The 57,671-nt window shown below is 42.9% G+C and carries 41 protein-coding genes (1 of these 41 only partly in view); 15 read left to right on the top strand and 26 right to left on the bottom strand.

The window, feature by feature from the left end:
• Positions 1 to 233: 233 nt before the first annotated feature.
• Complete coding sequence (locus tag ABD894_RS03695; RefSeq protein WP_345209641.1) at positions 234 to 692, top strand: GNAT family N-acetyltransferase; 459 nt, start codon at positions 234 to 236, stop codon at positions 690 to 692.
• Positions 693 to 775: 83 nt separating this feature from the next.
• Here the strand turns inward: ABD894_RS03695 and ABD894_RS03700 are convergent, their stop codons facing one another.
• Complete coding sequence (locus ABD894_RS03700; RefSeq protein WP_345209642.1) at positions 776 to 1,708, bottom strand: alpha/beta fold hydrolase; 933 nt, start codon at positions 1,706 to 1,708, stop codon at positions 776 to 778.
• A 58-nt stretch (positions 1,709 to 1,766) separates the two neighbouring features.
• Complete coding sequence (locus tag ABD894_RS03705) at positions 1,767 to 2,570, bottom strand: alpha/beta hydrolase (protein WP_345209643.1); 804 nt, start codon at positions 2,568 to 2,570, stop codon at positions 1,767 to 1,769.
• 313 nt (positions 2,571 to 2,883) lie between these two features.
• Here ABD894_RS03705 and ABD894_RS03710 point away from each other — a divergent pair, with 313 nt between their 5' ends.
• The gene (locus tag ABD894_RS03710) at positions 2,884 to 5,007 is read left to right on the top strand and encodes a histidine kinase dimerization/phosphoacceptor domain -containing protein (RefSeq protein ID WP_345209644.1); all 2,124 of its coding nucleotides are present in this window, start codon (positions 2,884 to 2,886) and stop codon (positions 5,005 to 5,007) included.
• 20 nt (positions 5,008 to 5,027) lie between these two features.
• The gene (locus ABD894_RS03715) at positions 5,028 to 6,971 is read left to right on the top strand and encodes a sigma 54-interacting transcriptional regulator (RefSeq protein WP_345209645.1); all 1,944 of its coding nucleotides are present in this window, start codon (positions 5,028 to 5,030) and stop codon (positions 6,969 to 6,971) included.
• Between the two features lie 80 nt (positions 6,972 to 7,051).
• On the opposite strand, the gene ABD894_RS03720 is transcribed toward ABD894_RS03715, so the two are convergent.
• On the bottom strand, positions 7,052 to 7,744 hold the full coding sequence (locus ABD894_RS03720) for an OmpW/AlkL family protein (RefSeq protein ID WP_345209646.1): 693 nt from the start codon (positions 7,742 to 7,744) through the stop codon (positions 7,052 to 7,054).
• 285 nt (positions 7,745 to 8,029) lie between these two features.
• Between ABD894_RS03720 and queD the strand changes: the two genes are divergently transcribed.
• The gene (gene queD, locus ABD894_RS03725) at positions 8,030 to 8,389 is read left to right on the top strand and encodes a 6-carboxytetrahydropterin synthase QueD (protein WP_425562920.1); all 360 of its coding nucleotides are present in this window, start codon (positions 8,030 to 8,032) and stop codon (positions 8,387 to 8,389) included.
• 75 nt (positions 8,390 to 8,464) lie between these two features.
• On the opposite strand, the gene ABD894_RS03730 is transcribed toward queD, so the two are convergent.
• The 4 genes from ABD894_RS03730 to ABD894_RS03745 form a co-directional block, all read right to left on the bottom strand.
• A complete protein-coding gene (locus tag ABD894_RS03730; protein ID WP_345209647.1) occupies positions 8,465 to 9,478 on the bottom strand; it encodes an LLM class flavin-dependent oxidoreductase in 1,014 nt (337 codons plus the stop codon).
• A gap of 15 nt (positions 9,479 to 9,493) precedes the next feature.
• Positions 9,494 to 10,600, bottom strand: coding sequence for an NADH:flavin oxidoreductase (locus tag ABD894_RS03735; protein WP_345209648.1), 1,107 nt, complete (start codon positions 10,598 to 10,600; stop codon positions 9,494 to 9,496).
• 14 nt (positions 10,601 to 10,614) lie between these two features.
• Positions 10,615 to 10,914, bottom strand: coding sequence for an ArsR/SmtB family transcription factor (locus ABD894_RS03740; RefSeq protein ID WP_345209649.1), 300 nt, complete (start codon positions 10,912 to 10,914; stop codon positions 10,615 to 10,617).
• A 238-nt stretch (positions 10,915 to 11,152) separates the two neighbouring features.
• A complete protein-coding gene (locus ABD894_RS03745) occupies positions 11,153 to 11,476 on the bottom strand; it encodes a transcriptional repressor (protein WP_345209650.1) in 324 nt (107 codons plus the stop codon).
• Positions 11,477 to 11,695: 219 nt separating this feature from the next.
• Between ABD894_RS03745 and ABD894_RS03750 the strand changes: the two genes are divergently transcribed.
• Positions 11,696 to 12,502 carry a phosphatase PAP2 family protein gene (locus tag ABD894_RS03750; RefSeq protein ID WP_345209651.1) on the top strand — a complete coding sequence of 269 codons (807 nt, stop codon included), beginning with the start codon at positions 11,696 to 11,698 and terminating at the stop codon, positions 12,500 to 12,502.
• 279 nt (positions 12,503 to 12,781) lie between these two features.
• Here the strand turns inward: ABD894_RS03750 and ABD894_RS03755 are convergent, their stop codons facing one another.
• From ABD894_RS03755 to ABD894_RS03770, 4 genes are all read right to left on the bottom strand, one after another.
• A complete protein-coding gene (locus tag ABD894_RS03755) occupies positions 12,782 to 15,205 on the bottom strand; it encodes a TonB-dependent receptor domain-containing protein (RefSeq protein WP_345209652.1) in 2,424 nt (807 codons plus the stop codon).
• Positions 15,195 to 16,553: an HTTM domain-containing protein gene (locus tag ABD894_RS03760; RefSeq protein ID WP_345209653.1), complete on the bottom strand. Its 1,359-nt coding sequence runs from the start codon at positions 16,551 to 16,553 to the stop codon at positions 15,195 to 15,197. The genes ABD894_RS03755 and ABD894_RS03760 overlap by 11 nt, the downstream gene beginning before the upstream one ends.
• A 13-nt stretch (positions 16,554 to 16,566) precedes the next feature.
• Entirely contained in the window at positions 16,567 to 17,655 is a 1,089-nt protein-coding gene (locus ABD894_RS03765) for an imelysin family protein (protein WP_345209654.1), read from the bottom strand.
• A gap of 80 nt (positions 17,656 to 17,735) precedes the next feature.
• Entirely contained in the window at positions 17,736 to 18,836 is a 1,101-nt protein-coding gene (locus ABD894_RS03770; protein WP_345209655.1) for a DUF4856 domain-containing protein, read from the bottom strand.
• A 135-nt stretch (positions 18,837 to 18,971) separates the two neighbouring features.
• On the opposite strand from ABD894_RS03770, the gene ABD894_RS03775 reads away from it, so the two are divergent.
• Both ABD894_RS03775 and ABD894_RS03780 read left to right on the top strand, forming a co-directional pair.
• Positions 18,972 to 19,649 (top strand): response regulator transcription factor, encoded by a 678-nt coding sequence (locus tag ABD894_RS03775; RefSeq protein ID WP_345209656.1) that lies wholly within the window; start codon positions 18,972 to 18,974, stop codon positions 19,647 to 19,649.
• A gap of 429 nt (positions 19,650 to 20,078) precedes the next feature.
• On the top strand, positions 20,079 to 22,013 hold the full coding sequence (locus ABD894_RS03780) for a sensor histidine kinase (protein ID WP_345209657.1): 1,935 nt from the start codon (positions 20,079 to 20,081) through the stop codon (positions 22,011 to 22,013).
• 140 nt (positions 22,014 to 22,153) lie between these two features.
• Here ABD894_RS03780 and ABD894_RS03785 read toward each other — a convergent pair whose 3' ends face one another.
• From ABD894_RS03785 to ABD894_RS03810, 6 genes are read right to left on the bottom strand one after another with little or no spacing between them, the layout of a single operon-like run.
• Positions 22,154 to 22,885, bottom strand: coding sequence for a glycoside hydrolase family 16 protein (locus ABD894_RS03785; protein WP_345209658.1), 732 nt, complete (start codon positions 22,883 to 22,885; stop codon positions 22,154 to 22,156).
• A 24-nt stretch (positions 22,886 to 22,909) separates the two neighbouring features.
• A complete protein-coding gene (locus tag ABD894_RS03790; protein WP_345209659.1) occupies positions 22,910 to 24,253 on the bottom strand; it encodes a glycosyl hydrolase family 18 protein in 1,344 nt (447 codons plus the stop codon).
• A 34-nt stretch (positions 24,254 to 24,287) separates the two neighbouring features.
• Positions 24,288 to 25,292, bottom strand: a complete 1,005-nt coding sequence (locus ABD894_RS03795) for a glycosyl hydrolase family 18 protein (RefSeq protein ID WP_345209660.1) — start codon at positions 25,290 to 25,292, stop codon at positions 24,288 to 24,290.
• Positions 25,293 to 25,310: 18 nt separating this feature from the next.
• Positions 25,311 to 26,915: a SusD/RagB family nutrient-binding outer membrane lipoprotein gene (locus ABD894_RS03800; protein WP_345209661.1), complete on the bottom strand. Its 1,605-nt coding sequence runs from the start codon at positions 26,913 to 26,915 to the stop codon at positions 25,311 to 25,313.
• 27 nt (positions 26,916 to 26,942) lie between these two features.
• Positions 26,943 to 30,446, bottom strand: a complete 3,504-nt coding sequence (locus ABD894_RS03805; RefSeq protein ID WP_345209662.1) for a SusC/RagA family TonB-linked outer membrane protein — start codon at positions 30,444 to 30,446, stop codon at positions 26,943 to 26,945.
• Between the two features lie 41 nt (positions 30,447 to 30,487).
• Positions 30,488 to 31,540 (bottom strand): FecR family protein, encoded by a 1,053-nt coding sequence (locus tag ABD894_RS03810; protein WP_345209663.1) that lies wholly within the window; start codon positions 31,538 to 31,540, stop codon positions 30,488 to 30,490.
• 132 nt (positions 31,541 to 31,672) lie between these two features.
• Between ABD894_RS03810 and ABD894_RS03815 the strand changes: the two genes are divergently transcribed.
• Complete coding sequence (locus ABD894_RS03815) at positions 31,673 to 32,260, top strand: RNA polymerase sigma factor (protein WP_345209664.1); 588 nt, start codon at positions 31,673 to 31,675, stop codon at positions 32,258 to 32,260.
• 45 nt (positions 32,261 to 32,305) lie between these two features.
• Here ABD894_RS03815 and ABD894_RS03820 read toward each other — a convergent pair whose 3' ends face one another.
• Positions 32,306 to 33,226 carry a M28 family peptidase gene (locus ABD894_RS03820; RefSeq protein WP_345209665.1) on the bottom strand — a complete coding sequence of 307 codons (921 nt, stop codon included), beginning with the start codon at positions 33,224 to 33,226 and terminating at the stop codon, positions 32,306 to 32,308.
• Between the two features lie 380 nt (positions 33,227 to 33,606).
• Between ABD894_RS03820 and ABD894_RS03825 the strand changes: the two genes are divergently transcribed.
• The 6 genes from ABD894_RS03825 to ABD894_RS03850 all read left to right on the top strand — a co-directional run bounded on the left by ABD894_RS03825 (position 33,607) and on the right by ABD894_RS03850 (position 44,977).
• Entirely contained in the window at positions 33,607 to 35,154 is a 1,548-nt protein-coding gene (locus ABD894_RS03825) for a DUF6377 domain-containing protein (protein ID WP_345209666.1), read from the top strand.
• Positions 35,155 to 35,367: 213 nt separating this feature from the next.
• Entirely contained in the window at positions 35,368 to 38,343 is a 2,976-nt protein-coding gene (locus tag ABD894_RS03830) for a SusC/RagA family TonB-linked outer membrane protein (protein ID WP_345209667.1), read from the top strand.
• Positions 38,344 to 38,364: 21 nt separating this feature from the next.
• Complete coding sequence (locus ABD894_RS03835; protein ID WP_345209668.1) at positions 38,365 to 39,960, top strand: RagB/SusD family nutrient uptake outer membrane protein; 1,596 nt, start codon at positions 38,365 to 38,367, stop codon at positions 39,958 to 39,960.
• Positions 39,961 to 39,974: 14 nt separating this feature from the next.
• The gene (locus ABD894_RS03840; protein ID WP_345209669.1) at positions 39,975 to 41,027 is read left to right on the top strand and encodes a SusE domain-containing protein; all 1,053 of its coding nucleotides are present in this window, start codon (positions 39,975 to 39,977) and stop codon (positions 41,025 to 41,027) included.
• 53 nt (positions 41,028 to 41,080) lie between these two features.
• Positions 41,081 to 43,537, top strand: a complete 2,457-nt coding sequence (locus ABD894_RS03845) for a glycoside hydrolase family 31 protein (protein ID WP_345209670.1) — start codon at positions 41,081 to 41,083, stop codon at positions 43,535 to 43,537.
• A 39-nt stretch (positions 43,538 to 43,576) separates the two neighbouring features.
• On the top strand, positions 43,577 to 44,977 hold the full coding sequence (locus ABD894_RS03850) for an alpha-amylase family glycosyl hydrolase (protein ID WP_345209671.1): 1,401 nt from the start codon (positions 43,577 to 43,579) through the stop codon (positions 44,975 to 44,977).
• Positions 44,978 to 45,106: 129 nt separating this feature from the next.
• On the opposite strand, the gene ABD894_RS03855 is transcribed toward ABD894_RS03850, so the two are convergent.
• The 3 genes from ABD894_RS03855 to ABD894_RS03865 all read right to left on the bottom strand — a co-directional run bounded on the left by ABD894_RS03855 (position 45,107) and on the right by ABD894_RS03865 (position 47,486).
• The gene (locus ABD894_RS03855; protein WP_345209672.1) at positions 45,107 to 45,697 is read right to left on the bottom strand and encodes an HD domain-containing protein; all 591 of its coding nucleotides are present in this window, start codon (positions 45,695 to 45,697) and stop codon (positions 45,107 to 45,109) included.
• A gap of 81 nt (positions 45,698 to 45,778) precedes the next feature.
• A complete protein-coding gene (locus ABD894_RS03860; protein ID WP_345209673.1) occupies positions 45,779 to 46,483 on the bottom strand; it encodes a LytR/AlgR family response regulator transcription factor in 705 nt (234 codons plus the stop codon).
• The gene (locus tag ABD894_RS03865) at positions 46,473 to 47,486 is read right to left on the bottom strand and encodes a sensor histidine kinase (protein ID WP_345209674.1); all 1,014 of its coding nucleotides are present in this window, start codon (positions 47,484 to 47,486) and stop codon (positions 46,473 to 46,475) included. Before ABD894_RS03865 ends, ABD894_RS03860 begins: the two co-directional genes overlap by 11 nt.
• A 140-nt stretch (positions 47,487 to 47,626) precedes the next feature.
• Here ABD894_RS03865 and ABD894_RS03870 point away from each other — a divergent pair, with 140 nt between their 5' ends.
• Entirely contained in the window at positions 47,627 to 49,156 is a 1,530-nt protein-coding gene (locus ABD894_RS03870; protein ID WP_345209675.1) for a serine hydrolase domain-containing protein, read from the top strand.
• Between the two features lie 305 nt (positions 49,157 to 49,461).
• On the opposite strand, the gene ABD894_RS03875 is transcribed toward ABD894_RS03870, so the two are convergent.
• The 5 genes from ABD894_RS03875 to ABD894_RS03895 all read right to left on the bottom strand — a co-directional run.
• Entirely contained in the window at positions 49,462 to 51,867 is a 2,406-nt protein-coding gene (locus ABD894_RS03875) for an ABC transporter permease (RefSeq protein ID WP_345209676.1), read from the bottom strand.
• 298 nt (positions 51,868 to 52,165) lie between these two features.
• On the bottom strand, positions 52,166 to 55,465 hold the full coding sequence (locus tag ABD894_RS03880; RefSeq protein ID WP_345209677.1) for a TonB-dependent receptor: 3,300 nt from the start codon (positions 55,463 to 55,465) through the stop codon (positions 52,166 to 52,168).
• Between the two features lie 41 nt (positions 55,466 to 55,506).
• The gene (locus ABD894_RS03885) at positions 55,507 to 56,454 is read right to left on the bottom strand and encodes a fasciclin domain-containing protein (RefSeq protein WP_345209678.1); all 948 of its coding nucleotides are present in this window, start codon (positions 56,452 to 56,454) and stop codon (positions 55,507 to 55,509) included.
• Positions 56,455 to 56,496: 42 nt separating this feature from the next.
• Positions 56,497 to 57,567 (bottom strand): fasciclin domain-containing protein, encoded by a 1,071-nt coding sequence (locus ABD894_RS03890; protein ID WP_345209679.1) that lies wholly within the window; start codon positions 57,565 to 57,567, stop codon positions 56,497 to 56,499.
• A gap of 5 nt (positions 57,568 to 57,572) precedes the next feature.
• Positions 57,573 to 57,671 carry the 3' portion of a fasciclin domain-containing protein gene (locus ABD894_RS03895; RefSeq protein WP_345209680.1) on the bottom strand. It continues 1,161 nt past the right edge of the window, so 99 of the gene's 1,260 nt are visible here — the last part of the coding sequence; its start codon lies off the right edge, out of view; it ends in the stop codon at positions 57,573 to 57,575.

Consider the following 57,671-nt stretch of genomic DNA (forward strand, 5'->3'; position numbering starts at 1 on the left):
ATTGGTTATGGTATTTATTGGTGATGATAAAAACACGGCACATTGTTGTAAACTATGTAGCCGGTCAGCTTTTTACGCACCTAATGTAAGTATAATTATACAGTTTTTATTGCCGATATATGGTTTTTCGGCAAGCTAAATCGGTAATTTACCGTGATGGTAATATCTTTAACTATGGGGTAATTAGTCGCCCATATCTGTAGTAAATGATAGCAATGTACTATATTCGTTGCATGGCTGTTACTTTAAAACGAACCAATAGCGCTGATGCCGACTTTCAAATGCTGATAAAAGAACTCGACCTTGACCTGCGCGAACGCAACGGCGAAATGATGGATATTTATGATCAGCACAATAAAATAGCCCCGATAGACACTGTTGTTATAGCTTACCTGGATAATGAACCGGCCGGTTGCGGCTGCTTTAAAATATTTGACGATAGCACCATTGAGGTAAAACGCATGTTTGTACGCAAAAATGCCCGCGGCAAACGGATCAGTTCGTTAGTATTGGCCGAACTTGAAAACTGGGCCAAAGAATTAGGTTATTCAATCGCCGTGCTCGAAACCGGTTCAATACAATTTGAGGCGCAAGCGCTCTATCAAAAAGCGGGATATGACCGTATAGCGGCATACGGGCCATACATAGGCCTGCCGGATAGTTTATGTTATAAGAAAGTTTTGGGTGACTGATAGATAATTAATAGAAGATATTAATTAAGAAATAAACATAATCCAACGGCAACTCTATCCGAATCACCGTTGGATAATAATACTTATTTTAGAAAGAAATCCAGTAATGCTTTCTGCACCTGCGCGGTTTGTTCCTGAAATACGCAGTGGCCCGAATCTTTTATGATGGACTCCTGCACGTTGTTGGCTACCAGTTTAGAGTGTGCCGCCAAAAATGCACCCGCGAAATGGTCAGATCCCATGGCCAGCAATGGCATTGGCAATTTATGTCTGGCAAATAGCACATTGTCTTTTGCATCGTTATTAAATTCGCCAAACCAATGGAACGCGCCGGTTGTAGCGCCGGGTACCGAGTAAGCCCTGATGAATTCGTTCTTTTCGGCTTGGGTAAAGGAGTTGTTTTTAAACCCAACAGTTGGCCAAAAATCAGTGAAGAACAGCCCCACTTTGCCCGATACCAATTCGCCTGAATGAGGCTGCGCAAAAAAACCGAACCACCAGGCTTGTGATTTTACCTGACTCCAAACCGGCTCAATACCCGGCAGCAAGGCATCCATTAAGGCAAGTTTTTTAACTTCCGTTGGGAACTGAGCGGCATAAGCATATGCAACCATCAGGCCTATATCATGCCCTGCGAGGTTGATGTGCTGATAGCCCAGTTTTTTCATCAACTCGTGCATATCTACTGCCATATTCTTTTTACCGTAACCACCGGCCGGTTTGCCCGATTCGCCAACACCACGCAAATCGGGTGCTATCACGGTAAAGTGTTTGGAAAGCTCGGGTAGCAGGCGGTTCCACATATACCAGTTTTGACCGAAACCATGTACTAATAATAAAGGCTCGCCTTTGCCGCCAATAACGTAATGGATCTTTACATTGTTAACCACGGCATATTGATCTTTAAAGCCTGCGGGTGGCGTTGCAGGTTTAACAGTAGCCGCGAAACTTAGGGTAGTTAATAATGTGAACAGGGCAATTAATGCCAGTTGGGTGATTTGTTTTATTGTTTTCATGATTTTGATTTGTTTGTTATGATGTGTAATTAATGTTGTTATGTTGGTGGTCTAAGTATTAAAGGGTATTGATCCAATTGAGGATGTAGGCTGCCTTTTCTTCCCATTCGGGTTGGCCCAGCACAAAGTGGTTGGCGTTATCAAACTCCTTATAATCCGTTACCGAATTGGCATCCCGGTATTTTTTGAAGTTGGAGTAATTGAGCGAAGCAGGTATAAAATTATCCTTGCCCCCTGCCAAAAATAAAAGCGGCACATGCGGAACACTGAAATCTATTTTGGCTGCTTTAGTGATCGCATCGCGTACAACCAGTTTTGATTCGGGTGTAAGCAGGTTATAATAAGCCTCTTTCTGCTCGTCGTACCCCATGCCATTGGTAAAAGCGTATTGCCACTCGCGGAACGACATCAGGTAGGATTTTTTGGCAGATGTAAAAAAGCCCAACGGTCCCCAGCCTGCCTTATAAAAAGAGTATTTAAAGGTCATCACCCCCTGCGGTTGCAGCGAATGGATGGCTATGCCTGCTTCGGCAAGTCCGCGTTGTACCAGTAGCTGAGTAATAAGGCCGCCCATTGAATGGCCTATCAGTATCGGTTTTTCGGGTAATTGCTGTACAATGTTGGCGTAATACTCGGTCAGGTCGGCCAGGCGCTGGCTTGCTATAGCCGCATCGGGATGCCTTTTTCTGAGCGTACATGCATCCGCGTTTTTATGAGGCCATGCGGGGGCGATGGTTTTATAGCCATTAGCTCCAAAAAACAGTTTCCAGTTATCCCAGCTTGATGCGCCTACAAATGCTCCCGTAATAAATACTATAGTTTTAGAAGCGGTAGCTGCTGTTTGTTTATTTTGTGTGTACATATTCGTAAATTTGATATGACCACCATAAACAACAGGAATACCATTTTTGCAAATAACTGATATACAGATAATTAATTCATAAGCCCATATCCAGATTACTTTATGTCGTTATCTTACGCTAAAAAGGGACGAAATAAAGCAACCGGGAAAATTATACAATAAGGTGCCATTATTTAGCCGATGACGATATATCGCCATCAATTATGATATAAAGTAAAGGCTTGTTCCGAAAGATACATAATTCGCTAATTAACAACACCTTATATTTAAGGAACATATTTTGAACTATACTGCGCATGCAAGTAACGCGATAATGAATAAGATAAGCTATACCCTATTATTCGTATTTTTCCTTTTATCATTATTGTATTTACCTGCTTTTTCACAGGCGCCACAAACTGCCATAAAGAGTATAGGTGACGGGTACATGGCATCGGCCAAAACATGGACACTTAAAAATGACAGCGTTAAATGCAACGCCGATGTGCGCAAAGCTATAGCAGCATATTTAAAAAACGGACAAACACGTGATGCCGCCGAAGCCTACCTTAAGTTAGAAGAGTATTACAACTTTTTTCATGGCCCAGGCTACGGTCCGAGGATAGCCTATTATGAAAAAGCGCTGGCACTGTTTACAAGCGTACAGGTTAATGACAGGGCTGCCGCTACACTTAAAATACTGGGCGATTTTTACCAGATAGAGGGTAATTTTCCTAAATCGATAGTGGCTTTGAAAAGTTCGCTGCATTTATATCAATCATTAAAAAAACAAGATGACCTACAAGGTTTGTATGACCTGATAGGAACTGTTAGCGCGCAATTAGGAAAGTATGGGGAAGCCATAGAATACGGCCTGCTGGCAGTTAGGGCCGCGGAGGCAGCCGGAGATACCTCATCATTACAGCTAAGCACCACGCTAAACCGTATGGGTACCACTTACTACACCATTAAGCAATATGACAGGGCTCTTATTTATTTTAAAAAGTCGTTGGCGGTAGCGCAAAAAAACAACGATGTTGATTATGTGATATTGCTGGCCTATAACACGGCTAATACATTAAAGATACTGCACCGGCCACAGGAAGGTTACGCGCTAATGAAAAAAATGGCACGCCTGTACCAACCTAAGCAACTGGCGAACAGGGTGCTTGTGAATACATCGTACCTTAACATGCTGGTTGCGGCAAAAAGTTTTGGCCCTGGCCGCGGCTTTTGCGATACGCTAATACGTTTATCATCATTAGTTGGTCCGGATGATAGGAACCAGGCGCTGCTACAACAAACAATAGCCTTGTATTTTATGGCTGTAAAAGATTATAAGCAAGCCCGGATACATGCTGACAATTATGAGGCAATGGGCAAAAAGACTGCTAATAAGGATGCTTTGCTCAATGCTTACCGAACCCAATATCAAATTGATTCGCTGGCCGGTGATGAAGTGAACGAATTAAAGAATTTCAAAAAATACACCACTCTGAAAGATGTATTGTTTAACGAAAAAACAACCAAGCAAATAGCCCAGCTGGAGATAATGCATGACATGGAGAAAAAAAAGCAGGAAATAAAAGTAAAAGAAACGAATATTAAAGCCCTGCAAAAACAAACACAATTACAAAACAGCAATATAAAGCAACAGGCTACCTTGCAAAAGCTAAGTGTAGGCGGCCTTATACTGCTTGCCTTATTACTTGGGCTTAGCTATAACCGGTATTTATTGAAGCAAAGGGTAAACAGGCAGTTGCAGGTACAACAATCAGAGATTAACCTGAAGAACCGCTCGTTAACCAACCTGATCACCGAGAAGGATGGTTTGCTTGAAGAAAAGGAATGGCTGATGAAAGAGATCCATCACCGGGTAAAGAACAACCTGCAAATAGTGATCAGCTTGCTGAACACCCAATCATCCTACCTTAACGATGATGTGGCTTATAAAGCCATCAGGGAAAGCCAGCACCGCATGCAATCCATCTCGCTTATTCATCAAAAGCTCTACCAGTCTGAAAATATGGCATTGGTAAGTATGCCCGCTTACATCAGCGACCTTATTCAATATTTAAGCGACAGTTTCGATATTGCCCCGCGCATCAGGTTCGAGATGGATATAGCCCCTGTTGAGCTGGATGTAACCAAATCTGTTCCGTTGGGCCTTATTTTAAACGAGGCTATCACCAATTCAATAAAGTATGCTTTTACTGAGGATGGCGACGGAATTATATACATCGCCTTGCGCGAATGCAGCGAGAATAATTACGAACTAACCATACGCGATAACGGCAGAGGGCTTACCGAAAACATCGATCTATCAAAAAGCAGAACCCTGGGCATGAGCCTTATGCGCGGCCTGAGCAAACAACTGAGCGGCACCTTCGCTGTAAAAAACGATGATGGGATAGCCATCATTATCAACTTTACCAACGAAAAACGCCTTATAGCATAAACATTGATCAACCTATTATCATGACTAAAAAAATACTAATTGTAGAAGACGAATTTATTGTAGCCAACGATCTTGCTATTATGCTGGAGAAAGCCGGTTATGATGTTTGCGACATTGCCGATTCGGTAGAAGAAGCCCGCGAGATCATAGCACGCCAAAAACCGCAGCTGGTATTGCTCGATATTCATTTAAAAGGCACGCTAACGGGTATCGATTTGGCTAAACAACTGGTTGATGAGCAAATAGCCTTTGTTTACCTGTCGGCCAATTCAAACCAAAAAATTTTGGAGGAAGCCAAAGCCACACAGCCCTACGGCTTTATGGTTAAGCCTTTTCGCGAAAAGGATGTGCTGGTAAGCCTTGAAATTGCCCAATACCTGCACGAGCAAAGCATGTTAACCAAACGTGCCAACGAGCAATTACTGCAAAGCGCGCTTGCCGATATATTGGCCGAACCTACCGAATGGAGCCATAAATTTTTGAAAATAGCCAAAACGATACAACCTTACGTGCCCTTTGATTATTTGGCCGTAGGGATGAAAAACCTGGATAGCCTGCCGTATGATGGCATCAGTTTTTTGCGCACCAGTTTTAACGATTATCAGGTGATCGGGTTTGATGAACTGATGAACATTTCGGGCATGAAAAAGGCCGAACTGCTGAAGTTGCAGGAACCCACTACCGACGATACCTTTTCGGCACTTTACAATGACGACGACTTTGTGGCACGCTGCAAGGAAAATGCAGCCAAACGGTTTGTATCGCGCGTGTTTCAAATGCGATCAAACCTGGTGATGTATATACCCGTTACCGGGCGACCGGGCTTTACCTTTTCGTTCTACAGCCGTAAAAGTGATATTTATACCAACCGGCACCTCGCGCTTGTAAACAAATTGCAAAGATCGCTCTCGCTTACCTTCGACGGATTGCTGGCAAACCACAAAATAACCAAACCCGCCGAACCTGCAATAAAAGCAAGAGCCACCACGCAGCAAATGCTGCAAAAAGGCTTTGACGGCATGATAGGCAGCAGCCATCTTCTACTAACAGCCTTTGATCACCTTACACTGGTTGCCCCTATGGAAACTTCCGTTTTAATACTCGGCGAAAGCGGTACAGGCAAAGAACGGTTTGCACGGTCTATCCATTCAAGGTCATCGCGCAGCAAAAAACAACTCGTTGTGGTTAATTGCGCAGCACTGCCTACACATCTGATAGAGTCGGAACTGTTCGGCCACGAAAAGGGTGCTTTTACCGGCGCGGTTGAAAAGCGCATAGGCAAGTTTGAACAGGCATCGGGCGGAACCATTTTTTTGGATGAAATAGGTGAACTCCCTTTAGAAGCGCAATCAAAACTATTACGCGTATTACAGGAAAAAGAGATAGAAAGGCTTGGCGGCAAAGAAACCGTTAAGGTTGATGTACGCGTAATTGCCGCTACCAACTGCAACTTGGAAAAAGAGGTGGCCGCCGGTAAATTCAGGCTCGATCTTTATTATCGCCTGAATATTTTCCCGATAGTACTTCCTTCGCTTAGAGAACGGAAGGAAGACATACCCGAACTGGCCGAATTTTTTGTGCGAAAGTACGCGGAACGGGCAGGCAAAGAGGGCATGACCTTATCGCCGCAGGCCCTGAGCGACCTTTCCTACTATCACTGGCCCGGCAATGTGCGCGAACTGGAGCACCTTATTGAGCGTAACGTATTGCTAAACCGCGGCAATGTGATTGAGAAGGTAAATTTACCATTGGCAAAAGTTGACCAGGAAGCCCCCACGGCTGACGGCGCCAGGGTAAAAACCATTGATGATAACGAACGGGAGTATATTTTGAGCATACTTAAAAAATGTAACGGGCGCATTTCCGGTCCGGGCGGCGCGGCCGAACTGCTCGACGTTCCCTCAACTACCTTAAATTCAAAAATGAAACGGCTGGGCATTACCCGCAAGCACGCGACAGACTAAAAAATGAACAATTACACTTTCAACAAACAAAGGCCCTGATTTATGCAGGGCCTTTATTTGTTATTACTACGAGAGTTGGTTTATTTAATGCGGTAGCCAACACCAATGCCAATCACCCATGGCCTGATTTTAACGTTGGCATCAATATTTTGCAATACAGGGGCCAAAGCAGGGCTGCCGGCGGGAGTTAAATTAGCAGCATTAACCGTAGCCGTGGTTGATAATAATAGTTTTTTCAGATCAATATTTATGAACACATTTTTACTGATATCATAGTCGATACCGGCCTGCGCCGCAAATGCAAACTTATTTTTATAGGAAATATCTTTTACAACCGGCCCCTTATCGGCATTATAAAAAATGGTGTAATTAACCCCGGCACCTATATATGGTTTAAACGTAGTGCCGGTAGGCAAATGGTATTGCAATGTAAGCGTAGGTGGCAATAGCCATACTTTACCAAGATCAACATCGGCGGCAGTACTGCCGCCAATAGCCGTTAAATCCGATCCTTTAGTTTTCACTTTGTGCTTTGAAGTACCAAGTATCAGTTCGGCAGAAAAATTGTTAGCAAAGAAGTACGTAATATCAAGCTCGGGTACATAAGCATTAGTAATATTGACATCTCCGCCGATAACGCCAATGGCTGCTTTTTCATGTGGTAATATCCCGATAGCCCTGAGGCGGATATTCCATTCATTTTTTTCCTGGGCAAAGCCGGTTAACCCACTGAATAAGCATAGGGCAAGTACATAGAGTTTTAAATTTTTCATAACTATATCATTTGAATTATTCATCAAATGTATAGGGAGGCTTACAGGGCCGCAATGATGATAAACAGCTGAAATATTGATTGGCATCACTGCCAAATCAACCGGACTAATTTAACATACAGGCAGACGAACACCGTAGTATTTTCGGGTGAAAAAAGAATGCTAAATATCGCAAACATCATTGATGGCTGTCATATTTATAATTGACAACAAGACTTAAACTTGCCGTTTAAACACGCCGCAAAAAACTTCATTTTTTGTTTTGTGAATTTTCATTATAAAATTATGATGACGATCTATCAGCACTTTACATTTGACGCCGCACATCGTTTGCCCAATGTACCTGAAGGACATAAGTGCAGTAATTTGCACGGGCACACTTATCACCTCACCATATATGCTTCCGGCGAAATATTAGAAAAGGAAGGCTGGATAATTGATTTTTCAGATTTGAAAACAATTATGGCACCGATAATCCAGATACTTGACCATCATTTTTTAAATGACATTGAAGGGTTGGAAAACCCAACTGCTGAACATCTGGCGAAATGGATTTGGAAAAAAACGAAACCACTATTACCGGCGCTAAACAAAATTGAGTTAAAAGAAACTCCGGCAACAGGCGTTATTTATAATGGAGACTAAATTGGCACTCCTCACTGTTTTAATAACCGGCTTCACCTGGCGCATATAAGCGCCAGGTAAAGCCAGCTGTTCAAATTACACATCTGCTGTTAACACATCTGCAAAAATGCGATAAGAGCGCATTCTTGCCTCATGATCGTAAATATGTGAGGTGATCATCAGTTCATCAACCTGTGTATAGTCTACGAAGTTTTTAAGATCATTTTTTATTGTTTGCGGACTGCCGATGAACGAGTAGTGCAGCATTTGCTCTACCGCTTCCTGTTCGTAAAAATTCCAAATATCATCCATGCTGTCAACAGGTGGCGGCAACAAAGTGCGTTTGCCCGTTACCACACCTATAAAAAGCTGTTTAACTGAAGTAGCAAGTCGTTCAGCCTCCTCATCGGTATCCGCTGCTACACCGTTTACGCAAGCCAAAACATATGGCGATTGCAATTGTGCCGATGGTTTGAAGTTTTCACGGTATAGCTTGATCGCCTCTAAAAAATATGCCGGGGCGAAGTGACTGGCGAAGGCATAAGGCAATCCTTTCTCTGCCGCCAAACGCGCGCTATCTAAACTTGAGCCTAATATCCATATCGGAATATCCAGCCCTTCGCCGGGATTTGCCCTTACTTTACCATCCCAGTTATCGGCCGAAAAAAGTGTTTGTAAACGTGCTACATCCTTCGGAAAATTATTGGCGGCATGCATATTCTCTCCGCGGATAGCGTACGCGGTAACCTGGTCGGTACCAGGAGCACGGCCTAAACCAAGGTCGATACGATCTGGATATAAAGTGGCCAATGTGCCAAACTGTTCGGCAACCACCAGTGGCGCGTGGTTGGGCAGCATAACACCGCCCGAACCTACACGGATAGTTTTTGTACCGCCTGCTATATAACCTATTAACACCGGCGGGGCCGAACTGGCCACGCTTGGCATGTTGTGGTGCTCGGCAAACCAATAACGGGTATAACCCAATTGTTCTGCCTGTTGCGCTACCGCCATGCTGTTTCTGAAAGTATCGGCCGGTGTTTTACCCTGCACCACGGTGGCGAGGTCGAGCACGGAATACACTATATCATTTAATTGCTTTGAAGCCATTTTGTATACTATTAATTATTCCATCACTAATTCACCCAAAGCAGCTTTGGTAAAGCCTTTCAATTCAGAGGTACGACCATCGCGGATCTTTTGTACCCAATGCGGATCGGCCAGTAAGGGGCGGCCTACGCCTACCAAATCAAAATCACCACGATCCTTACGACGCATCAGTTCATCTAAAGAACTCGGCTGTGAGCTTTCACCACCGAATGCCGCCAAAAATTCGCCTGTTAAACCAACTGAACCTACAGTGATAGTAGCTTTACCTGTCAGTTTTTTAGCCCAGCCTGCAAAATTAAGATCAGAGTCTTCAAATTCTGGCTCCCAGAAACGGCGTTGCGAACAGTGAAAAACATCCACCCCGGCGTCTGCCAGCGGGTTCAGCCAGGCTTCCATTTCCTGAGGCGTTTTCGCCAGTTGGTTGGTATAGTCGGCAGGTTTCCATTGCGATAAACGGATGATAACCGCAAAGTCTTCCCCTACCTGTTTACGTACTTCTTTTATCACTTCTATACCAAAACGGCTACGTTCGGCCAGCGTTTTACCACCATAAACATCGGTGCGCTCATTAGTACCTTCCCAAAAAAACTGGTCAATAAGGTAGCCATGCGCGCCATGCAGTTCAACGCAATCAAAACCCAGGCGTTTAGCATCAGCGGCAGCGCGGCCATAAGCGGCTATCGCATCTGCTATATCGGCATCGGTCATGGTATTGCCGTTGTTATTTCCGGGCCTGTTTAAACCCGACGGGCCTTCAAAAGGCTGCCCGGGTAGCCAGCCTGAATGGTGGTTGTCCATTATACCCATATGCCATATTTGCGGCCCCATGCTGCCACCAGCACTGTGCACACCATTAATTACCTTTTGCCAGCCGGCCAATGCCTGCTCACCGTAAAAGTGCGGAATGTTAGCATCGTTTGATGAAGAAACACGTTCAATCACCGTACCTTCAGAAAGGATTAAACCAACTTCGCCCTCGGCGCGTTTTTGATAATAAGCCGCTACCTGATCGGTAGGTATTCCGTTTGGTGAGAACGAGCGCGTCATGGGCGCCATTACAATACGGTTTTTAATATTTAACGATTTTAAGCGGAATGGCTCAAATAAACTGTTTGTACTCATAAAAATATCTTTAATTAAATGTCAGATTGAATCAGCTGACTTAAAGCGGCAAATGCTTCCTCGTTTCTTTGGTAATACGTCCACTGGCCTTTACGGGTAGATTTTACAAGCCCCGCGCGTTGCAGTATGGTCAAATACTCGGATACGGTGGATTGGGTTAAGCCCACCTTTTGCTGGATTGCCCCTACACATACGCCATCATCAAAACCATAGGCCAACTGTCCCGGAAAATTCAGTTCCGGTTCTTTAAGCCAGTTCAGTATTTGCAAACGTGTTTTGTTAGAAAGCGCTTTAAATATCTCTACCTGATCCATAGTGCAAACATATATCGACTTTTCCCGATATACCAATAAAAGAATTTTATATGACTCAATGATGATCTTGTGGTCAGGAAAGAAACCTTAGACAAGTTTAAATGTACCTATTAAAAAAGATGTGTTTTTATATAATGAGAATCAGCAATACACTTTCACTGATACATTAATAAGACATCCCATATAAGTCACTCATTTAAAACCAACTAAATAATATATAAATACCAGGGAGTTAAATTTATTGATTAGTTTCTATTATGCGAAACAGATCAGGTTTATAAGTGTTTCTTGTGCGTTCTACAAAGCCCAACAAGGTAAGGAAATTTAGATATTTATATACAGTGGCTATTGAAAAAACGTTTCCACGCTTATGAAGTTTTGCCCAAAGATCATCAGCGCTAATATGATCATTGAAAGCTTTAAGTTCTTTATACACTTTTACTACCCTTTCGGCAATAAAGCTATGTTTGCTTTGTGCTTTAATTAACCCTTCTTTTAACAGGCCTGTTAAAATTTCATTCTTCATATCTCTGCTACCTGTTTTTGAAACCGGGTTTTTCATGTTGCTTTATATAAAGATGTCCATTGATAATCAATACAATAAGCTGCACATATTAATATGTATATATACAGTTTACAATTGTCTAAATACGATATGGCATAAACCCAATTATTTTTGTGGGCGATATTCGTTTTGAATTCTGTAGGAATTTTGGAGTTTTTGTAAAACTTTACGTTTTTCTACAGAATTAATCCAGAATTGGGGAATACAATTGATAGCATGTCAACATCTTCATCTTTTAACCGGGTATATCGCAAAGTAATCACCTGTATTTTATTCATGATGCTGGCTCTTGGCGTTTCGGCACAGCATATTTCTTATGCCGATAGTACCGTTAATGCAAAGTTGTTAAAAGATACCCTGGCGCGTCATAATAGTGTTTTAGGATACATCCCTCCGGCGGTTTTCATCACTTACGGCTTGTTATCATTCCCGGTAAAAGCTATACGGCAAATTGATTATAATGTGTATAACGATATGCAGGCAGATCATCCCGGCTTTAAAACCAAAGCTGATAATTACCTGCAATATGCCACTATAGTTGCCGTTTACGGTTTTAACGCGGCAGGTGTAAAAGGCAAGCATCGCTTTGTTGACCGTACAGCGTTATTGGTGTTATCTGAAGTTATTTTTGGCGGAACAACCTTTATAGGTAAACGGGTTACTAACCGAACAAGGCCAAGTAACGGTGATAACTATTCGTTCCCGTCGGGGCATACAGGTAACGCATTTTTAGCTGCCGAATTTATGTTTCAAGAATATGGAGACGTTTCGCCCTGGTATGGTATTGCAGGTTACTCTGTAGCGGCAACAACCGGTATATTAAGGGTATATAACAATGCCCATTGGTTTAGTGATGTAGTTGCAGGGGCAGGGGGTGGTATTTTGTCAGCGAAAGTGGCTTACCTCATATATCCATATATCAGGCCGTTATTTAGTAGTGGTAAGGATGATAAAAATAGTATGATTATCATTCCAACCTATCAAAATTCCACCTTTGGTTTAACCTTGGTAAAGAACCTGTAGAAAGTGCGTTAAAATTTTATTCTTCAAATCTTTTTTACTCCCTGTTGCAGCACCTGCATGTTTCATATATGTTTAGCATGAAATTGGACTCTATTATAATACAACGGGTTACGTTTTTTGAGATGAATATGTTATTTCATAGTCCCTCAAATACTTGCCATTAATTAGATAGATAAATACCCACCAGATATGTAACGGGTATTTATCCACCTTAAGACCTGCAAATGAGAGATCAACATTTATTTTTCACGCTCATAGACCATTTTACCGGGAGTTGTACTAATGTTTAAATTGTAAGGTAATATAATACCCGCGTGGATCTGATGGCAATATACCCGGCCCCGGATATCCATCGGCACGGCGGGTAAAGTATCGTTTATCAGCAAGGTTATTAATACTGCCGGATAGTGTAAACCATTTCCACTTGTAACTTGCACTGAGGTCCATCACCTGGTAGGCTGGCACTACGCCATCAATAGCCCTATCTGAAAACTCGGCATTGGTAGCATCTGAGTACTGTTTACCAACATGCGAAAATTGATACGCAATATCAAAACGCTTATTACCGAACGAAATACCTGTGCGGAACAGAACAGGCGGCACAAACTCTACCAAATTATCTTTTCTTACCGACGGATCTAAACTGTTTATGTACTTGGCATCAATCAACGCGAAGTTGGTATACACAGTCAACTTATATTTGCTGTTTCCATTGGTAACGGCATTCAAAAGGTCGGCTTCTACTAAACTCTCAAAACCTATATTACGGCTATCCCCTATATTTTTACGGAGGCGATAGTTTTCGAGATTATCAGCGCTTTTGGTGTTTACCGAACCTATGCGTTTATTATATTTCAGATAAAACAAGCTTAGATCATACCTCATCCATGAATTTACCGATCCTCTTATACCACCATCAATAGTATATCCCCGCTCATCAGTCAGCGCAGAATCTACACGGGCATTAGGATTAATAACACGTATATCGTTGAAATTTACGCTGCGGTAGTTTTGCGAAATATTGGCATATAGCTCAATGCCCTGAACAGGCTTGTATGATGTACCTATACCAAAAAATATAAATGAGCGGTTGTTCGATTTCTTTTCAAAGTTTTGGATGTAATAAAAATCATCATAAGGGCTTGATTTTGTAGCATAATATCCGTCTGACCGTGTTGAAATAAACTCGAACCTTGCTCCGGGTGTAATACTCCATTTTTCATTCATCTGGAAAATATTTTCGGTAAAAACAGCCACATTTGTTCCCGGAAACTTGTAGCCCGAGCCACTTGGAAAGCTTCCGGTATATTTAAAGCTTGGCCCGCTGCCATCGTCTGCGTTGCCTTGGTTTCGTAAGGTTAAACCCTTATAAACCCTAACACCGGCTAAAAATGTACTGCGCTGATCATTAGTTAGCTTATATTGATGCAGTAAACGAATCTCCGAACCATAATTTTTAAACGTATCGTCAAGCAGGTCGCGGGTGCCTCCCGGGTCGGGCCTGTTGATATAACTCAAAATGCCCAATGCCTGCCTGCCACCATAAAGGTGATAGCTGCGCCAGTTAATTTTAGTATTATCATTAAACTGATAATCAAATGAAATACTTGCCAAATTCCAGTTTACCCTGAACCAGTTGCGGGCACGGTTAGATTGACCCGGATCGGTTTTAAATTCGTCATCAGTTAACCCGCCGGGTAAATGCGCCAGGTAATGCATAAAATTATATTCGCCGGTTACTTTAAATTTGGGAGTAAACTGATAATCAAGATGCAGGTAAGCCCCATGCTGATCAAAATGACTATTAGGACGCCAGCCATCACCTCTTTTATATTGATAGTAGGCGTAATAGTTTAACTTTTTAACGGTTCCGCCAATACTATTAAAGGTGTTGAAAAAGCCAAATGAGCCCCCCGTTTGCCTGCTGGTAATTTCCATTGGCTTATCAGAAGGTCCCTTTTTTAACTGAAAATTTATTAAGCCGCCAAATTGCGTACCGTATTGCAAACTGGCCGCCCCGCGTACAATTTCTATCCTTTCCAATGCTTCGGCGGGGGGGGTGTAATAACTTTCGGGATAACCCAATGCATCGGCACTTATGTCATACCCGTTTTGGCGGGTATTAAAGTTTGATACCCTGCTGGGGTTAAGCCCGCGGCCGCCTATACCCAATTGCAGCCCTCCCCCATCATATTCTATAATATTAATGCCTGCAACGCGGCTGTATATCTGGCGGGTATTATTTGTGGCCAGGTTGGCATTCAGGCTGGCAACATTTACCACTTCGGTTTTTTTGCCGGCATAAATAGCCGTGCCTTCTACCTGCCTTAAATTACCCGATGCCATGCGCTGGCTGCTATCCTGTACGTTTACTGCGTTTAATTGGCGTCCTTCAGCCTCCTCAAGTGTAACATTAACTACAACATTGTTGTTAACTGTAATTTTTTGACTGTAGTTTTTGGCTCCTATAAACCTTACAGATAATTCGTAATTACCTGCGGCAACTTCATTAAATTCAAAGCTGCCGTTTGAGTTACACGCTGTTTTTAAATTAGTTGGCGTTAAGCTTACTGTAGCACCTGCAGCATCCTGCTTTGATAACTGTACACGCCCGCTTACTACATATTTTTGTGCGTATACGTTAAAAAAACAGGCATTCATCAGTACAAACAATACTATTTTGCCAAAGATGTTATTTTTCATTTTTATTGGGTGGTAGTATCCAGGTGTAATGCTGCCAGCTAAGGTGCTGCCCGGATAAATCAATAGTGGAATTAATAAATGGTTGAGAACGTTTACCGTTCAATGTTACATAGCAATCTGCATAAACAGCCGGATTTTTCAGACCGCGTTTTTGGTATACCGATGCCAGATAATGCGCATAGCGTAATATAAGATCGGGTTGAGTGCTCATCATTTTATCCTGCAAAGGAGTGAGAAACTCGTTGTTATTAACTTCAAATACTTTACCGGTTGATGGCTCTTTAACGTAGAAGAAGGTATTGCCCGATTTTTCCATCAGCATTACTCTCCACGAAAAGCGATAGCCTTCTTCATACCAAAACAATTTGCCCGGATAAGCAAGGAAACGTAGTGGGGCAATAAGCTGAACAAAAAAATAAACGGCTAATACCGGTGTTAAAATTTTAATTAATAGTGCAGGATACTGATATGTATTGTGAATGTATAGCACAACGCTTTTACGGCCACCGATACTATTAAGTAATTTTTGCTGAAATGATGAACTGAAGAAAATAAAGCTGCAAATGATCATTACATAAGGAAACATACCTATACCCGGAAAAAACAATGCGGTAGCCAAATGAAAGCCGATCACGAACAGGTAAGCTATGGCGCGTGTTTTACGTGTAATAAGGAAAAAAGCGATAAACAGATCATAAACAGCCCCAAACCAACTGAACAAATAAGCCACCCAACTTGTATACATCAGGCCGCCTATTACAGGTAAATGACTTTTGGCAGGCAACCATATTTTCATGGGCAGGGCATGTAAAAGCCAATCGGGCGTTAGCTTTGCAAGGCCGGCAAAAAAATAAACAATGCCAATTTGTAAACGAATAATACCTATGGTCCATAGCGGTACGCTATTTCGTTTTAAATGCGGCCATAACTTTACGTCAATAGCAAAATACCTGTTTGCGGGCAGCCATATCAATAAAAAACTTACCAGGCTTATAAAGTAATAGTGGTTAAGATAATTAGTGGCATCAATAAGCTCAATGTAAGTAAACGACAAAAAAAAGATCATGGCTGCTGCACGGTATAAAAAGCCCGCTGCTATAAATATGGCAGCTATACCTGTTGCCAAAAATAGCAGGTGCATGCCGGTATTGCCAAGCGGGTGTACCCATTCAAAGCCCCAGTAATTAAAATAAAAACGCGGTTTTACATACAAATCGGTTATCCAGCCATTTAGCCAAAAACGCAATATACCTGCAAACATCATCACCCCGAAAAGCATCCTAAAAACTACCAAAGGCGCTATATCCACGGGTTTTTGAAGGCGATTAAATAAAGAGTATACCGACATCTTAAAAATTCAATTAGTCGCCATCAGTATCTTGATAGGTAATGCGTACGCCAGTTGCCGAAGCTACGTCTGTTTTGATCAGGGTAAGCAATATTTGTATTTCGCGGTAGGCCGCCTCAATTTCTGTTTTATTATTTACCAGCGCAGTTGATAGCGGATCGGGAATAGCGTTTAGCTTGCCAATAGCAATATCAAACTGCTTAAGCACGTCATCACTTAACGATTTTTTGTTTAAAGCCACCAGATAATCTGACATTCCCTTGCCGCTGTTATTACCCGTAAACATTTTTTTAAGAGTGGTAAGGTTCTCTACTGCCAATGCAACAGAAATGCCTACATGGTATCCTTCAGTTTTATCAGGATATTGCACACCGCCCGATTGTTTTCCGTATGGCCAGCCGATACGCGGCCCCTTCATTTGATCCATTTCGTAGGCAAACTGATTAATCAGAAAAGCGATTGGGCTGCCGGCATCCGAACGCGTGTTTTTTACAAAGTCGGCCCTGTAGGTATCTTTCCAGGTGTTAAGTACATTTGCAGTTAGGCTCTTCATACGGGAAATTAAATCCTGTACATATTTTTTCCTGTTAGCAGCAGTGCCGCCTGTAAACTTTGTTAACGCGTCTGGCGCAAATAAAACATAATCAAGCGACGGAAAGCCCTGCTGATTGATTGTAGAGTTTAACGTAAGATCGTAAGTGCCACGCGTGATATTACCATCAATAACAGCGTTATCAGCCGGAAAGGTATTCAGAAAACTATTCAGCAATACACGCTCGGCCGGCCCAAACTGATCTACCGATACCTGTTCGTATTGAAGATAAGCGGTTTTAAATGTTGCTTTTAACACAAGTTGGTTTGCTGATGTAGGCGTGGTTAAAAAATTATTTGTAGATGTTTCCAGCAAGGCTATCTGCTGTTGCAAACCAGTATATGCCGGAATGATCAAATTATCAGCATAATTAGTAAGCATCGCTCCTTTGTCAAAGCCATCAGCCTGCGGGCTATTGTCTGTTGCCGATTTTTTTGAGCACGCGATAATAAAAAGTGTAAGTGCCAAAACCGCGATAGATATACCGGTTTTAATACGGATAGTTTTCATATTATTTAACTTAATACATTTAACAATGAAAGCTCCTGGCGCAAAAAGTGCCAGGAGCTTTATTAAAATAATAATACAGTTTAGTTTAAGCCGTAAACTGTTTTTAGTAAAGTTTGTGCCTCAACCAATTTGGTAAAGCCTGCTTCGTTAACTAAAGTATAGAAGTTTGTGTTGATGGTTGCAGTTAGTTTCTGAAAATCAGCAGCTGATAATTTACTGCTTGCCGGGCGATATTTGAAGCAAGAAATAAAACCATAAGCTTCTGATAATGCATGGAACTGGGTTGGCAAATCGCCTACGCTTACAGCATTAGTAGGAATGGTTACATACGCTAACGCAGCAGCAGCAACCAATTGCTCCCATTTATTTTGAATGATAGTGATTTGCTCTTTTACAACGGCATAATCTTTAGCGCCAATTGCCGCGCGGCCTTTTAAGAAAGCATTAAAAATTACTTTTCCGGCTTCGATACCTTTACCACGTTCGGCCAGGTAACCACCCCATAATAACGGACGGATAGCATCTGTATTAGCATAAGTTCTTTCCGGATCATAATCTACAGGTACGCTAAGATAACCGAAAGCCTCATCCCAATGGCGTTGCATAGCTGTTGTACCATTAGTAACAGTAGTGTTGTTATCGTTAGGTACAGCTGCAAGTATATTTAACGCTTCTTTGAAAAACAAGGCTCCCATCATGCCTTTAGCTACAGCCTGGTTATACTCCAAGCCTGTTGCGCTTACTAACCTTTTTGCAGTACCTTTTATAACATAACCTGCAGTACCATTAGTAGCCTCTACTGTGTTTTTAGTACTATTGGCAGCTTGCTGGGTAAAATAACCAGTGAAGGTTGTTGCATCAGCAGTTTTATCGGCAAGTTTAACCCCTGAAGTATTTAAAGTAGCATCAGTTGTGAACGGGTTGTTAGTATTATTGAAATAATCGTTCGCTTTTTCGGTAGTGATGGTAGTAGTTAATGCTGAACCTAAGTAGCTGTTTAACTCCAATGCCATTTTTACCCTTTGGGTTGATGATGCGTAATTTGCATCAGCAAAGTTATAGGTGGTTGGAACAGTGTAAGGGGCAATGGTTTCGATATCATTTGAGTCGTCCTTGCTGCACGATGTCATTACTAAAGCCGAAGCCAAAACACACAATGGTAGTTTAAAGTAGTTTTTCATTTTCATACGTTTTTTGATCGTTCTATTTTTAATAAGTCTAAATAAATCGCTTATTTGCTGCAAATATGAAATGACATTCTTAAGAAAATCTTTAGAATGAGATAATATTTTCACTTTTCAAAAAATATATTTAGCATGAAGGTTTTATTTGTAGAAGACGAGCCGGTTTTAATGGAAGAGATGGTTAACTATTTTTCGTCATTCGGGCATTTATGCGAATCAGCTGCAAATTATTCTCTCGCTTCAGATAAAATAGAAACATATGACTATGATATTGTGGTAGTTGACCTCAATTTGCCCGATGGATCGGGCATGCGCCTCATCCCCCCTATCACCAATAAAACTTCTGAAACAGGCATTATTATACTTACCGCAAATGATTCGTTACAGGGCAAACTGGAAGGTTTGAACCTTGGTGCCGATGATTACCTGACAAAACCCTTTTACGTAGAAGAATTAAACGCAAGAATAAACGCAATTTACCGGCGGAAGCTGCTGAAAGGTGTCGAAAACCTTAAGTTTGATGATTTTGTTATTGACTCGCAACTAAAAACCCTGTTTTATAAATCGAGTGAGGTTGCCCTTACTAAAAAAGAATATCAACTGCTGGTATATTTTGTTGTTAATAAAAATAGGGTAGTTAGCAAATCTTCCATAGCTGAACATATTTGGGGCGATCATATTGATGAATCAGACAATTTTGATGCCGTATATGTGCACCTTACCAACTTACGAAAAAAATTAAATAAAGCCGCCGGTAAAGATTACATCAAAACAGCCTATGGTGTGGGTTACCATTTTGTTACTTTGTAAAGTGATAATAAGAAGTACTTTATGTTCAATCAGTTATAAATACTCACAGCCTCTTTAAATATCACTTGCAGCAGCACTTTTATACCCCTTGTTGCTAAAACCAACAATAGTATCAACCCATATCACAGGTTCTTCCATGCTTACTTTTTTCATCTTCTCTGCAATCACAAAGCTACCTTAATGCTTTTTGTTCATCAGTAATCGTATTTATAAAATTAAAATAACTTACCAAGGTTAGTTCGTTTCTATATTGGCCAGTTTTGATCTTTTCTCGGCCATTGTAAATTTAATATTTCAAGCTGCCCGGATAATACGAAGGTCATTTATATACAACAGCCTTGTTATCAACTTTTATATTTTTCAGTAAGCTTTCTCTACAGAAATTTCTAAACATAGCAGATATTTTATACGTACAAATCATCACCTCTTATGAGAAGCTTTTTAACTTTCATTTTTTTATCTGCATTGCTGGTTTGTTGTGCGCCGGGTAAAAAAGATACGCCCAATATTGCTGTGGCTGATAGTATACGTATAAGGTATTATGACGATAAGAGTGCTTTCTTTCAGCCCGCTTCCCCCGACTCAGCGATTCATTACGCCAGGCTTGGATTACAACTGGCAACTAAGTTAAAAAATCTACGAGGTGAAGCCTTACTGGTGCAACGATTTGCCGCTATCAATGAACAATATGGCAATTACGAACTAGCCTTAAAATATCAGCGCATTGCTAAAAATGTTTATTCAAAACTGGCTGACAAAGCCAACATAGAACAAACGAGCCTTATATTATCGGTATTAGAAAGCAGAACAGGCAAGATTAACGAAGGGCAAAAACTGGCCGGCAGCATTTTGCATGCTTCAGAGATCCGTCGTGATACGAACATGATCATTATGGCACTTACTAAGCTTGGCCTCATAGCTGAAATCCGGAAGAAAAACGTCAAGGCGCTATATTTTTACGAACGGGCTGAAGCATTACATGGTCAACGCGATGCCGGCGACGACTACATAGACCTGCTTACGCGCATCGGGCGTTTACATGCTGATTCCGGCCATCATAAAAAGGCACAGCATTTTTTTAACAAAGGTATTACTCGCAGTGATAATACCCGGCACCGTAAAAAGCATCTTATTCTCTTACACCATACTGCAAGGTCGCTTGATTCGGCGGGCAATCACAATCTTGCACTGGAGATGCATCAACAAGCACTTCTTAAGGCACGAAAATATAGTTTACGGGAAGAAGAGGCATTGGCATTAATAGGTATAGCGGGTTCGTTAAAAGAGAGGGATGCGAACCGTAGTATACAGCATTTGCGGAACGCGTTACAAATAGCGCATGAAACAGGGCAGAAACACCTGGCCGCCGAGATTTATAAAAGTTTAGCAGAAGTATACCATCAGCAATCGCGTTACACTGAAGCAATAGAAGCGTTGCAAGCACATCACCGGCTACTTGATAGCCTGATGGATGTAAACAAAGCACGTAAGTTGGCTGTGTTGCGCAGCAGTTACGAACTGGCCGAAACAAAACTTAATAACGAAACATTGCTTTTGTCAAACAAGCAAAAAACCTACCAGCGTAATCTTGGCATTGTTGCAGCAGCCTCTACCCTTGTAATATTAGCTTTGCTCGGGCTTTACTCTTACCGCGTAAGCCGTTTAGTAGCTAAGCTGGATAGATCAAACAAAATAAAAGACCGTCTTTTTTCAATTATCGGGCATGACCTGCGTAATCCTATCGGCGGTATCACTCAACTGCTGGCATTGATGGAAGACGATAATTTGGATGCAGAGCACCGGCAACTAATATCAGAAATGAGAAAACAGGGAGATATCACGCTTGAAATTCTCAATGCCCTGCTCAACTGGGGCGAAGCTCAATTAAAAGGTATTCATATAAAACCTGAAACTTTTTACGCTGCCAAAAGTACCGTTACCAATATAGAAGCACTTCAACGCCAGGCTGCAGATAAATCGGTTAGTATAATCAATCAAATTCCTGATAACCTGAAACTCCATGCCGACCAAAATCATTTTGAGTTTATAGTTCGTAACCTGCTCTCAAATGCTATAAAATTCAGTTACAAAGGTGAAAAAGTGCTTATCGGTACACAACAAATGCAGAAAGGCAACCATGTAACATTTTATGTACAAGATAAAGGGAAAGGGATTAGCAAGGCACAGCAACAGCTTTTTAGTTCATCTGATATGAACATAGCCTACGGTACTGCCGGAGAAAAAGGAACAGGTATAGGCCTTACACTTTGTAAGGAATTTGTAAAAGCCAACAATGGCACTATTTGGCTGGAAAGCACTGAGGGCAAGGGAGCTACTTTCTATTTCACTTTCCCGGTTGCGTAACATTATCAGTATAAATTATTATACGGCAACCATTGTTTAAACAAAGAGCCACTTAGCACAAATGCTAAGTGGCTCTTTAGTATTATTAATTCTTATTTAATAATATGATTATAATATTTTCAGCATCCACCTAAATAATATTATTGTGCTGTGAATTTAAAGCTGTGTATGATCACCTCAAACGGCTGATCGTTAGATGGCGCAAGGCCTTTAAACAGCCACAGATTGATGAGCACCGGCATAGCGATACTACTAATGGATACCTGCGGACTTTTAAACTCTTTGCTTATAAAGAGGTTATCGCGGGGCTCATTATCTAAATGCCCGTAAAGTGTTTTAAAGGTTACGCTATTGGCGGTTCTTATAAAACGATGGGTAGTGTAAGTGCCGTTTGGCGATGTAAACTCGCTAGTGTAACTGGTATGCTTTGGCGGATCGCCGGCTTTCGGGTAAACGGTATAATTCAGGTTAGGATATTCGCTGTTACCCCAGCGGGCAAACTCAATATCTATCTCATCGCGCGCGTCGGTACCCGAATAATCAAACAAGCCTAATACGATGTTTTTATCAAGCTTATCAATATCGGCATCAATTTGCCATTGGTAAGTGCCCATACCAAAGCTTTCGGTACTGGCTACTTCGGCACACTCCCAATTACCGGTATTGGCATTTTTGCTCACCTTTAGGTGCAGCCACCCACTGGCATCAATCCATACATTACTGCCACTCCAAAAATTAGGACCGGGGCCTGTAGCTTCCGCCGGTTCTTTTACATTCCAGGTGTAACCGCTCCATTTAATGGTTTTAACCTGCGCATTTACATGGCTGCACCATATCGACAGCACGAAAACAAAAAAAGCTATCTTTTTCATACTACTTACAAGTTTAAATAGCTGTTATTGCTGCTTGGTATAAATAGTCCGCATCAACGAATTTGCATCTGTTGCATCATAATCGCCGGCCCATAAGTAAGCGCCTTTAAAGCCGGTCGCCTTAATATAGGTCGCTTTTTTCTCCACCAAAGGAACCCCATTATAATATACGCCGCCGGCGCCTGATTTATCGGTAAATTCTTTACCGGCAGCAGTCGGGTCGACAGCTAAAATATCCTTGTAGGTCATGTAATCATAAGAACCCCAGCTTTCATTATTGCCATTGCTGTTTAAGGCATTGTAACGTAAACCAAAGGCAGGTATACCAATAACTAATTTATTAGCCGGTAAATGAAAGTTCGTCCAGACGGCGGCACCGCTCACCATAAAATCATAGCTTGACGACTGACCGACAGGAGCATCCGGGCCAATGTGGATATTATCTTCAAAAGCATGCACATTTATCCAGCTAAATGCAGAAAGATCACCAGGATAACTCCAGTGCATATAGTTAACTGTAGCGGTAAGTGTTAAAATTGAGTTTGCAGGCAGGGCAGCTTTAAGTTCGTTTGCAAACGGAACTATTGCCGCTATGTTAGCATCGGCATTGCCCGAGTTGATGTCGGTCATCATGATATCCACGCCATCCATATGTTTGGCGGCTACATAAGCTTTAATTAAACCCACTAATTTGGTGCGTTTGGCAGCATCGCGTATAGCGGTGCCAAAATCATTGGTTTCGTATATGGCCCAGCCATCGATGCCTGATAACCTGCCGCTTATACCCATAATAACAGGTACGCCTGCAATATGTGCCCGCGCTACAATCTCCCTTGCTTTTTGGCCAACTTCTCCAGGTGATGTATCCAGGTCACCTTCGGGCGATACCAAACCAATTTTGTAGGCAACATGGGTTACGTTAGCGAAATTGATATTAGCGGCGCTGCCATCCTGCGTTAAATAGGTCATGCTGATTTGCGTGTATGGCTTAAATGTATAGGTAGATGGATTAACGAGTACCTTGGTACTCCTTACACTTGAATCGCCATTGTAGGCTACCTTCAGTTTAATAGTATACTCGCCGCCGCTGGTGGGTGCAAAACTGAATTTTTTCTCTTTTGAAACCTCAACATTGTTCACCATCCAGCTGATGGTAGCTTTATCTGCCGGAGTTATTTCAATACCCGTGAACTTGGCGGTATCGCCTTCATCAATGATCTGCGCACCCGAAAACTCCCTCAATATATCAAATATGCGCGGATGCAGCGGGTTGGCGGCTTCCTGCTCTTTGGCTATATCTTTCTTACATGCGGCAGCAAATACTACCAGCACCAGCAGGAACGATAATTTTTTATAGATCTTTTCCATTTTTTATGATTTAAAATTCTGTAACCTATTCGCTTTATTTTTTAGCTGCTTTTACTTCAGCATCAATAGTGTTGATTAAAGAGTACGTGCCGGTATCATCCTGCAATAACTGCCATACCATAATACCGCCTGCTTTTTGCAGTGCCAGTTTGGTTTTACTTTTAATGGTAGCTATGCCGTTATAATAAACGGTACCGCCTGCATCATCCTTCACTTCGTCTTTATTTTCTGAACCGGGATATTTTTTGATGATATCTGAAAAGCTCATGTCCTGGGGTACGCCGCTGCCAAAACCGTAGCCATAAAACGGAACGCCAAGGCTCAGTTTATCTTTGGCTATGCCGCGCGTGCCGCTCCAATAATTCAGATCATCTACCGCCATTTGATATGGTGAATGCTGACCAGGATCCTGCGGCCGCCATGGCCCCGTTTTATCGTACGACATGATATTGATAAAGTCATATTGCGCCAGTGCCTTATCAGTATACTGCGAGGCATAAGCGGTAGCTATAGCGGTAGTAAGCAGCTTTTTTTGCGGTTGCAATATGGCTTTCAATTCCACAACAAAAGCTTCGTAATTAGCATCTACAAAACTGCCTTCTAAATCAACGTCAATACCATCCAGATTATACTGTGCCGTTAAGCCCGCAAGGTTACTCTCCAATTTGGTACGGCTGGTTTTATCGGCCAGCAAAGTTGTATAATAAGCCGGCGGATTGCCGCCGCCTATTGATGCCAGTACCTTCACGTTTTTGGTATGCGCCGCAACAACCAGTTCCTTTAGCCCAGCCAGTGTAGTAAAATCGCCGTTCACGTCGGGGTTGATGAATGCGATGTTAAGATGCGTTATTTTACCGAAGTCGAACTTGATAGCGCTTCCATCCTCAACATTAAACTCGCGCAAATACCCCACCACCCTGAATTGTGCAGCGGCAACAGGTTTTTTACCATCGTCTGTTTTTATTTCAGATTTGGCGGTCTTTTTACAGCTGCACATCAACACCGCCATTAGTATGGCGCAATAAATATTCCTTCTCATTATCGTCAATATCATCAGTTACAATTTATCCCACCAAACCCTTGCAGTCCAATCGTCGAGGCCGCCGGTGAGTTTTGCTATGGCTTTATTAATATTAGTGGCGTTCTGCTCCGTTTCGGTAAGCGGATATTCAAACCTGCGCGGTGTAGTAGTCACGGTTGATTCGGCATTGGCCGCTGATTCCAACACCGGGAATCCTGTACGGCGCCAGTTAGCATAAGCCTCGGGGCCATTTAGCAACAGGGCAACCCACAGCTGTGTATCTATAGCACGCACCTCATTACCGGGAGGCAGCGGGTTATCAGTTTTAAAGTTTTGTATTTGTGTATCACTAATTACCGGGCCGCCTTTAAACAGCGCCAGTTGTTTCATTGCCGCGCTTACACCGTTTTCAAAGTGGGTTTTCGCGTTAACCCCCAGGCTTAAACCCCAGCGTTGTGTAGCTTCTGCCAGTAAAAGTTCAGTTTCGGCATAAGTAATATGAAAGTAGGGAGCATCATTAGTGATCATCCAGTTGGCAAGCTGTACTTTCTGGCCGTTGTTTGGCACCTGTACTACACGACCATTACCCAGATCAACCTCGATAGCGCCCAAAAAGTCATCGTAATTATACTTACCCGGCCCAACTCCAATGATTCCCATCTTAGCCTTTACCTGGTCGGTAACGTCCAGTCGTTCCGATGGTTTATCGGGGTTAACCCAGTAATTGCGTGCTATGTACTGCAAGCGTGGATCGTTGCTATCGGTCATTGTTTTTATGAAAGTGCTGCAAATACGCGGGCGACCTTCATCAGGGTATTGGTTAATGGCCACCGATACACCATTACCGCGAATATCGGCATAGCTGTTTTGTACATCGGCATGGTTGGTTATGCAATTATCGGCAGCATCGGTAAATACACCGGCTGCATACGCGGCCTGCACTTCGGTTTTAGCCTTATCCGGATCAACCTTGCTCAACCTCATGGCTAAACGCAGGTGTAGCGAGTTGGCAAACTTTTTCCAGGCTGCTACATTGCCTTTGTAAAATATATCGGCGGCTACGTTATCTTTTGAAGCATCCAGCTGTGCCGAAGCCTCGGTTAGTTCTTTAAAGAAATCGTTATAAATATCCTGTTGGCTATCAAACTCGGGGCGTATAATGCCCGATATATATGCCTGGCCTGCTTGTTTGTAAGGAATGTCGCCATACAGATCGGTGATCCTTGCAAAAATATATACCTTCATAATGCGGCACATGGCATTAAGGTTGGTTTTAAGCGGATCTTTTGCCGAGCGTTCAACCGCGTCAACAATGTTCAATACATCGTTAGGGTAACCAAGCTCCCACATTTCCGACATGTATTGCCTGTTCTTTACATATTCAAATCCGTAACGCGTGTAGTAAGCACCGCCAATTTGCTGCACCAGCGGCATGGTCATGATGATGCTGGTACGTTCGTTTATCGTTAACTCGCCCGAGAAACGCAGCTGCGTAAGTACCAGCTGATTTACCGGATCAAGATTACTTGATTTGGTTGGATCGGTATTGGTATCGCCAAAATCTTCAAACTTTTTACAAGAAACCAGCAATGTGGTAACTGCTAAAAGTATGATGATTATTTTGTTTATATATCTTTTCATATCTATACAATTATCAATGTCAGTATCTTAAAATTTCACATTCAGGTTAAATCCCCAGCTTTTTCTTGATGGTAATGAGCCATATTCAAGGCCTTGCCCGTTACCGTTGTTATAGTTGGAGTCGGGGTCAACATTGGGTACATTTTTGTGTATGATGAAAGGGTTACGGCTTACCAAAGCCACTGCCATGTTTTTAATTCCCCATTTTGATGAAATAGCGGTTGGGATATTATAGCTTAAGGTTATCTCACGCATTTTGATATAGCTTGCATCATATATGAATGGTGTAGCTACGCCATTGCCATCGCTGTAGTAATTAGCCCAGTAAATGGATGGATCAACCGCGCGGGTATTTGCAGCGTAAATAGGCTTGCCTGATGCATCGGTACCGGTTTGTACCACACCCTGCGGCACATAACCCCTTACATTGCCCGATGCCCGCCATTGCTCAATGGTTTGACCTGCATTTTGGCGTGCCTCTTCAGATGCTATCCACTCGGCCCTACCCGGTAAAGTTACCTCGCTTGAGCCTCGTATTACGTTGAACAGGTTAGTCATTGAAAATAAGCTTGCTCCGTGTTTAACATCTACAATAAAGCTTAAACCGAAGTTTTTGTAGTATACCGAACTGCTTAAACCGCCTGTCCAGCTCCAGGTTCCTTTGCCTAATACCTCGCGGTCAACAGTTTGCAGGGGTGCAAGTGTAACCGGATCGAGTACCGCATTGCCTTGTTCGTCCTTTTGACCGCCATAGCCCAAAATAGCGCCGTAGGCAGTGTTTGGTCTTGCTACTACTGATGTACCTAACCAGCGTGCATCAGACAAGGTTAAATAGGGTACGCCATCAGCAAGTGATTGTACCGTGTTGATATTGCGGGCAAAGTTTACGCTGAAATCCCAGGTCAGATCTTTGGTTACAACTGGTTTGGTGTTTAACATTACTTCCACACCTTTATTGCCAACCACGCCCGCGTTAATTAATTGCTGCGGGAAACCCGACGACAATGGCACATTAACCACGTTGATCTGATCTCTTGATTTCGAAGTGTAATAAGTAACATCCAAACCTATCCTGTCGTTAAAAAACTTAAGATCGGTACCTACCTCAAAAGAGCGTGTGCGAGTAGGTTTCAGATCGTTACCCGGAGGTTTAATGGTTGTACCGATGCCTCCCAAAGCCTGCCCGTTAAAGTTTTGCGGATTAAGCGCGTACACTAAATTAAGCATGTAAGGATCGGTACTGCTGGCAACTTCGGCACCTGATACCCGTATTTTACCAAAAGATAATATTGTTTTAGGGATTTTGAAGGCATCGCTGAATACAAAACTTGCCGATGCTGATGGATAGGTATAAGCATTTTTGCCCATCGGTAAAGTTGATACCGCATCACGACGAACTGTCGCGTCTAAGTACAAATAACTTTTATATGCCGCTGTAATTAAGCCGTATACTGATCTTGTCTGCATTTCTCTTGGTGAAATCTGGGTTATTGTTTTATCAGCAAAGCTGTTTGAACTAACTACATCGGTAGCAACCATATCAATGTATGAGCCACTGTAACCGGGTGCCTGGCTGCGCGATAAACTCACACCAAGCCTGGCCGATAGGTTTAATGTAGCTGATACCTGCTTTTGAGCGGTCAGCAACATATCGCCTTCAGTGGTTTGAACTTTTTGGTTGGTAGTTTCCAGTCGGCCGGTTAATGAGCCCGGGGTAGATATAGGGCTGAATTTTTCATAATCAAAGTAAGTAAAGTCGGTAGATGCCCGGCCTTGCAGGTTTAACCAGCTGGTGAAAACATAATTGGCCTGCAAACCGCCTATCATGCGGTTCTTTTTGGTGCGGTTGTTCATTTCGTTGATCACCCAGTATGGATCAAGCCGGTACTGACCGCCGCCCCATTCTACATAATTACCTTCCACATCCTTATAGCCGGTTTTAAAGTAAGCCTGGTCAACGTTGTTGGCTAAACCGATGAAGTTGTTACCAATATTGCCCGGATCATCGGCAAGCGAGGGGCGGTTGGTTACATTTTCGTTCATGTACATTACACGCGCCTCAACTGTAAGGTTTTTGCCGAACTTTGAACTTCCGTTAAAGTTGAATGTATTACGGCGCATGTTACTGCCGGGTACAATGTCGTTATTGCGCAAATCGGATATGGATAAACGGAAGTTTCCTTTCTCGCCCGAGTTAGCTAACGATACCGTATTGGTAAACGTTGACCCTGTGCGGAAGAAATCCTGGATATTGTTCTTCACCAGCGCGTAAGGGCGATACACACCATCAAAACCTATTACCTGTAAGCTTGGATCGAGCCGAGGGCCAAAGTTATTGAACAAGGTGTTTTTTGCCTGCGCGGCATCAATTACCAATTGCTCTGAACTGCCTTGCCCATAAATAAACTGGTTGCCATCTAAGCTGGTCAACTGTTTCTCGAATGATGAGGTACTGTTATATTCAATCCCCAGTTCTTTACGGTTACCGCCTTTTTTGGTAGTGATCAATATAACACCATTACCTGCACGGCTACCATACAGTGCCGATGCCGATGGGCCTTTCAAAACACTGATCTTATCTACGTCATCAGGGTTAATGGCGGATATCGCGTCGCCAAAATCAAGGCCGCCCGAATATTTGCCGCCGCCAACCTGGCCATAGTTTGAATTGTCAATAGGTACACCATCTACCACATACAGCGGCTGGTTATTACCGGTAATAGTTGTATTACCACGAATAATTACCCTCGATGAACCTGCCGGGCCGCCTGCCGTACTGTTGATCACCAAACCGGCAACCTTACCGGCAAGAGAGTTCATTACGTTGGTTTCACGGGCTTTCTTCAGGTCGTTACCGTCTACTTCGCTAAAGGCATAACCCAGGGCGCGCTGTTCACGTTTGATACCGAGGGCCGTAACTACCACCGTTTTCAGTTCGGTACTGCTGAGTTTCAGGTTAATGGTTACATACTTTATATCATCACTTGCTATTACTGATGATGGCTCAAAACCAACCATCCTGAAAGTGATGATATCACCCGTGCTTACCTCAATAGCGAATTCGCCGGAATTGTTGGTAACAACCGATTTTTCGCTTTTAGTATTTACCACGGTTACACCCGGCAAGGCAAGTTTATCAGCGTCTAAAACCTTACCCTTTAATGTAAAAATGGCAGTGCCCGCGTTGGTTTTCAACGCCTGTATCATTACCATCTCGCCCGATATTTTGTACTTCACATTAATTTGTTTAGCCAAAGCATCAATAACATCGTTCAATTGCTTGTCGGTTATTTTGAGATTGATGCGGCGTTTAAAATCAACATCGGCCGGGTTGTACGAGAAACGCACTTTGGTGGCATCCTCAATTTGCTTAAACACTTTTTCTACAGGCTGATTTTGCCAGTTAAAAGAGTAAAGCGGGTTTGGTGACGATTGGGCATATCCACTGGTATAAATGATCAGGAATACCGCACCAAGCATCCTCAATAACGTTTTCGGAAAAAAACGTGAAAGGGGTAGTTTTTTTAGCATAGTTTAAAAGATTAGGTGGTTAAATATGAGTATGGTTATTTTTAGAATACGATTTTAATACGGTCGTCTTTTTGCCTGTAAGTAAAGTTGTTTACAAAGCCAATAGCATCCAGCACCTCGGTAAGGCTCTTGTTATCAAACTGACCGGTAAACTTTATTTTGCTGGTATCTTTACTATTGGCGGCTACCTGTACGCCGTATATGTCGGCTATTTTGGCTGCTATTTCGGCAAAGTTCGCATTCGAAAATATGAGCCTGCCATCAATCCAGTTTTGTAATTTGGTGGTATTAAAGTTGGATTTGATGAAGCCGCTTGCCCCATCGGCCAATGTAACCTGCTGCCCCGGAACCAATATCTGGTCGTTGATATTTGAATGTGGGCGGGTTGACTCAACTTTAACCTTGCCGGTAACCAGCATCACACTGGCGGTTTTTAACGTGGAGTAACTGCTCACCTTAAAAGAGGTACCCAGGGCGGTAGTAGCGGTTTTTGAGGTAAGCACAACAAAAGGCCTGTCCTTATCTTTATGTACCTCGAAGAAAGCCTCGCCTGTTAATACCACATGCCTGCTGTTATTATTATAATCATTGGCCATTTTTAAGGTACTCGCGCCATTTAAAATTACAATGGTACCATCGGGCAGGGCAACCTTTTTACGTCCGTTGAAATTGGTACGCGCTACTATATGATAACTGGCATCTGTAACCCGGCTGTATAACACAGCACCCGATACCGGAGATGTGTATTTATATATGCTGTAAACCATAGCGAACACAAGCAGCGCTGCGGCAACGGCTATACGCGCAAACCATAACCTGCGTACTTTGCCTTTTGTTATGTTGGTTGATTGCAGTTGTTCGCGCTCAATCGCTTTTTTCAGGTTGTTAAGCGCCTGTTGCTTTTCTGCTTTGCTAACCTTAATACCAAGCAGCAGGCATAGTTCGCGTGCTTCGGTAATTTGCTTTTTTAATAAGGGCTGGGTGAGTATAACATTTTCCCAATGTTTTTTATCGTCATCATTTGTATCGTAGCAATAGTTTACAAAGCTCTCATTCGTCAAAAAATCTTCAATATTGAAATTGGTATAGTCCATTTAATTGGTATTTATACACAAGTGCAATAGAATATTCTTTTTTACCAAGTCTTTTTAAAATATTTACAAAGAATTTGTTAATTTCATCAATAAATTACTCCAAACCCCAAACATTACAAATAACCGCAGTTAATGAGCCTTAAAACAGAACGGATAAAAAAAGACTGGTCGTTACTTGCCGTTGGCGACAAGAAGGGTCTTTACGCCTGTTTTGAGCTGTTTTATGATGATCTGTACCGCTTCGGTATCTGTATGTATAAAAATCCGGAGTTGGTAAAGGAGAGTATAAACAATCTGTTCATTGAATTATGGCGGATACAGGATAAGTTATCATCCGTACAAAACATACAACAATATGTGCTCACTATATATAAGCGCATACTTTATAAAACTTACCAGCAATACTCGCGCGATACCTTTACTACCTCAATTGAGGAGGCCGAGATAACCGTCGCGGCTGCCGAACAACCTTACGAAAATATACTGATAGCCAGTCAGCAGGATGAGTTTACCAAAAAACGACTGCAAAAAGCACTGAACCAGCTAACACCGCGCCAAATAGAGATAGTGCGGCTGCGCTATTTTGATGAGAAAAGCTTTTGTGAAATAGCAGATACAACCGGCCTTACCGAACGAACCATCTACAATACCCTGCATAACGCTATTAAAGTATTGCGGGATGTGTTTATATATGTGCTGATAATTAGATTATTGCAGTAGGCTATCTAAATAAAGAATTTTACAGAAGCAGCAAATTTTGCGTTATTAAAAGGCTGATAAAACTTTAAATACGCCATCTATTACTTTAGCCATTCTATTAATATCCAAAGTTTCCATAGTATCTGTGGCGAGATGGTAATTTCTATTACGGTAAAATGAAGTGTCGGTTATCATCAATGCGCTGAAACCAAATTTCCAATAATTTAAATGATCTGAAAAATCAATTCCGGGTAATGCCTTTGGGCCTGTAAATTCTTTTGTCCTGATTGTTCCTGTCGATTTAAACTTTTTACAGAATTTCCCGGCGAAAGCCCCGGCTCCAAACTTTTTTACAAGCGTTATGTAATTACCCTTGCTCCCATAAAACGTCGAAAGAAATCCTACAGGATAGGATTGCGATTCTTCTTCATCTTTAAAATAACCTATCATTTCAAGAGAAACCATTCCATCAACTTTAATCTTTTGATCGGCCAAAGCTTTTGCGTGAATATAGCTTCCCATATATTCTGTACGGAAATAAGGAGGTTCTTCGAGGGTGTAGGCAACAAGATCAACACGCTGATTCAGTTTTTTTCCTTTTAATAATCGTGATAGCTCTAATATACCTACCACACCGCTGGCATTATCATCGGCCCCTTCCTGATTCCCACAAACATCGTAATGCGCGCCAACAACTATTCTCTTTTGATTTTCGGTACCGTATGAACATATAACATTTTTATAAACCCTACCTTCTACCGTATATTCTTGTACAAAAACGCTGTCAGTAAATTTTGCGAACTCATTTTTAATATATGCTGCTGTTTTGTTAAGCTCATCTAAATTTTTGTACGTACGATAATTCCCTGTTTTTGTAATAGTAGTTAAATGCGATCGTATTAAAACTGTATCTGTTAACTGCATTGCAAAACTACTGTGCGTAATAAGCAGAAAAATAATGACAAACAGGTATTGAAAAGCCTTCATTGGTTTAGTATATAAGTGTTTAGAGAGAGCCTAAATTACCAAATGCTTATTTTTAAACGAAATATTAGTACAATGCTGTGTTTGTCTCCCGGTGATGTGTAAGATTGACAGGAGCATGTTATACATCGGTTAAAACCAACCTAACAAAATCTAAGCTGTAATATCTATAAAAACATATTTAATACCACATCCATAAAAATCACCTCAACTGCTCATCTTGTCAATTTAAATGGCCTTAATTCGCGGTATATTTATAACTTTAGCTGATTATAAACGCCAATTCGCTGTTTTCTGAATAAATGAAGTCAACCAGGTATTTTTTATTGTTGCTCTTATTATTATGTGTTAATTTTTGTGGATACGCACAGGTAAATGATAGCTTGTTTAATAAATTAAATGAGGTACTCAACAATAAAGAAACCTACATTAACCAAAAGCAAGACAGGATAAAGGCACTCCGCGAACAGTTGGCCAATACCGCCGCACCACGCGACCGGTTTACGGTGTACCTGCAATTATACGATGAGTATAAAACCTTCAGCTACGATTCATCTTACAGCTATGCCAAAAAGCTGCAAACCACCGCGGCCCAACTCAACGAACCGGTATTGATAGCAACCGCCAAAATGAAAATGGCCTTTACGCTGCTTTCTTCCGGCTTGTTTAAAGAGACGTTGGAGGTATTGAACAGTATTAACCTGCAACCCTTGCCTGATAACGACAGGGTAGAATATTTCTTTTTAAAGGCTCGCAGCTATTTTGATCTGGCCGATTATAACCGGAGTCCGGATTATACCGCGATTTATAACCCGAAAGGGATAGCTTGTATTGATTCGGCACTGGCGCTTTGTAAGCCGGGCAGCTACAGTTACCTCGAATTAAAAGGATTGAAGGATTTGCGTACCGCCGATTTTGAGGATGGTGAAAAAACCTATACAGCACTGCTTAAACTATCGGGCTTAACACCTCATCAGTTCGCCATAAACGCCTGCTGCCTGAGTTATATTTACGAGGTAACGGGCGATAAGAAGAAGCAATCGGTAGAACTGCTCATCCGTGCGGCTATTACCGATGTGGAATCGGCCACTAAAGAAACCGTGGCCAGCTATAAACTGGCCGATATATTGTTTAAGCAGGGCGATATTAAAAATGCCTATGTATACATTAAGCAGGCCATGGACGAGGCTACCTTTTACGGGGCTTTGCACAGGCAGGTAAAGATCAGCAGCATACTCCCCATTATTGAAGCCCAGTGGATCAACCAGATAGAGCATCAGAAAAGGTTGTTATATGCCTATTCGTTCATCATTACGCTGCTGGTGGTGGCAGTGATCGTTTTCGCGGTGATCAGTTTCCGTCAGCTTAAAAAGATACGCGCGGCAGATAAAATTATTCAGGAGGCCAATCTAAGCCTGCACGAAACCAATACCGCCCTCGAAGAAGTAAATAAGAAGCTGAGTGTAGCCAATACCATCAAAAACGAATATATCGGCTATTACTTTAATATTAATTCCATTTACCTGGATAAGCTGGAGAACTTTAAAAAATCGCTGGATAAGAAGCTGACCAATAAACGCTATGAAGATGCGCTGCAAACCATTAACCAGCTCAACCTCGAAAGCGAGCGCCAGGAACTGTTCAATACTTTCGATAAGGTTTTCCTCCGCTTGTTTCCCGATTTCATCGAGATATTTAATTCCTACTTTAAGCCCGAAGAAAAAATAGTGATCCCGAAAGGGCAATTACTCAATACCGAACTCCGTATTTTTGCCCTTATCCGCATGGGGATACATGATAATGACCGCATCTCAAAAATTCTGGGCTATTCGGTTAACACCATATATTCTTACAAAAACCGCGTAAAAACCAAATCCATCCTCCCAAATGATGAATTTGAAGACCGTATAATGGAAATACAAGCGGTGTAATATCTACATTAAGGCTATATAAGTTCTATATTCTGCAGGTTTATTTACAATACAAATAATTGATAAATAATACATTATACCAATTATTGTTTTGTATTTTCTATATCGGCTTTTGATAAATTGCTTTTGACGGCCAAGCTCCTTTCCTTTGGTTTATGATTGAGCCCCAAGCTCGTCTGTTATAAACCAATTTTTTAACCATAACTAAATTTAATGGAAAAGATCTACTCTTTAAAGTACGGGTTGCTGTTACTTTTTGTCTGCCTGTCAAACTGGGTATTCGCCCAATCGGGCACCATCACCGGTAAGGTGGTTGATGAAAATAACCTCCCGCTGCCGGCCGCTACAGTAGTAGTAAAAGGCAAATCAATAAGCACCTCAACAGATGCCAATGGCTTTTATAAGCTAAGCAATGTGCCCGCCGGTGCGCAAACCGTAGTAATAAGTTTTATTGGCTATAAAAACCAGGAGAACCCTGTAAATGTAAGCGGCGCGGTAAGTTTGAACGGCCAACTGGAGCCATCTACACTCGCTTTAAACGAAGTAGCGGTTATTGGTTACGGTACCGTGCGTAAAAGCGACGCTACAGGCGCAATAAGCGTAGTTACCGCTAAAGATTTTAACCGCGGCGCTGTAAATACCATACAGGATGCTATTGTGGGTAAACTGCCGGGTGTGGTAATCACCTCAACCAGCGGCGCGCCGGGCAATACATCAACCATACGCATCCGTGGCGGGGCTTCGCTAAATGCGAGTAACGATCCGCTGATCGTTATTGATAATGTGCCTATTGATAATACAGCATTAGGTGGTTCGGCTAATATATTGAACACCATTAACCCTAATGATGTAGAAAATATTACCGTACTTAAAGATGCCTCGGCAACGGCTATTTACGGTGCCCGTGCGTCAAACGGTGTATTACTGATCACCACCAAGCGTGGTTCAAAAGAGCTTAAACTGAATTACAATGTAACTACCTCGTTATCGGTATTGCCCAAACAAGTGGATGTTTATACCGGCGATGAGTTTAGGGATGTAGTGAACAAAGTATATGCAGGCAATACCGCGGTAACTAATTTATTGGGTACCGCCAGTACCGACTGGCAAAAAGAGATCTACCAAAAAGCATTTGGGCAAGATCATAACCTGAGTGTATCGGGTACGGCTAAAAACCTGCCATACCGTGTAGCCTTAGGCTATAACAACAGCGATGGTATTTTGAAAACTTACAATTTTCAGCGCACTACACTGGCTATCGGTTTAGACCCAAGCTTGCTGAATAACCATTTGAACATCCACGTAAACGTTAAGGGGCTGTACAACCTTAACAATTTTGCAGAGCAAAGCGCTGTTGGCAATGCCATTAATTATGATCCTACAAAACCGGTATACAATGGCAATACCCGCTGGAGGGGTTATACTACCTGGACGGATAAGGGCAATACCAACATCAATGGTGACCCGGTAACACTGGCACCTGCCAACCCGGTTGCCCAGCTGGATTTAACGGATAATAAATCGACCGTACGCAGAAGCATTGGTAACGCCCAGTTCGATTACAAAATGCACTTTTTGCCCGAACTGCGTGCCAACCTGAACCTTGCCTACGACTACGCCAAAGTATTTGGCCATAACAATGCCCGTGACAGTACGCAATGGGTATATATACCTGTAGTAGCAGGCGGCCGTTTAAGCAATTACGAAGAGAGCAGGAAGAACCAACTGGTTGATTTTTACTTTAACTATGTAAAAGACCTGAAGGCTGTAGACAGCCGTTTAGATGCAACGGCCGGTTATTCATGGTCGCATTTTTACAGAGAAGGTCACGGCACATCATCAGATATTAAAATGACCGCGCCGCAGCCACCTAACGATTACATTACCGAGTATTACCTCATCTCTTTCTTCGGCAGGTTGAACTACACTTTTAAAGATAAGTACCAGTTAACCTTTACCGTAAGGGACGATGCTACTTCAAGATTCGCTAAGGATAAACGCTGGGGACTATTCCCTGCGGGCGCGTTCACCTGGAGAATTAAGGACGAAGACTTCCTGAAAAACAGCAATACAGTATCTGATCTGAAACTGCGCGTGAGCTACGGTGTAACCGGTCAGCAAGATCTGAACAATGGTAATAACTACCCTTACCTGGCTAAGTTTACCGTGAGCGATCAAACATCGCGCTACCAACTGGGCGATACCTTTTACAACACCCTACGCCCCGATGGTTACGATGCCAATATTAAATGGGAAACTACCACTACCACCAATATCGGTTTAGATTATGGTTTCCTAAATAACAGGTTAACCGGTACCATCGATTACTATTTCCGTAAAACTAAAGATCTGTTGAGCATCGTTAACGCTGCTGCCGGTACCAATTTCGCTGCTACGGTACTAACCAACGTAGGTAATATGGAAAACCGTGGTTTAGAGCTGGGTCTGAATGCGGTAGTGATAAGCAAAAAAGACTTTAGCTGGAACCTGAGCTATAATATCAGCTATAACAAAAATAAAATCACCCGCCTTTCACTAAACGCTAATGATAATACCATTATACAGGTTGGCGGTATATCGGGCACATTTAATACCATACAGGCGCAAAAAGTAGGTTCGCCACTTAACTCGTTCTATGTATATCAGCAAATTTACGACAGCAACGGCAAGCCAATTGAGGATGCCTACGTTGACCGCAATAATGACAATGTTATCAACAGCAGCGACTTGTACATCTACAAAAAGCCGGATCCTACCGTACAAATGGGTATCAATTCGAGACTTGCTTACAAAGACTGGGACTTCGCCTTTTCGGGCAGGTTGAGTTTGGGTAACTACAACTACAATAACGTAGCATCGGGCAGTACTTATCGTGGCCTGTATTCATCATTAGGTTATATAGCCAACCAAACCAAGGCGGCAGAAGAAACACAGTTCACCACGGCGTTAAAAACCAACATGTCTGATTTCTACATTCAAAAAGCTTCATACTTCCGTATGGATAACGTTAACCTGGGTTACAACGTGCCTAAGTTTAACAAGCTGAAGCTGCGTGTAAGCGCGGGCGTGCAAAACGTATTCGTAATTACCAAATACAAGGGGCTCGATCCGGAGATCTCCGGTGGCTTGGATAATAACTTCTTCCCGAGGGCAAGAATATACCAGCTGGGCCTTAACTGTACATTTTAATTATTTAGCAAGAACGACATCATGAAACTGAATAGATCATTAATAGCTGTTATCTTAATTTCAGGCGTACTTGGTACTTCCTGCTTAAAAGATCTCGACGTAAAACCTAAAGATCCGAAGATAACTACCTCGGCAACGGTATTTGATAAACCCGAAGCCTATAAACAATTTTTAGCCAAATTATATTCAACCCTATCATTAACAGGGCAAAAAGGCGAAGCCGGCGCACCCGAAATATCGGCACCCGATGAAGGCACAACCGCCTTTATCCGCGGCTGGTGGAACGCGCAGGAAGTTACTACCGACGAATGCATCAATGCCTGGGGCGATGGTGGTTTGGTAGAATACCACGGCCATATATGGTCGGATAATAACGACTATATTAAACTGATGTACCAGCGTTTGTTCATCAATATCAGCTACTGTAACGAGATGATCCGCGCGGTGAACGATAACGTAGGCGGCTTGAGCGGTGCTCAAAAAACTGAGATTGACGCTTACCAGGCAGAGGCTCGTTTTTTAAGGGCTTATTACTACTTCTGCGCTATGGATCTGTACGGTAATGTACCCTTTGTTACCGAGGCAGATAAACCGGGTGCGTTTTTACCTAAACAAATTAAACGTGCCGATCTGTTTAAATACGTTGAAAGCGAGCTTAAGGCCGTTGCCGATTTACTGCCGCAGCCGGGTGCCAACGAATACGCCCGTGCCGACCGTGCCGCAGCATGGACATTGTTGAGCCGCATATATCTTAACGCGCAGGTATACACCGGTACAGCAATGTATGGCGATTGTATTAAATATGCCAATGAGGTAATTGGTGCAGGCAAATACTCGCTGCATGGCAAATACCCCGAACTGTTTTTGGCCGATAACGATAAGATCAAGGACGAAATTATTATGCCTATCGCGTCGAGCGGGGCAAGCTCAAGGAGCTATGGTGATGTAACCTTTATTATCCACGCCGGTGTAGGTGGCTCAGAAGATGCTGCCAATACTTTCGGTATCGCTTCGGGCGGCTGGGGTGGGAACAGGTTGACCACTGCTTTTGTCAACACACAATTCGCTGATCCATCGGGCAATACCGATAAACGCGCTATTTTCCACACCGCTGGGCAAACGCTTACCATTACGCACCCAACCGTGTTTACCGAAGGCTACTTATCAGCCAAATGGAAAAACATTACCTCAACAGGGGCACAAGGCGGTAACAGTACTTTTGTTGAAACTGATTTCCCGCTGTTCAGACTGGCCGAGGTTTACCTGAACTATGCTGAAGCTACCGTACGCGGTGGTGCAGGCGGCGATGCAGGCAAAGCGCTGCAATATGTTAACGCTTTACGCACACGTGCTTATGAAGGCGCAAGCGGCAACATCAACTCGGGTCAGCTTAACCTCGACTTTTTACTGCAAGAGCGTGGCCGCGAGTTTTACTGGGAGTTTCAGCGCCGTACCGATCTGATTCGCTTTGGCAAATTCACAGGCGGCAGCCTGCTATGGGATTTTAAAGGAAATGTAATGGCAGGTGTAAGCACCGATGCCCATTTCAATATATTCCCTATACCGGCATCTGATATGTTATTGAACAACAACCTAACTCAAAACCCTGGTTATTAATCCGTCAGAAAATCATGAAAAGATCAATATATACCATTGTATTAATTGCCCTTGCCTTATTTGGCTGTAAAAAGGATAATAATATAGTTGCAGTAAAAAGCGACAACCCGGGTTCACCGGCAATAAAATTACCGGCTGATGCCTCAACCATAAGCGTTACCCAAACCAATATGGACGACAAGGTAGTTATACGCTGGGCACAGGCCGATTACGGTGTTAAAACAGAACTGAGTTATACCGTACAGGTTGATAAGGCCGGTAACAATTTTGCTGCCCCCGTTGCATTGGGCACTACCACGTCCGACTCATTATCAACCACCAAGGCTAACATTAACAGTACCGTGCTTAACACGCTGAGCTTACCGGCCAATGCCGAATCGGAAATTGAGATAAGGGTACGCACCGTGTTTAATAAGGATAGTGTGATATCAAAACCCATCAAAATAAAGGTGATGACCTATAAGGATATCATCCCCGAAAGGTTAAAGCTAAATGTACCCGGTGCATACCAGGATTGGAAACCTGAACTGGCCGTGGCTATATACAATACCGAGGGTTCAAAATATGAAGGTTACGTATACATGGCTACCGCGGGTGAGTTCAAGTTTACTTCGGCACCCGACTGGAACCACATTAATTACGGCTTTGCCAGCGATGGTAAATTAACAACCGATGGCTTAAAGGGCGGCATTGTAGTTGCCGCGCCGGGTTATTATAAGTTTAATGTAGATGTTAACGCGCTTACGTATTCGTATAAACTGGTCGATTCATTTGGTATCATAGGTTCGGCTACCAGCGGTGGCTGGGATAACTCAACCCCAATGGTTTACAGCGCAGCAACCGGTTTATGGAAGGTTACCGCCAATTTGGTGGAAGGTGCCGTAAAATTTAGGGCCAACAACAACTGGGACCTAAACTATGGCCCGGCAAGCAGCGCCCAGTTTAGCGGCAAGCTGATACAAACCAACGATGCGGTTAACATTTCATCGGCAGGCAGCTACACCATAACTATCGATATGCGGCAAAACACACCCGATAGCTATACCTACACCATAGTGAAAAACTAATTCTGTTATATCAGTCCCGGCCATCAGGCCGGGACCGTTTTATCCCTTTTTAAATGAAATTTAACTATTTACTAACGCTTTCCCTGCTTTCTGTTTTGCTATCGGCAAAGGCCTTCGGGCAATCTGCGGTGCTGCAAATTGGTAACGTTACAGGTGTAAAAGTGAATGGGCAACAGGTTGATATCACTATTGATAATGCCGATGCGCAGGTGAGCATTTACACGCCGTCGATAATACGGGTGCGTATCGATAAGAAAAAGCTTGCTCCCGATTTTTCGTACGCCGTAACAGGTAAGCCCTTAACCGTAAAAAACACCATAGAGCAAAACGACAAGCAGATCACCATTACTACAGATTCGTTAAAGGCGGTAATTCAAAAAAAGCCGTTCGCTGTAGCATTTTATACCCCATCGGGCGAAGTGATCAACCAGGATGAAACAGGCCTTGGTACCTCATGGGCAGGCGACGCGGTAACCGTATACAAGAAAATGCAGGATGATGAGCATTTTGTAGGCCTTGGCGAAAAAACAGGCAACCTCGACCGTAAAGGCAATGGCTACACCAACTGGAACAGCGATAATTATGGTTACGCGGTTACGCAAGATCCCTTGTATTCTACCATCCCATTCTACATCGGCATCCATCATGATGTAAACTATGGGGTGTTCTTTGATAACACCTACCAGTCCGATTTTAATTTCGGGGCGAGCAATAACCGTTTTTCTTCCTTCGGGGCGCATGGCGGCGAGGCTAATTACTATATCATTTACCATAAAAAAGTAGCTGATATTATTACCTCGTACACCTGGTTAACCGGGCGTATGCCTATGCCACCGAAATGGGCATTGGGTTACCAGCAAAACCGCTACAGTTATTACCCCGAGGCAGAAGTAATGCGGATAGCCCATACCCTGCGCGAAAAACGCATCCCGGCAGATGGTATCACTTTAGACATTCATTATATGGATGCCTACAAGCTCTTCACCTGGAACAAAGACCGCTTTCCCGATCCCCTAAAAATGAATACCGAACTCAACAGCCTTGGCTTTAAAACCACGGTAATTGTTGATCCGGGTATTAAGGTTGAAAAAGGCGCGGGTTCTTACGAGCGCGGCGTACGCGATGATATTTATATTAAATACCCCGACGGGCAAGCCTACACCGGGCAGGTTTGGCCGGGCTGGTGTAACTTCCCCGATTTTACAAGTGCCAAAGGCCGTGCGTGGTGGCGTAACGAGGTGAAATTTTTCGCGCAATCGGGCGTAAGCGGCATTTGGAACGACATGAATGAGATTGCCACCTGGGGCCAAAAAATGCCCCATAACGTGCTGTTTGATTATGATGGCAAAAAAGCCAATCACCTGCAAGCGCATAATGTTTACGGTATGCAAATGGCCCGTTCAAGTTATGAGGGCGCAAGGGAACAGTTCAAAGAGCGTCCTTTTATCCTTACCCGCTCGGGTTATGCAGGCCTGCAACGCTACACCGCGATATGGACTGGCGATAACCGCGCCGAAGACGACCACATGCTGGCAGGCGTACGCCTCATTAATAGTTTAGGCCTAAGTGGTGTTGCCTTCGCAGGGATGGATATTGGCGGTTTTACCGGCAACCCAACAATAGCATTATATACCCGCTGGATAGAACTTGGCGCGTTTACGCCTTATTACCGCAACCATACCGCGTTAAACAGCAAAGCAAGCGAACCATGGAGCTATGGTGAAGATGTGCTGGATATTGCCCGCAACTATATCAGCCTCCGGTACCAGTTGCTGCCTTACATCTACGCCAACTTTTACGAGGCCACCCAAAAAGGTTTGCCTTTAATGCGTTCGCTGGCTATCAATTACACACACGATCCTCGTGTGCTCGACGCGCAGTTTCAAAACCAATATGAGTTTGGCAAAGCCTTTTTAGTAGCGCCGTTTGAAAGCAGCAAAGAGTACGGCAAGATCTATTTCCCGGCAGGTAAATGGTACGATCTGTATAACGATGGCTTACAGGCAGGCGAGCAGGATAAAATTGTTCAGCTAAACGTAAACAAGCTGCCGGTATATGTAAAAGGCGGCAGTATTATCCCTATGCAATCGCTTACCCAAAATACCGGCCAGTTGCCTAACGATACCCTTACCATACATATTTACAACGGTGATACTGCCGGCAGTTTTGTGTATTATGAGGATGACGGTAAAAGTTTTGATTATGAAAAAGGCAGCTATTACAAACGCGCTATCAGCTTTGATCCTGCTATTAAACAGATCAATTTCGGCAAGGCAGATGGCAGCTTTAAAAGTCATTTCAAATTGATTAAACTGGCGCTGCATGGCTTTACTGACGTAAGCGGGTTGAAAACCGGCGACCAGCAGATCCCATTAAAAGATGGCAGGTACGGATGGTTAGCCGCGGCTGCCAATACCGATCCGCAAGGAAGTGCCTACGCGCCTGAAACCTGCCCTATAAAAGTTGCTGTTATTAAAAATGATGACGGGGCTATAAAAATAAACTACTAACAAAAAGTGATGATGATAAGTGTTAAAATTAAAACCCGAATGAAAGCTTATTTATTTCTATTACTGGTAAGTGTGTGCGCGATCAACTGTAGCAAATCGGGTTCGGTAAAACCGGATCCTGTTACGCCACCTGTTGTGCCGCCTCCTACCGATACTTATAAAGATCCTGCGGCTTACGGCACCCCATTTGCCGCTGTGCCCGAGAGCAAGGACGCCGTAATTTACGAAGTTAACCTGCGTGCCTTTAGCCAGGAAGCTAACCTGAAAGGCCTGCAAAACAGGCTCGACTCAATCAAAGACCTGGGCGCTAACGTAATATGGCTTATGCCGATTTACCCGGTTGGCGTGTTGAAATCGGCCGGTGGTTTAGGTTCGCCCTATTCTGTAAAGGATTATAATGCCGTTAACCCCGAATTTGGTACACTGGCCGATTTACGTACCGTGGTTGACGAAGCCCACAAACGCGGCATGGCTGTAATTTTAGATTGGGTAGCCAACCATACCTCATGGGATAATGCCTGGATCAGTAATAAAGCATGGTATCAGCAGGATAGCAACGGTAATATTATTAGTCCGGTTGGCACCAACTGGGCCGATGTTGCAGCGTTAAACTATAATAACGCGGCCATGCGCATAGCGATGATCAGGGCGATGAAATACTGGGTACTTACTGCCAACGTTGATGGTTACCGTTGCGATGCCATTGATTTTATCCCGACCGATTTTTGGCAACAGGCTATAGATACACTCAAAAAATTCAATACCCGTAAACTGGTACTACTGGGCGAGGGTAGCAAGAAAGAACAGTTTACCGCTGGTTTTCAGTTTAATTACGCTTTCGAGTTTTACGATAAGCTGAAAGGCATCTTCGCGGAAACACAGGCGCCAAGTGCTTTATTTACCGCCAATACCAACGAGTATAATGCCTTACCCGCTGGCGCTATCAAATTGAGGTACATTACTAATCACGATGTTACCTCATCAGATGGCAGCGCTATTGATATTTACAAGGGCAAGCAGGGTTCACTGGCGGCTTTTGTGCTGGCCGCGTATATGAACGGCTCGCCGTTGATATATAACGGACAAGAAGTAGGCTGCCCTAAAAAGATAGATTTTTTCAAGCACGATCCTATCGACTGGACAACCAACCCGGATATTACTGCCGAATATAAAAAGATCATCGCATTGCGTAGGGCGAGCGAAGCCATCAAAACCGGTGCGCTTACCACTTACGGCAATACCAACGTTATCGCCTTCGAGAAAAAAGCCGGAACCGATGACGTGCTGGTATTGGTGAATGCCAAAAATTCCGTATTCAGTTACGACATCCCGGCAGTATTGCAAAATACTACCTGGAAAAACGCTTATACCAACGCCGCTGTAACACTGGCTACCAGCAGGCAAATGCAACCTTTTGAATATGTTGTATTAAAGAAATAACTATAATTGGTTATGTTAATAAATGTGTGTAGTTCTCCGGGTGGTTCCGGGGGACTTTTTTTGTTAGGTATTAGCTTCGATCAGTCGATATGGATCAATAAGCGATTGCGCTGATAACTAACCCTATTTTTACTTTTTCAAGATGCCTTCTTCTACGCTGCTATCGATAAGCTTTTTGGCGTAATCCCACAAAATAGCAGAACCATTTTTGATGACGCTTTTTTTCTCAACAACCTTATCATAAGGCACATTAAACTCTGCCCAGGTGCCTCCTTTGTTAGACTGGTTTTGTAGCAGTGGCTCAAACCTATCCATTGCACGGGCGAACTTCGCTTCGTCGGTTTCACCTGCTTCAAATTCTTCCCAAATCAAAATAAGCTCCTGTGCCTGATGCTGAGGCAGTAAGCCAAATATTCGTTCGGCCGCCGCCAGCTCTGCCGCTGTATTGGTGTGGTTTAGCACGGTATCGTATAAAAAAACATCCCCCGCGTCAATTTCCACAATATCATGGATCAGCAGCATTTTTATAACCTTTAAAAGATCAATGGCTTCATTACTGTGCCCGGCCAATACTACCGCCATTAATGCAAGATGCCAGCTATGCTCGGCATCGTTTTCTGTACGGTTACTGTTGAAAAGGCGTGTTTTACGTTGTATGTATTTTAACTTATCGATTTCGTGAATGAAATCTACTTGTTTTTGAAGTTGCTCAAAATTCATATGTTCTATTTAAGCATTGCAAATATAGTTATCTGTAATTAAAAGCAAGGGAGATCGCGAGAATCAAAACAATCAGTATTGCTAATACCAACCCAATTTTATTTTAACAGCATTTTTAAAGGTATCGCCAATCGGCAAATGCTGCCCGGCTATTACAATTTTAGCTTTTTCAAAATAGTCAATTTTACTAATGTTTACAATGTATGATTTGTGTATGCGTACAAAGCATTCATAGGGCAATGCCTGTTCAATATTCTTCATTCTTTCAAGCGTCATCAACTTGCCTGTGGTTAGGTAAAAGATGAGATAATCGCCCAGACCTTCAATATAAAGAATAGTAGAAAAATCTGTTTTTTGAACTTTGTATTCAGTCCGCAACAGCAAATAGCCTGAACATTGTTGCGGTAGCAGGTTACTAATACGTTGCTTGGCTTTGGCAATGGCAACCAAAAAACGTTCGAAAGTGACAGGCTTCAACAGGTAATCGATAACGTCGTACTTATACCCTTCCAGCGCGTACTCCGCATAGGCTGTGGTAAGTATCACTTTAGCCTGGCTGTTTTTGAGCGATTCCATTATTTCGATACCCGTGATCTCCGGCATTTGTATATCCAACAATACTAAATCTGCTCCTCCTTTTATGATGGCCTCAAGCGCTTCGGCCGCGCTCGTTGTTTGCAATACCAGCTGGAGTCCGGGCGTTCTTTTAACATAACCGGATAACAAGCGGATAGCCGGGTGCTCATCATCCACTATAATACAGCGTATCAGTTGTTTACTTTCCATATTGCAATTGCAGTTTTACCACAAACAGGTGATCAGTTTCGGTAATTTCAAGTTGGTGCAGCCCCGGATAGAGCAGGTTGAGCCGCTGTTTTACATTGCTGAGGCCAATGCCACCGGTAGTATCTTTTTTTTGGGTACCGGTTACATTAGTACAGCTGAAACTTAACCGGTTAGCATCGTTGTTTATTTCTATTTTAAGCCAATTTTCCTTTACGCGCACCTGTCCATGTTTAAAGGCGTTCTCTATAAAGGGGATCAATAACAGCGGCGGAATATGTGCGGCTTCATCAATGATGCTCTTTGTTATCGTTATCATGGTTGGATGCTCAAACCGGAGTTGCTGTAAGGCGATATATTTTTCGATATAGCCGATCTCGGTGCTTAACAGAACCGTTTCGTTGGTATTGTACAACATATACCGTAACAATTCCGACAATCCGGATATGGCCGGTAAAGCCTGGGCATTTTGCTCGTACACCAGCGCGTAAATATTGTTGAGATGGTTAAACAGAAAATGCGGGTTGATCTGCGAGCGAAGAAACGATAGTTCGGTCTGCCGGTTTTGCAGCTGCAATTCTACCTGTTGCAATTCTTTATACTGCGCGTACCTCACCAGGTAAAATATGGTTGCGAAGAATACCTGTGCGCTGATAGGGATAATAATGAACTGAAAATAACGGCTCATCCGCACGGGGGCGTCTTCAAAAGCCCTCGTCCAAAACAGGCAACAAAAATATGTAGCTATGCAAACAAGCGGCACACCAAATAGCAATTGCAGGTATTGCCTGCGTGGATGAAACCGGCACAGTAACAAATATGCAGTCAGCGCCAGCAGATAATAGATCAGGATGTCGCCCGCAAATTGCAGCCACTCGGCAAGGCTGTGGCTGCCTTCACCAAAAGAAAAGCGACCATGCACTAATCCGGGCAATTGCCTTGCAACAATAACCAGTACATAAAAAACTAAAAAGGTAAAAGAGAATAAGGGTATCCTTTTCTTCATACAATCAAAGTTATCACAATTTGTGCTCGCCTGTATAAGAAGCACTTGTCGGTTTGTCGAGGTGTTTGGGCAGTTGAACGATGTCTTGGGCCGTGCATTTTCCTACCGCCTACTTTGGCTGAAACTTAAAACAAACGATCATGAAATTACGATTCCTTTTTTTGTACCTGTTATGGCTATGCCCGGTATATTTATCGGCCCAGCCAAAACCAATTCACGCTTATTTTGAAGAACTAAAGCAACGCAAACAGCATAACGGTAATATTTTAGTGGCCGATGATGGACGGGCTATTATCAACTTTTCTTCGGGCTATGCCGACTTTAATACTCAAACGCCCAACACACCTGCATCATGCTTTAACCTGGCTTCAATATCAAAAGTAATAACAGCGACGGCTGTTTTACAGTTAAGGGATAAAGGAAAATTCAACCTCGATGATGCTGTGGTTCAGCACCTCCCCGACTTCCCTTTTAAAGACGTAAAGATCCGTCATTTATTAACCCATACTTCCGGGCTTCCCGATTTGGAATTGTTTGAGGATTTGGTGAAACAGTTTCCTGATACGGTTATTACTAACCGTAATGTATTGCCCGAACTGCACAAATGGAAACGCGGGTTATACTTTAAACCCGGCGATGAATTTCGCTATTGTAATACCGAATATAATTTACTCGCCCTGCTGATTGAAAAGGTAACCGGCTTGTCGTTCACGGCCTATATCAGAAAATACATTTTCGCACCTGCGGGGATGAAAGACAGCTATATTACTATTCCCGGTCAAAAAAACGAAGGTTTGATTGCACAACCGCAAATGAAACCACACCCCGGATACGACTCTACCTTTGTAGCGGTTGATTCTATTTCGCGATACAGGTACCTCACTTATAATAACAGCGGCACCACCGGGCAGGGAAACGTTATGAGTACCACCGCCGATATGTTAAAGTTTGACCAGGCATATTTTAAAGGAAAACTACTTAAAACGAGCACCCTGCAAGAAGCGATTACTCCCCTTAAATTGAATAACGGAACCGTATATTACGACCACCGAATGGACACCATGGACGGCGAGGGAAAGATGGCTTATGGTTTAGGCTGGGAAATTTTTGATCAGCCCGTTTTTGGCAGATCTGTAGGACATGGCGGGTTTAAATTCGGGCTTGCTACTTTTTATCTGCACAACCTTACAAAAAATCAAACCATTATCGGTTTTGATAATACGGCCGGGAGCGAGTTTGGACGGTTCATCACTTCCGCTTTATCATTATTAAATAACCAAGCGCCCATGGTATTCAGAACCAGCAAATCGTTAGTAACACTTTACGGCACCGCGCTGGTTAAACAAGGTGCCGACCATGCCGCTGCCATTTTCAATGCAAACAAGGCCGATAAAGCAGCCTATTATTTAAACGAAGGCGAAATGAACGATCTGGGTTATAACCTTTTCTACATGTCATCCTTCCCGGGTCACCGCGAAATGGCGCTCGAAGTATTTAAACTGGCCACCTTTATTTTCCCTGATAGTTATAATACGTATGATAGTTACGGGCAACTGTTAAGAGACAGGGGTAAAAAGGAAGACGCCATACTGATGTATCAAAAATCAATAGCGTTGAACCCTGGGAACGAAGATGGTAAAAGAATATTGAGCCAATTGTTAACGAAATAGCGCGACAAAAAATTAATTCGCTCTGAATATCAGTAGAGAAGGTTGGGTGTCGACTTAAATAATTTACTAAATGATTACGGATCTTCGAAACCCAATTGATCAGCAATTTTACCAATTATAAAATTGCTGATCGTTAATATTTGTTGAGCTTTTCAATTAACCTAATATGTATTATGCCTTGCAGGCGCACGCAGCATATCTTATAATAATTTGATTTGTCGGCAAGAAACTGGACTATTGGCACTCCCTGCATCAAGGTTTTGATCATTGAAGCAATCATCCATATCCAATAGTTATTAATTATATTACTGGCTCCTTAAACTCTTTACAGGGTTTTCAAGCGCGGCGTTTATAGCGGTATAACCTACCGTTAGCCAGGCGATACATATAGAGAATAGCATAGTAACAGCGAAGAACGATATACCGATGGTAATATGAAAGCTATAGCCTTCCAACCATTTGTGCATAAAGAACCAGGCCAGTGGCGAGGCAACCGAAAATGCTAACACAATTAAAAGAGTAAACTCTTTAGATAAAAGGATGACTATATTTTTAACCGGGGCGCCGAGAACTTTGCGAATACCGATCTCTTTTTTGCGTTGAACAGCCATAAACGAGATCAAGCCGTATAGCCCAAGGCAAGATATAAAAATGGCAATGCCCGAGAATATTTTATAAAGTTGCGAAAGCTGGCTTTCCTGTTTGTAGAAATCGGCTATGGTTTGATCCATAAAATGGTATTCAAAGGTATACTCAGGGAAAGCACTGTTCCATAGTTTTTCCATAGCGGCAGATACCGATTTTGCTTTGCCAAGGTCGATCTGCATGCTGGCTAAACTGTATTGTCTTTTTGCAGTGGTTAATACTATCGGCTCAATAGGGTCACTTAGCGAGTTATTATGAAAGTTTTTCACTACGCCCACAATAGGCAAGGTTCTGCCACCCACGTTAATTCGTTTCCCGATGGCATCATTTACATTACGTATCCCCAATTTGCTGATGACGGCTTCATTAACCACGTACTCACGCATGGTATCGGCGGGAAAGTATATTCTGCCTGCAACAATAGGAAGATTGTAAACGCTGAAAAAATCCGGATCGGCGATCTTCATATTCACTATCATATCAAGCTTATCGGTCTTATTACCTTCCGTTTGTAAACCGGTAGCCCAGCCGTCAGCTCCTGCAGTTGGTGTATACATACTCATACTAACCTTGTTTACACCCGGTATTCTTTGCAGTTCACCGCGCAAATAATCAATTTTTGTACGGCTTGTACTATCATTGGGGAAGTTTGCATAAATAACGGCGTCTTTTCTGAACCCCATATCGGCATTATTAAAGTAGTCCATTTGTGATGTAACCACCAGCGTGCCAATAATAAGCACCTGGGCTATCACAAACTGAAAAACCACCAAACCACGCCTGAATAAAACCCCTGCTTTTTGATCAGAACCTGCCGCCCCACCTTTTAAAACAACAACCGGTTTGTACCCTGAAAGTACCAACGCCGGGTATAGCCCTGAAATTAAGGACACCAGCACCAACGAGCAAAGCATTAGCAATATCAACCTGCCGCTATATAATGTTGAAACTGATAGATGGATATCTAATAAATTATTAACAGCAGGCAGACAAAAGGCAACGATGAGTAAAGACATTACGAAAGCAAATAAGCTGGTAACACCGGTTTCACCCAAAAATTGAAGTACCAATTGTAGCCTGCTTCCGCCAAGTACTTTCCTTACACCCACTTCACGACCACGATTAATAGCCTGCGCAACAGTTAAATTGATGAAGTTAACACAGGCCACAACTACCAGGAACAGGCCGATAAGGTTTAACGCCCAAATAAGATTTTTACTAAACGTACGACCTGTAAAATTGCCGTATCTCGCGTCGTAATGTATTTCTGTTAAAGGCTGTAAAGATAAATCGTAGCCTTTATCTACCGGCTGGATATGCCTTTTTGTAAAATCAGCAAGTGATCTTTCAAGTTGCTCAGGCGTACTAACGGAAGCCAGTTCAACAAAACAGTAATTATTATCGTTTATACCCGACCAGTTTTGGGCGTTGTTTTTAGCAATAGGGATATATGGCAACACAACCTTTAACGGAAAATCGGTATTTAACGGCGGATCTTCAAGAACGCCGGCTACCTTAACCATATGGCCTTCCATTTTAAGTGGCTTGCCAATTACGCCTTTCCAATCGCCAAAATATTTTATGGCCGTGGCTTTAGTTAACAAGGCCATATTTGGTTCACTAAGCGCCGTTTTAAAATCGCCATCAATCATTGCGAAATCGAACATCTGAAAAAACCGCGGCTCGGCAAAAAACACGCCGTGCATTTCCTTAAACTTTTTAAAACCAGTATTACCATCACCCGGCACTACTATCTGCACCTCACCATATCCCTGTATAGCGGCGGCATTTTTCACCTGCGATACCTCTGCGCGTAACGCTGCTGTAACAGGTACAGGCACTCCTGTACGGTAGCCGTTCTTATCTGCGTTTTTACCAACCCTGCCTATACGGTATATCCTGTCTTTTTTGGCATGAAACCGGTCGAAACTTTGTTCATACTCAACCACAAGAAATATTAAAAGAAAAGCGGCAAAGCCCACAGCCAAACCTGTAATATTAATAGCAGCGTTTATTTTATGCCTGGATAAATTTCTTAATGCTGTCTTTAGATAGTTTTTAAACATTTGATTCAGGTATTAAGGTATCAGAAGAATATAAAATATCAACCGATGTATCCAAAACAAATGCCATCAATTTAAAGCATTGATAATGTGTTAATTAAAAAAAATAAAATCATAAACAGGTGTTCGTATTCGTACGGTAAGTGTGCGGTTGCAGAATATTTATTACAGGCAGTTCGGTTGTTTCAATATTTCACTTAAACAATTAATAACCTAATAACACAAATTAAATAAATATTCAAATAGACAATCTAAATAAGACAGGGCACCATATTGATGCCCTGTCTTATTACTTAAGTCACTAAAACGTATATCTCGCTCCTACCTGCATTTGCCAGCGTGAAGCAAACGGGTCAACCGAATATGGCTTGCCCGGATCAACAAATTGATACAGCGGGTACCCTTGCGATGACCGTGCCGGGATGTACGGCACCAAACCTACGCTGGAGGTAGAATTGTAAGTATTGGGCGAGAAATACACCTTACCCCAATTTTTATTGATCAGGTTGGTAAAGTTCATAATATCTAAATTGATGGTGAGGGTATGCTGGGCCGTTGTGCTTTCCTCATTATTGAAAATAATATCCTGCGCGAAGTGAAAGTCGGCGTTGGTGTTCCATGGTGTTCTTGCAGCGTTACGACCCGTAAAACCTCCCCTGCGCGAACTCAGGTATTCGTTGCCATCAACAAAACGGTCAAAAGCATCGGCTTGCTGTTGCGCGGTTTGGGTTGGCGTAGGTGCAAAGAAATTCACACTTTCCCCTTTAGCCGGAATATACGCCAAACCTACCTGCTGCGGCGTGTTTTGCGGGGTATAGTTCACGAAACCATAAGTGAACGGACTGCCCGACTGCGCGGTTACAAACAGCGAGAAATTGCTTACCCACATTTTGTTCCATGCTTTGCGATAGTTTGTACTTACCACTATACGGTTACGGATATCGAAATTGGAATTTGCCAGCTGCGGATCATTCGGGTTGAGTGCCTGGTTCAATTGCCAGTTGGATTCAAAGGAGTTACGGATGCCGTTCGAGATATCTTTTGATTTGCCATAAGTATAGGCAGCACTGAAACCAAACCCGTTTTCAAAATTTTTAGATATCTGCCCGGTAATGCTATAGCGATATCCCTGCGAAGTATTGCCCATTTCATACGCATTGGCAAACTGTGGGTTACGCGTGTTTTGCCCCGGAAATATGGGTTGCTTACGTTGGGTAGCTGCCGTATCATAGGTGAAATAGGTAGGGTTATCCGTTAAATTCACCTGCCTGAAGATGATATCTTTTATGGTTTTGGTATAGATCCCTTCAACCGTATATTTAAAACCATTTTTATCTCTGTAATCCAAAGCTAAACTGCTGCGTAATACTTTAGGCATAACAAAATCATTGGCAATAACATCTACCTGGGTTTTACCGGCATTGGCATCGTTAATAGCCTGCCCGTTCTGCCCGGCAAAACCGCCTATACCGGTACCCGGCTGGTGTTGCAGCGGGTTGCCGTTAAATACATAAGGTGGGTTGCCATCCGTTTTTTGATCATAAGCGCCAAAAGTATTACCATTATTGTAAAAGGCATAACCCAGCCAGGCAAATGGTATACGTGAGGTGAACATACCTAAACCACCGCGCAACACCAGGCTTTGATCGCCGCGGACATCAAAACGGAAGCCCGCCCTTGGCGATACCTGGATACTGCCCAGGTAATTTCCGCTGATTTGGTTAAGGGGTGTATAAGTGTACGTAGTACCGAAATAAGGATCGGTAAACGCGTTACGTGTCTTGTCGCTCAGCACCTGTTTGTTAGGCACGTCAGGATAATCGAACCTGATACCGGGTGTAAACCTGAACCTCTCGGTGATCTGGATCTCATCCTGAATGTAAGCGCTGTAAAAGTTAACATTAAACTTAGCTCCGGGGTTGGCCAGCAGGTAATCGCGGCTATTGTTGCTATAGTTATAGCTGCCCTGTACCCGCTGTGGCTTATTATTCAGGAAGTCATCAATACTTTGGTAGGTTACCCTGCCATTCCAGGCATTTACAAAACCATAGTTGATCTTGTATAGCTCGTTGTGAGTACCAACGGTTAAAGTATGCTTGCCTAAATTCCACACCAGGTTATCGGTTATTTCGAGGGTGCTTTGCTTCATATTAAATACAGAAGCCTCACGATCTGTACCAAAAAAGATGGTACTGCCCGGCGTACGGCCCACAATTTGTACCTGCGGGAATGATGGGTCGCCGGTTGGTGTACGGTAATCATGGATCTGGCTGTAGCCAATAACCGCGCTGTTAGAGAAATTGTTATTGAACCTGGTTTTCAACTCGGCTACGGTTGAGTTTTGGTTGTTGTTCTGTTTGTAGGCAATACTGCCGAAACGGAAATCCAGTTGATCACGTTCCATATTGGTGGCTTCCGAGCGGATGTAATTATTGCGGATAGCCAATTGATTCTTATCATCGATGTTCCAATCTAAACGGTTAAAGAATTTTACAGATTTTGACGTGGCGTTGTACTGCCCGGCCGTACCCGGATCGAAGTTGTAGTTGGTAATGGAATAATCGATGATCTTTTGCGCGTCGGCAGCGCTTAAAATACCGGATACAGCCGGGCTGCCCGCTACCTGCAATACCAGGTCGCGGCGGCGGGTAATTTCCTCATTAGTAAAAAAGAAGAGTTTGTTTTTTATCAGTGGAAATCCCAGCCTGAAACCGGTTTGATAATCATAAAATGCCGATGGCAGCTTGCTGGTTAGTTCGGTACCGGTATGATCGGGCCCAACCAGCGTAGCATTGCGGCCAAAACCATACACCGAACCATGCACCATATTGGTACCCGAGCGGGTAACCGCGTTTACGCTGCCGCCGGTAAAGTTACCTATCTTCACATCATAAGGCGCTATATACACTTGTATGTCTTCAATAGCATCCAACGATACCGGGTTGGTGCGGGTAGAAGAACCGGGCATGCCCGAGGCACCTGTTTGCCCGCCCGCCGATGGACTGAAACCAATAGCGTCGTTATTAATGGCACCATCAATGGTTACGTTATTGTACCTAAAATTGGTACCGGCAAACGAATTATCTTTCGAGCCTTGCGGTACCAGTTTGGTGATATCGGTAATACTGCGGCTGATGGTGGGCTGGTTGCGGATCTGGTCGCGCGAGATGTTTTGCCCGGCGCCGTAGTTATTGGCTTTAGGGCCGGCTTTTTGCGCTTTTACAATCACTTCGGTTAATACTTTACTATTATCAGCCAAAACAAAATTGAGGGTAAGGCTTTCTCCTAAACTTATCTTTTCAACAGTTTTGGTTTCGGTGTTCATTCCTAAAAACTTCACCTCTATAATGTAAGGTCCACCTACCCTTAAACCCGGCAGGTTATACCGACCATCGTTCCCGGTTGAGGTAGCATATTTGGTGCCCGATGCCGTGTGTACCGCGGTAACCGTAGCCCCGGGCAGGGTTTGCCCGGTAGCATCAGCCACCTGCCCGCGCAGGCCCGCGCTCGTTTCCTGGGCGTACAGATTTTGGCCTGCAATGCAAAATAATAAGCAAAGCATGCCCTGTATGAAATATTTCATAGCGTAATTCTTTTTCATTTTATGATGTTTATTTCCTGTGTATCCGGAATAAATATTGATCAATTAAAAACCTGTGCCATCACCTGGTCTACCACGTGTATTACACCATTGGTAGCCATAATATCCGGGCGGATGATATGCGTAGGCATTATATTACCGGTTGCGATAATGGTAAAACCATCCGTTTGCACATAGATATACTTATAACCAAGCGCATACCCACCCCTGAAAGCCGATGTAAGCAATCTTGTGGTACCCCTATCGAAAATAAGACTGTTAAAAATTCGCTGTAACAAGACCGGATCGGCATTTTCAATCGATGCTACATCCGGGTAGCCGAACTTTTTAAAAGCCTCGTTGGTTGGTGCAAAAAGTGTATAATAATATTGCTGTTGTTGTGCTGAATATTTATTTTCATAACCGGCTCTTTTAACAGCGGCAGTAAACAGGGTGAGATCCTCAGTTTTACTGATCAAAGAAAATATGTTCTCCGCAGGAGGAAAAGGCACTCTGGTTATCTGATGCACTACCCCATCGTTCAAATCGGTGCTGCCATTGGTTTCCAAGGGTATACCGTCTAAAAAAATACCATAGTAGTTTTTAGTTAAAGTAGGCTTATAGGCTTCGTTAAGGCCAAATACATTTTGCGTATAAAAACCGATAAGGCTGCTGCTGCTTATTTTTCCATATACAATGGCGTATTTAAGTATAGATGCCAATGCCTGCGGATCGTAGCTGTTGATTTTATCAAGCGTAAGCCCGGCTTTGGTAAATGCCGAATCAACCGGGGCAAATACCGTAAATGGACCGCCATTGCTAAATGTTTCGGCATTGTACAGGCCTGCTCTTTTTAAGGCGGCCTGGTACAGGCTTAAGTTTTTGTTGGCATTTATATAAGCGAAAACAGTGGGTTTGGCTGAATTGAGCTTTTCAGGGTTATCGTTTTTTTTGCACGATGCCAACAGCAAAAGTAAAACCACACCCGCGTACCAAAGGCCGTGTTGCATCCCTTTTTTATGATGTTGATGAGTTGTATTCATGAAGAATGATTATGGAATGAGTACCCGGTTAATAATGTGAACCACGGCATTTCCGCAGGGTATATTGGAATTAATAATTGTAGGATTATAGGCTGCAGGAGCGGCGATAGCTGCCGGGATACCCTTGTTGCCATTGCTTACAAAAGTAATGGCATGAAAGCCGGCCGGGTTACCGCCAATGGTTATTTTATTGGCATTCAATGTAACTATACTTTCAGGATCAGCTTTGAAATACCTGAAAAAATCGCCGTCAAAGTACCTGCCTTTGATAATGTGGGATTTTAAAAAAGTGGTCAGTTTTACCGGATCGGCCATCAGTATGCTATCTAAGGTACTCACACCTAAGTTCAACCTCAATTTTGCGGATTGTTGAAATGCCATATTTGATGGCGCTAACAAAGTATAAGGCTCATTACCCTGTAAAAGCGAAGCTGCAAGCCCCGATCGTTGCAGGGCAGCACTGAATAAAGTTAGCGTACTATCATTATGCAGGTACGATACCGCATTCAGATAAACTTCAGCATTCATTATTTGCGGTATCACCTGGATGAAACCATTAGAGGTGGCATTATCCATGCTGGTAAATTTTAACCCATTTACCGTGGTAACCGTATCGGTACCATTAAGATATTTACTGATGTAGATATTGCCGCCGGTATGTGTTTTATACGGTTTATTCTCTGTTAAAGGAAGTTTTTTAAGCGCTATCTCCCCGTCGATGGTGTAATAGCGCATCATGTTTTTCAACGTTCCGGATGTGAAAAACTGAAAGCTGTAGGGCGTAACCAGCGCCGGTATATTCATTAATAAATAAGCGCCATTGTCGGGCGCTATAAAAGTATACGGACCGGCGTTCGCCAAACTGTCCTGAAGACTAACTTTTGTAAGGGCGCCATAAACCACACTAAAAGTAAAATTATCATTTAACACATATTTTATGGTGCTGCTGTTATCAGGTCCGGAAGGCTGCGCAACCGGCGTATCTTTTTTACAACCAGCCATGCCGGTAAGGGCCAGCAATACCAGGCCATACAAAGCTTGTTGATACCCGGCAAATGCTTTAATTATGTTTGTTTTCATATTGGTTACTTTACTGCTGGGTAAAAGAGTTTATCAATTTTATACAATGCCCCGTTTGAAGCAACGTAGTTGTTAACGGGGTGCTGTGCCGATGCATCACGGGG

The organism is Mucilaginibacter gynuensis, from assembly GCF_039541195.1.
GTDB lineage: Bacteria > Bacteroidota > Bacteroidia > Sphingobacteriales > Sphingobacteriaceae > Mucilaginibacter > Mucilaginibacter gynuensis.

What these genes read in the sequence shown, in the direction of transcription:
- ABD894_RS03835 (WP_345209668.1), top strand. Translation starts at nt 38,365, where the DNA reads ATGAAACTGAATAGATCATTAATAGCTGTTATCTTAATTTCAGGCGTA.
- ABD894_RS03740 (WP_345209649.1), bottom strand. Translation starts at nt 10,914, where the DNA reads ATGGATCAGGTAGAGATATTTAAAGCGCTTTCTAACAAAACACGTTTG.
- ABD894_RS03780 (WP_345209657.1), top strand. Translation starts at nt 20,079, where the DNA reads ATGAGAAGCTTTTTAACTTTCATTTTTTTATCTGCATTGCTGGTTTGT.
- ABD894_RS03875 (WP_345209676.1), bottom strand. Translation starts at nt 51,867, where the DNA reads ATGTTTAAAAACTATCTAAAGACAGCATTAAGAAATTTATCCAGGCAT.
- ABD894_RS03755 (WP_345209652.1), bottom strand. Translation starts at nt 15,205, where the DNA reads ATGAAAAATAACATCTTTGGCAAAATAGTATTGTTTGTACTGATGAAT.
- ABD894_RS03860 (WP_345209673.1), bottom strand. Translation starts at nt 46,483, where the DNA reads ATGGAAAGTAAACAACTGATACGCTGTATTATAGTGGATGATGAGCAC.
- ABD894_RS03700 (WP_345209642.1), bottom strand. Translation starts at nt 1,708, where the DNA reads ATGAAAACAATAAAACAAATCACCCAACTGGCATTAATTGCCCTGTTC.
- ABD894_RS03840 (WP_345209669.1), top strand. Translation starts at nt 39,975, where the DNA reads ATGAAAAGATCAATATATACCATTGTATTAATTGCCCTTGCCTTATTT.
- ABD894_RS03770 (WP_345209655.1), bottom strand. Translation starts at nt 18,836, where the DNA reads ATGAAAAACTACTTTAAACTACCATTGTGTGTTTTGGCTTCGGCTTTA.
- queD (WP_425562920.1), top strand. Translation starts at nt 8,030, where the DNA reads ATGATGACGATCTATCAGCACTTTACATTTGACGCCGCACATCGTTTG.
- ABD894_RS03720 (WP_345209646.1), bottom strand. Translation starts at nt 7,744, where the DNA reads ATGAAAAATTTAAAACTCTATGTACTTGCCCTATGCTTATTCAGTGGG.
- ABD894_RS03745 (WP_345209650.1), bottom strand. Translation starts at nt 11,476, where the DNA reads ATGAAAAACCCGGTTTCAAAAACAGGTAGCAGAGATATGAAGAATGAA.
- ABD894_RS03765 (WP_345209654.1), bottom strand. Translation starts at nt 17,655, where the DNA reads ATGAAAACTATCCGTATTAAAACCGGTATATCTATCGCGGTTTTGGCA.
- ABD894_RS03815 (WP_345209664.1), top strand. Translation starts at nt 31,673, where the DNA reads ATGAGCCTTAAAACAGAACGGATAAAAAAAGACTGGTCGTTACTTGCC.
- ABD894_RS03805 (WP_345209662.1), bottom strand. Translation starts at nt 30,446, where the DNA reads ATGCTAAAAAAACTACCCCTTTCACGTTTTTTTCCGAAAACGTTATTG.
- ABD894_RS03795 (WP_345209660.1), bottom strand. Translation starts at nt 25,292, where the DNA reads ATGAGAAGGAATATTTATTGCGCCATACTAATGGCGGTGTTGATGTGC.
- ABD894_RS03695 (WP_345209641.1), top strand. Translation starts at nt 234, where the DNA reads ATGGCTGTTACTTTAAAACGAACCAATAGCGCTGATGCCGACTTTCAA.
- ABD894_RS03890 (WP_345209679.1), bottom strand. Translation starts at nt 57,567, where the DNA reads ATGAAAACAAACATAATTAAAGCATTTGCCGGGTATCAACAAGCTTTG.
- ABD894_RS03865 (WP_345209674.1), bottom strand. Translation starts at nt 47,486, where the DNA reads ATGAAGAAAAGGATACCCTTATTCTCTTTTACCTTTTTAGTTTTTTAT.
- ABD894_RS03715 (WP_345209645.1), top strand. Translation starts at nt 5,028, where the DNA reads ATGACTAAAAAAATACTAATTGTAGAAGACGAATTTATTGTAGCCAAC.
- ABD894_RS03790 (WP_345209659.1), bottom strand. Translation starts at nt 24,253, where the DNA reads ATGGAAAAGATCTATAAAAAATTATCGTTCCTGCTGGTGCTGGTAGTA.
- ABD894_RS03845 (WP_345209670.1), top strand. Translation starts at nt 41,081, where the DNA reads ATGAAATTTAACTATTTACTAACGCTTTCCCTGCTTTCTGTTTTGCTA.
- ABD894_RS03730 (WP_345209647.1), bottom strand. Translation starts at nt 9,478, where the DNA reads ATGGCTTCAAAGCAATTAAATGATATAGTGTATTCCGTGCTCGACCTC.
- ABD894_RS03830 (WP_345209667.1), top strand. Translation starts at nt 35,368, where the DNA reads ATGGAAAAGATCTACTCTTTAAAGTACGGGTTGCTGTTACTTTTTGTC.
- ABD894_RS03885 (WP_345209678.1), bottom strand. Translation starts at nt 56,454, where the DNA reads ATGCAACACGGCCTTTGGTACGCGGGTGTGGTTTTACTTTTGCTGTTG.
- ABD894_RS03760 (WP_345209653.1), bottom strand. Translation starts at nt 16,553, where the DNA reads ATGTCGGTATACTCTTTATTTAATCGCCTTCAAAAACCCGTGGATATA.
- ABD894_RS03800 (WP_345209661.1), bottom strand. Translation starts at nt 26,915, where the DNA reads ATGAAAAGATATATAAACAAAATAATCATCATACTTTTAGCAGTTACC.
- ABD894_RS03880 (WP_345209677.1), bottom strand. Translation starts at nt 55,465, where the DNA reads ATGAAAAAGAATTACGCTATGAAATATTTCATACAGGGCATGCTTTGC.
- ABD894_RS03820 (WP_345209665.1), bottom strand. Translation starts at nt 33,226, where the DNA reads ATGAAGGCTTTTCAATACCTGTTTGTCATTATTTTTCTGCTTATTACG.
- ABD894_RS03810 (WP_345209663.1), bottom strand. Translation starts at nt 31,540, where the DNA reads ATGGACTATACCAATTTCAATATTGAAGATTTTTTGACGAATGAGAGC.
- ABD894_RS03735 (WP_345209648.1), bottom strand. Translation starts at nt 10,600, where the DNA reads ATGAGTACAAACAGTTTATTTGAGCCATTCCGCTTAAAATCGTTAAAT.
- ABD894_RS03775 (WP_345209656.1), top strand. Translation starts at nt 18,972, where the DNA reads ATGAAGGTTTTATTTGTAGAAGACGAGCCGGTTTTAATGGAAGAGATG.
- ABD894_RS03870 (WP_345209675.1), top strand. Translation starts at nt 47,627, where the DNA reads ATGAAATTACGATTCCTTTTTTTGTACCTGTTATGGCTATGCCCGGTA.
- ABD894_RS03750 (WP_345209651.1), top strand. Translation starts at nt 11,696, where the DNA reads ATGTCAACATCTTCATCTTTTAACCGGGTATATCGCAAAGTAATCACC.
- ABD894_RS03785 (WP_345209658.1), bottom strand. Translation starts at nt 22,885, where the DNA reads ATGAAAAAGATAGCTTTTTTTGTTTTCGTGCTGTCGATATGGTGCAGC.
- ABD894_RS03705 (WP_345209643.1), bottom strand. Translation starts at nt 2,570, where the DNA reads ATGTACACACAAAATAAACAAACAGCAGCTACCGCTTCTAAAACTATA.
- ABD894_RS03850 (WP_345209671.1), top strand. Translation starts at nt 43,577, where the DNA reads ATGAAAGCTTATTTATTTCTATTACTGGTAAGTGTGTGCGCGATCAAC.
- ABD894_RS03855 (WP_345209672.1), bottom strand. Translation starts at nt 45,697, where the DNA reads ATGAATTTTGAGCAACTTCAAAAACAAGTAGATTTCATTCACGAAATC.
- ABD894_RS03710 (WP_345209644.1), top strand. Translation starts at nt 2,884, where the DNA reads ATGAATAAGATAAGCTATACCCTATTATTCGTATTTTTCCTTTTATCA.